Origin of the sequence: Nitratireductor thuwali (assembly GCF_036621415.1) — a bacterium.
In the GTDB taxonomy this organism is placed as follows: Bacteria; Pseudomonadota; Alphaproteobacteria; order Rhizobiales; family Rhizobiaceae; genus Chelativorans; species Chelativorans thuwali.
On record NZ_CP030941.1, the window covers coordinates 1,537,992 to 1,594,364 of the forward strand.

Here is a 56,373-nt window from a genome sequence, read left to right on the forward strand (position 1 = left end):
CCTGACAAAGGATGTCAGGGTGAAGCTGTTATCGAAGGACTCCTGATAACGATGGAGGAACTCGAAGTGACGCATGATCAGGTGCGCGCCGACCCGACCGATTGGGATTGGCTTGTTGGCCACTGGACGGTTCACCACCGCAAGCTCAAGGAACGGCTGGCAGGCAGCACGGAATGGCTGACCTTCGATGGGACCTGCGTCAACTGGCCGTTGCTCGACGGGCGCGGCAATGTCGATGACAACGTTTTCCATGCTCCCGACGGCACCTATCGCGGCGTCGGACTGCGCGCGGGCGCCTGATCGGCTCGATGTGCCGGTGCGTGGCAGCTTCAGGGATGGTGTCGGCATTTTCCAGTGCGAGGACCAATGGAACGATACCCCGGTGACCGTCCGCTTTCGCTGGTCGAAGATCGAGAAGAATTCCGCCGTCTGGGATCAGGCTTTCTCGACGGATGGCGGCCAGACCTGGCAAAGTAATTGGGTGATGGATTTCACCCGCGCTGCCCTATGATCGTTGCCCGCTATGGGCAAAGGCCCCCGGAAATCTGTGCCGGAATGTCAGATAGCGGGTCTTCCGACCGTCATTTCAATGAATCAACGTACATCCGGACAAAGGACATCGAAATGCACAGACGAACATTCTTAGCAGCGTCGGCTGCGACGGTTGCAGTTCCGGCACTCACCGCCACAGCTCAATCCAGCGGCACGGAGAATGAAGTGAGCAAACATCCCGTTACAGGTTACGTCGAAGTAAATGACCTGCACATATATTACGAAAGCCACGGCAGCGGCGGCGTTCCGCTGGTGCTGTTGCACCATTCTCACGGGTGGAAACCTCTCCGAAACGCAGTTCCGGACTCTGATCGGATAGCGATCAGATATCGCCCCATGATGAAGTAAACTCCAAGCAGAGGTCCGTTGGAAGAAGGAGCAGAGGAATGGACGCAAGAGCGGTAGCGGCAAACTTGTGGCGGGCATTTGGCTCGTTCGACCGCGATCAAATACGAGGCATCCTGACCGAAGATGTGGAATGGATCGCGCCCAAGGATAACGCAACCGCAGTGGCATTGGGTGTGACCGACCATATGATTGGGCAAGACGCCATTGCCGACTTCCTCCTGAACGATCTGCCAAAGCTGTTCAGCAACGGGATCGAGATCGACGTGATTTCAATCACCGCCGAAGGCTCGACCGTCGTCTATGAGCAAATGCAGAAGGCATCGCTCGTCAATGGGCGCCATTACGAGAACGGCTACGTTTTCATCCTCGAAGTGAGAGGCGCCCGGGTTTGCCGGATTCGGGAGTATATGGACACGCGAAAAGGGTATCGGATGGTGTTCGCGGAGGATTTGCCCGGCAGGATCGTGCCGTGATAGGCACGCGCCACTCAGGCGCAGCCTCAATCAGCGTATGAAGCCAGCGCAACCAGGCCGGCGCCTGATCTTCCGGCATCAACGCCGTTGATGCTCCGGCTCAGGCCAGGTTTTGATCGCGAAGTTGGAGAGGCTTGGCAGGATGACGATGACGGCAAGCTGGAGACAAAGATCGCTTCCATCGCGGCCGCCATCATCGTTGCCGGCGAGGTGAAGTTCAGGAAGGGCTTGCGCGAAGCAGAAGAGCGCGCTGAACAACAGCGACTGGAACAGGAGAAGCGGCGGCAAGAGCAGCTTGTCAACCGTCAACGCCTGCAGAACCTGCACACCAGCGTTGAGCTGCTACGCCAAGCCGAAAAGATTCGGGCACTGGTCGAGCGGGTGCAACGTGCGATCACAGAAGGCTCTTTGGACATCGACGCCGCGACGCTTTCAACGTGGGAACGCTGGGCGCTTGCGGAAGCAGACAAGATCGATCCGATCCGTTCCGGGCAAGTCATGACGCATCTCAATGTGCCGCGACTATAGAGGCTGGGAAGGAGGCCTGATCAAAATCAGAGAGTACGCACGCTTCGTCTAAGGAAGGCGCTGGTTCGCTTGGGTGACGTACAGCGGGCTTCGCCATCGGACCTTACGCCCCGGGCGATCGCCGACGATCTGCGCCGGCTACCGGTGCACCATGAGCACTACGCTGACGCATTGATGGTGGCGCATCTGATCGTCTTCGATTTGGGCCTTTCGATCCGGAGTGGCGGCGGCGGCGCCATCCTGCCCTCAATCCTCATCAATATGGCAGAGGTCTTCGAAGGATACATGCGCCGCGTGCTTGCGGATGGCCTTTCGAACGATGGTCGGATCGAGGTCAAGGATGGGAACAAGGGCGGCGACAGTGGCGCCAAGGTTTTGCTCTTCGATCCGGTCCAGGAAGGGCTGAAGAACCCCGACGCCACACCGGATATCATTATCGAGGTGGACGGCAAACCGTCGCTGGTAATCGATGCCAAATACAAGGCCGCTCCGAACGTCCCGGATCGCAGCGACGTCAACCAAGTGATTGTCTATGGCGAGAGGTATGGAACAGCTCGCGTCATGGTGCTGCATGCAGGCCGCCCGTCGACGGAGCTATGCGGTTCGATCGGTGGATTCCAAGTCTACAACGGCATGACTAACCTTAACGCCACGCCGATTGAGGACGAAGAGGCAGCGTTCGTTGCCGCGGTTCGCGCCTTGCTCTGATCTCTATCAGCAGAAATGTTGCCGTGGCGTTGCCGCGCCAAAAAAGAAGCCCCGGCACGCAGCGCGGGGCTTCCTTCTATGCAGCTGATATTATTGGTTGAGCGACCTGAGACATAGGTGACGTTTTGTACCGGACACTGGAGTGCGCCCCTGAGGGTGGACAGATCGGACTGAAGGATTGACCAGCCTGTCGGGTTTTCGGAGAGAAGACCCATGGCAAGGCACCGCAATCACAGCATCCAGTTCAAGCGCCAAATCGTGCAGGAGTATTTCTCCGGCGAGTCACTTCACGGCCTGGCGAGGCGTTACGACATCGCGCGCAACCTGATCCGCATCTGGATCCGCAAGCATGAGGAAGGCGCCTTTGACGAGGATGTTGAGGCCGTAGATCTGATTCAGGAATACGAGGCCCGGATCGCGGCCCTTGAACGGCTCGTCGGCAAGCAGGCTCTCGAGCTGGAGTTCCTAAAGGGGGCTCTGAAAAACGCACAGCGGCCGAAAAACGCGACTACATCCGTCATCACCGGCCCGGTGGCCTCTCCGTCGCCGAAGGATGCCGGCTGATGGGGATTGCGCGCTCGACTTACTATGACCACCCCCAGAAACAGGCCGACGACACTGCGATCGTGGAGGCGATGTTCGCGATCTGCGACGAGTTCGAATTCTACGGCTACCGTCGTGTCGGCGCCGCCCTGCGGCAACAGGGCCTTGTCGTGAACCACAAGAAAATCCGGCGCCTGATGCGCGAGCATGATCTGCAGCCCAAGCTCCGGCGGCGCTTCGTTGTCACTACCGATAGCGATCACGACGGCCCAATCTTCCCCAACCTGGCAAAGGACTTTGTGTCGACCGGCCCAAACCAGCTTTGGGTCTCCGACATAACCTATGTGGCTGTGCCGGGCCGCTTCACTTACGTCGCCATCATTCTCGACGCCTGGTCGCGTTTGATCGTCGGCTACGCCATCGGCCGCTCGATCGACGCGCGCCTCACGATCACAGCCCTGACTGCAGCTATCCAGCGCCGAAAGCCGATGTCGGGCTTGATCCATCATTCCGACCGCGGTGGGCAATATGCGGCCGCTCTCTACCGTGAGACGCTGAGCCGCAATGGCCTGATCGGCTCAATGGGGCGCCGGGGCAATCCCTATGACAACGCCAAGGCCGAAAGCTTCATGAAGACGTTGAAGATCGAGGCGGTCTATCCCATGGCCTTCGAAAACTTCGAGGAGGTCGCAGAATACCTTCCCCACTTGACGTGCTCCCCTGAAATGTCCTCGCTTTGTGGTTAGTCTCTCTTTGGAGAGAGGAGACTGGCAATGAAGCGATCGCGCTTTTCGGACGAGCAGATCATCGGCATTCTGAAGGAGCACCAGGCCGGGCTATCGGCGACGGAGCTGTGCCGCAAATACGGGATCAGCGACGCGACGTTCTACACCTGGCGCAAGAAGTATGGCGGCATGGAGGTCTCGGAGGCCAAGCGGCTGAGGGCGCTGGAGGAGGAGAATGCGCGCCTGAAGAAGCTTCTGGCGGAGTCGATGATGGACGTGTCGACGCTGCGCGAGATGCTGGCAAAAAACTTCTGACGCCCGGTTCGAGGAGACAGGCCGTGGACTGGGCCATTGAAGAGAGGGGATATTCCCAACGCCGTGCGTGCGGTCTGGTGGGCATTGCGCCGCGCGTCTACCGCTACCGCTCGTCGCGGCCGGACGATGCCGGCCTGCGCAAGCGGCTGCATGAGCTGGCGGCGCAGCGCCGGCGCTTCGGCTACCGCCGCCTGCACCTGCTGTTGAGGCGGGAGGGCGTGACGGTGAACTGGAAGAAGCTCTATCGGCTCTACAAGGAGGAGCGGCTGACGGTGCGCAAGCGCGGCGGCCGCAAGCGAGCGCTCGGCACGAGAGCACCGATGGCGATCCCGCAGGACCCCAACCAGCGCTGGAGCCTCGACTTCGTCTCCGACACGCTGACCGACGGCAGGCGCTTCCGCATCCTGTGCGTCATCGACGACTTCAGCCGCGAATGCCTGGCAGCGGTGGTCGACAACTCGCTGTCCGGCGAGCGGGTTGCCCGCGAACTCGACCGCATTGCCGAGCCGCGCGGCTATCCCTGCATGATCGTCTCCGACAACGGCACCGAGCTGACCTCCAACGCTATCCTGGGCTGGCAGGAGGAGCGGCAGGTCGAATGGCATTACATCGCGCCGGGCAAGCCGATGCAGAACGGTCTGGTGGAGAGCTTCATCGGGCGGCTCAGGGACGAATGCCTCAACGAGCGGCTGTTCACAAGCTACAGGCACGCCCGCGACAGCATCGAGGAATGGAGGATCGACTACAATCTGAAGCGCCCACACACGAGCCTCGACGGGCTCACCCCGCACGAATTTGCAACCCGGTCGAGAACGGACCACAACGTGAACAGGGCTAACCTATAGGCGGGGACAAATAGGGGAGCACGTCACCACCCTCAGGGGCGCACTCCAGTCTCCGGGTCGTACAATGTTGAAAGTGGTTGCGGGGGCTCGCAACCCCCGATACCGACACTCGCTTTCTGTGCCCATATGATTTTCCTGTGCCAACTGCCGATGCTTGGCGTACCATGAGCGCTTTCTTTGGGACCGCCGCAGGCTTTGAACTGCGGTCGTTCCCGTCGGCGTGGGCATCGGCGTGGCCGAGCCCTTTGTGGTCGTTCCCGTCACGCCTCAGGAACGACCGTCGTGCGCCCCCAATCTCGCAAGTCAAAGCCATGTTGGCCAACCTCCAAAAGGCGTCGTCGCTTACGAAACATCCGAAGGCCAGCTGATAATTCGGCGTATGCGTTCCAATCCCGCCCTATCCGCCAATTGCCTCGTCTTAAGAGCCTCGACAGGTTGTGGCCAGTTCAACTGCTCGAAGTCCTTCAGCCGCAACAGACCCCCGATTTCAGCATCCGGCCAACGGAGATCGACAAGACGCAGACCTCGAGCGCGACGTCACGGCCGGCTGTTTCCTAAGCGAACAGCAAGCCGTGCACCGTTGCAGCAGTCTGCGCGCCGCGCGATAGCGCTGGACCAGCTAGCGTGACGAATAACAAACGCTTTCGCGGACCGCCATCAGGGGCCAGACCTATTCCGGTTCGCGCCGACGGAGCGGGGCGCCGTCAGTTCTTCCCGTTTCTCCGAAACAACAGGAATCAAAATGAACAACAAGGCTGAAATCGAACAATCCGATCGCGGCTATCCGACAGGCATGGTCCTGTGGCTTCTTCGTGCGGAAGCACTGGCGATGTTCGCAGCAAGTACCGCTCTTTTCTTCTTCCTCGGCGGCGAGTTCTGGCTATTCGCCGTCCTATTCTTTGCGCCGGACCTCAGCTTCGTCGGCTACGTGTTAGGCAAAAAGGCGGGCGCGGCTCTCTACAACGTCGTCCACAGCTACGCCCTGCCGGCCGTGCTGGCCATCACCGGTGTTCTGACCGGCCTTACGATCCTCTGGCAGATCGGCCTGATATTCGTGGCTCATGCCGCCTTCGACCGGAGCCTGGGCTACGGGCTGAAATACGCTGCCGGCTTCCGCCACACCCACCTCGGGCCGATCGGCAACCTGCCCAGGGCGGCGGCTACATTCGCTCAACAAGGAGACGTATGATGATGTCGTCTTCCATCCAATCCGGTTCGACGACCATCCAAACGCGTGGCTTGCCGGGTAGGACGGCGATTCCCCTACTCGTATTGGTATCTGATGTCTCCGGTTCGGATGAAGAACCAGCAAGATCGGCACGTCGACGGCAGTCCCGGTGCCGCACGGCATTCAAACGATCGCTAATATCAAGCCTCTCAACGCTGCTTGTCCTGTCCGCACCTGGGAAGGCGGTGGCTCAAACTGGACGCGGGATGACAGAAATTTGGAGCAGCATACCTACAATCCGGGCGTCTTTAACCCCTGCACCCCTCGAACCAAAACAGAGATAGGAGTTCATCATGGCCAAGCTTGCTGCAACTGTTACTATTGCAACCGCACTTCTATCGGGCACCGCCATTGCCGAACCGGCCAAGCCAACGATCGTCCTCGTGCACGGCGCGTTCGCCGACTCCTCCAGCTGGAATGGCGTCGTCGCCAGCCTCAAGAAAGGCGGCTACACGACAGTTGCGGTCGCGAACCCGTTGCGGAGTGTTTCCAACGATGCACGCGTGGTCTCGGACGTCGTTGCAAGCATCGCCGGGCCGGTGGTCCTCGTCGGCCATTCCTATGGTGGCCAGGTCATCTCGAACGCTGCGCAAGGGCGCGAAAACATCAAGTCTCTGGTCTATGTGGCGGCCTTCGCACCGGATGCCGGGGAAGCTGCGGCAGAACTGGCCAGCAAGTTCCCTGGCGGGAAGCTCGGGGAAGCACTTGCGCCGCCCGTCAAGCTCTCGGACGGTGGGGTCGATCTGTACATCGATCAGGCGAAGTTCCACGATCAGTTCGCACACGACGTTCCGGCTGAAATAACTGTTCTGATGGCAGCGGGCCAACGGCCGATCACCGAAGCCGCGCTGTCGGAAAAGTCCGGCGAGCCGGCCTGGAAGTCGCTGCCGTCCTACTTCGTCTACGGCGACGGCGACAAGAACATCCCCGCCGAGGCACTCCGGTTCATGGCCGAACGCGCCGACTCCAAGAGCACGGTGGTTGTCGAGGGAGCGTCACATGTCGTTATGGTCTCGAACCCGCAGGTCGTCGCAGACCTAATCGAGGAAGCGGCCAAGTAAGCTTGCTCACCTGCCCCACGCCAGGCCTGAATTCACTCAGCAAGGAGAAGTAGGATGGAAAAGCCGGAATTCATTGTCACGCCTGGTTTCGGCGAGACCTTTCGCAACAACCTCCACTTCTCGACCGCGGTACGGATTGGGAACCGCCTGGAGACATCCGGTCAGGGCGGATGGAACGACGATCTCGAAATTCCAGTGGCGATCGAGGACGAGATTGCAGCAGCGTTTGACAATATCGCGCTAGTTCTGGCGCAGGCGGGCGCATCCTGGTGTCAGGTCGTCCATGTCAACACCTACCATGTCGGCGGCTTTCCACCCATCGTGAACGAGACGATCGTCCGTCTGTACCGACACCATATGCCTGACCATGCACCGATCTGGACGCAGCTCGGCGTAGAGGCGCTGGGCCTTCCCGCGATGCGCTTTGAAATGCGGGTGACCGCTATTACCGACTAGGATCGCTTCAGTCGACGCAGCGATCTGAATCGGAATCCTGGTCAGGGCGGCACAGCGCTTCAATTCGGCGAGAGCCCGCAAGATTGGCACCGTCATCGCAGTTTCTGCGCCGCAGCGATCAAGCACAGGCACTAGCGTAAGTTTTCCAATGCTGACCCGCTTGGAAGCTGTGCGGCGCCCGATGCCTCCGTGGCAGCGGTGCTAGCAACCCGCGCCAGACCTTCATTGCTGGGTAGAGCTTAGACCTCAGGTATCTCACCAGGAGATCAATCCATGAGCCCGATTCACCCTTACATCCTTTCACTGATCGTCGGTCTCGGGATCGGCGTGATCTACGGCCTTGTCTCGGTCCGCTCGCCAGCCCCGCCGATCATCGCGCTGCTCGGGCTTCTGGGCATGCTTGCAGGGGAGGCCGGTGTCCAGTGGCTGAAGGGCCATACGAACCTCGTCCAGGCGGTCCTGCACGAAAAATCCTTCGCCCTTCGACGCGCCGACGAGGCGGCGAAAAAAGGCGACGTCGCCTGAGCGCCGATCATCGTTCACATCATCCGGAAAGCGAGAGCCGATGTCCAGCAAACTGGAAGTCCTAACCCCTCAGAACAGCCAGCTCATCTTCATCGATCAGCAGCCTCAGATGGCCTTCGGTGTTCAGTCCATCGATCGGCAGGTTTTGAAGAACAACGTCGTCGGCCTTGCCAGGTCGGCAAAAGCCTTCAAGATCCCCACGACGATCACGACGGTGGAAACGGACACCTTTTCCGGTCACACCTTTCCCGAATTGCTCGCGGTGTTTCCCGAAACGCCCATCCTCGAGCGCACATCGATGAATTCCTGGGACGACCTGAAGGTGCGCGAGGCTTTGGCCGCCAAAGCCGCCGACGGACGAAAGAAAATCGTGGTGTCGGGCCTCTGGACCGAGGTCTGCAACCTCACCTTCGCATTGTCCTGCCTCGCCGACACCGATTATGAAATCTACATGGTGGCCGACGCCTCGGGCGGAACATCGGTCGATGCGCACAAATACGCCATGGACCGAATGGTCCAGGTAGGGATCGTCCCCGTCACTTGGCAGCAGGTTCTTCTGGAATGGCAACGCGACTGGGCGCGGCGCGAGACCTACAACGATGTCATGGCCATAGTACAGGAATTCGGTGGCGCCTACGGCATGGGCGTCGATTACGCCTACACCATGGTGCACAAGGCTTCCAAGCGCTCAGAGCACGGTCCGGTTCTGGCTCCGAAGCCGGCAGCCTGAGGGCTGGCAACAGACAGGCCCGACGAGCGACCACGAGCGGGCCTCGGCCGCGCCGCTCCCTCCACCCTGTTTTCATCAACACGATCCGGCGCGAAGGAGAAAGCCATGACCGCCAACGATCTGATCATCGTCAACGCCAGGGTAACGACACTCGATCGGCGGAACCCCTCGGCTGAGGCCGTGGCCATCCGGGACGGCAGGTTTCTTGCCGTGGGCACGGAAGCGGAGGTCCGGGCCGCTGCCCCGGACGCCGGGATCATCGACGCAAAAGGGCGGCGGTTGATTCCGGGGCTGATCGACAGCCACACCCATGTGATCCGCGGCGGGCTGAACTACAATATGGAGCTTCGCTGGGACGGCGTCCCATCGCTTTCCGATGCGATGACGATGCTGAAGCGGCAGGTCGACCGGACACCGGCGCCGCAATGGGTGCGCGTGGTCGGTGGCTTCACCGAACACCAGTTCGCCGAAAAACGCCTCCCCACGCTCGAAGAAATCAATGCGCTCGCGCCCGATACGCCCGTCTTCATTCTGCATCTGTACGATCGCGCACTGCTCAACGCGGCCGCATTGCGTGTCGTCGGCTACACGAAGGACACGCCCAATCCTCCCGGCGGCGAAATCGTCAGGGATGGCGACGGCAATCCCACCGGCCTGCTGCTGGCGCAGCCCAATGCAACGATCCTCTATTCGACGCTGACCAAGGGGCCGAAGCTGGATCCCGAGTACCAGATCAATTCGTCCCGCCATTTCATGCGCGAGCTGAACAGTCTCGGAGTGACCAGCGTGATCGATGCCGGCGGGGGCTTCCAGAACTATCCCGACGACTATGAGATCATCGAGAAGCTGCATACCGACGGACAGCTGACGGTCCGCATCAGCTACAACCTCTTCACCCAGAAGCCCAAGGAGGAACTCGCGGACTTCTCCTCCTGGGTGAAGCAGATCTCACCGGGACAAGGCGACGACATCTATCGCCACAACGGCGCTGGCGAGATGCTCGTCTATTCCGCAGCCGATTTCGAGGATTTCCGCGTCGAGCGCCCAGACATGCCGCCAGACATGGAATCCGACCTGGAGCCCGTCATACGTCTCCTCGCAGAAAACCGCTGGCCCTGGCGGCTCCACGCCACCTACGATGAAACGATCGATCGTGCGCTCAACGTCTTCGAGCAGGTCAATCGCGACGTTCCACTGCAAGGAATCAACTGGTTCTTCGACCACGCCGAGACGATCAGCGACCGTAACATCGACCGTATCGCCGCGCTTGGCGGCGGCATAGCGGTACAGCATCGCATGGCCTTCCAGGGCGAGTATTTTGTCGAACGCTACGGGGCGAAAGCCGCCGAGCGCTCGCCGCCGATCCGCCGGATCATGGAAGCAGGCGTTCCGGTTGGGGCCGGGACTGACGCCACCCGCGTCGCCAGCTACAATCCATGGGTCTCGCTATCGTGGCTCGTGACTTCGAAGACCGTTGGAGGCCTCCCACTCTATCCGCAGCACAATCGCCTCGACCGCGAGACCGCGTTGCGGTTGTGGACCGAAGCGAACACCTGGTTTTCCAATGAGGAAGGCAGGAAAGGCCAGATCAAGGCCGAGCAGCTCGCCGACCTCGCTGTGCTGTCCGGCGATTACTTTTCCGTGCCGGAAAGCGACATCGTCCACCTACGATCGGTCCTTACCATTCTCGGCGGCAAGGTCGTGCATGGAGACGGCGAATACGAGCAGCTCGCACCGGATCTTCCCGCTGCCACGCCGGACTGGTCGCCGGTCGCCACCTTCGGCGGCTATCACAAGACGAAAGAAGCCCGCACCAAGCTGATGATGAATTGCGGTTGCAGCAATTTCTGCGCGGTGCATGGCCATGACCATGCCGCCGTTCTTGGCACGCAGCTCCCAGTCTCCGACTCCCGCACTTTCTGGGGTGCCCTCGGATGCGGCTGCTGGGCGGTCTGACCTCGGCAGCCTCTTCGATGCGCGCGAATACGATCTGCGCCGTCTGCCAGACGCCGAACAGGAACAATCCGACGAGATTCCTCACCAAGGGTGGATGAAGAAAATGGTCATGAGCGAACGGCGGCAGGAGATTGCAGCTGAAACATCCGGACCACTGAGTTTCCCGGTTTTCCGGGCACTGTGGATAGCGACCGTCGTCTCCAATGTCGGCACATGGATGCACGATGTCGGCGCTGGCTGGCTGATGACCTCGCTGTCGCCAAGCCCGTTGCTGGTTGCGTTGGTTCAGGCGGCGACGACGCTGCCGATGTTCCTGCTTGCCCTGCCGGCCGGAGCGCTGGCCGACATCATCGACCGGCGCAAGATGCTGCTGACGGCTCAGCTGCTCGGCCTGTTCGCAGCGGCTATGCTGGCCTTCCTGACATTCTACAACCTCGTCACGCCCGAAGTGCTGCTGGCCGGAACCTTCCTGCTCGGCATCGCCGCGGCGCTCAGTGCCCCGGTGTTCCAGGCGATCGTGCCTGAGCTGGTGGATAAGCAGGCATTGCCGGACGCCATTGCGTTGAACAGCCTCGGGGTCAACATCTCGCGCGCCATCGGGCCCGCGCTCGGCGGCGTCGTCGTCGCGCTTGCCGGCACCCCGGCCGTGTTCGCGTTGAACGCGCTTTCAGTGGTAGGCGTTCTGGCGGTACTGTTCACCTGGAAACGTCCTGAAGCCGTTCACAATCTCCCACCCGAACACTTCTTCGGGGCACTGAAGGCCGGCTACCGCTACACGCGGCATTCTCCGGCGATGCGTCTCGTGCTGGTAAGGGCGGTGGGTTTTTTCGTGTTCGCGAGCGCTCTCTGGGCAATGCTACCGCTCATCGCGCGACACGGACTTGGCCTGGATGCAGCCGGCTACGGAGTTCTTCTCGGCTGCATGGGCGCGGGGGCGGTGCTGGGTGCGATCCTCCTGAAGCGGTTGCGCAAAGCGGTGTCCGCCAACACGATATCCGCCGCGGCCACACTGCTGTATGCGCTGGCGATGCTGGGGCTCGCTCTGGTCTCCAATCCGTGGATCGCCGGTGTCGTCATATTTACGGCCGGCCTCGCCTGGATCGGCATGCTGACCTCGCTGAACGTGGCGGCGCAAATGGCATCTCCCGGATGGGTGAAGGCGCGCGCGCTTGCCGTCTATCTGCTCGTCTTTCAAGGGGCGATGACAGGCGGCAGTGTCCTGTGGGGCTCGATCGCCACCAGCAGCAGCGTGGCAACAGCGCTTTTGGTCGCGGCAGTGGGACAGGGGATAGGCCTGCTCATCGCCTTCCGCTGGCGCCTGCCGCAGGATTCGGCCAGCGATCTGGCACCCTCGAACCATTGGGCGGAACCGGTGGTCTCCGTCCAGCCGTCCGAAGACCGCGGTCCCGTCCTCGTCGAGATCGAGTATCGCGTTGAACCCGACCGCCAGGCCGAATTCGTGGAGGCCCTACGCGGGTTCCACTCCGTAAGGCAGCGTGACGGCGCGATACGGTGGGATGTATGGGAGGATGTCGCGGAACCCGGGCGGGTCATAGAAAGCTTCGTCGTCGAAAGCTGGATTGAGCATCAGCGCCAGCACAGCCGGGTAACGCGTACCGACCAGCTCGATCAGGAAATGATAAACGCGTTCCATGTCGGTGATCAGCCGCCACTGGTACGTCATCTGCTGCGTCCGGCCTGACCGACAGAACGCCCAATCAAACAACCTATTCATGCCGCCGGCTGGCCGACGGGCTCATGCCTGCGCTCGGCACCACGTTTTCGCGGCAGGAGATTGGCCCGCAAGATCGGCACCTGGAAAGCAGCTTCTGCGCCGCGACGTGTGCGCCCGCTCGCTATGCTTCCAATCGTGAAGCGATGAACCGCTCGCGTCCAAGGTGGAGCGCGAGCAGACGCGAAAACCGCCTGCCTCTCAAGCCGGAGGCGAGACCACCGCCGCGAGGCCCTACTCCCGCGCGGCAGAGCCCCACCGACCACCAAGGAGAAATGCAATGGCAACCATCACCACATCAGACGGGACCACCCTCTTCTACAAGGATTGGGGACCGAAAGACGCGCAGCCTATCGTGTTTCATCATGGCTGGCCGCTCAGCGCCGACGACTGGGACAACCAGATGCTATTCTTCCTGTCCGAAGGCTACCGAGTTATCGCGCATGATCGGCGCGGCCATGGCCGGTCCGACCAGACCGACACCGGCAACGACATGGACACTTATGCCGCGGATGTGGCCGAGATCGCCAAGGCGCTCGATCTGCGCGACGCGGTCCATATCGGCCATTCGACCGGCGGCGGCGAAGTCACGCGTTATGCGGCGCGCGCCGAACGCGGCCGTGTGGCCAAGGCCATTCTGATCGCAGCGATCCCGCCGGTAATGGCTCAGTCCGACGCCAACCCGGACGGCGTTCCGATGGAGGTCTTCGACGGGTTGCGCTCCGCCCTGGAGGCAAACCGCGCGCAATTCTATCGCGATCTGCCGAGCGGACCCTTCTACGGCTTCAACCGGGAGGGCGCGAAGGTCAGCCAGGGCCTGATCGACAATTGGTGGCGCCAGGGCATGAGCGGCGGCGCCAAGGCGCATCATGACTGCATCGAGGTGTTTTCGGAGACCGACTTCACGGAGGATCTGAAGGCACTCACCGTTCCCGTGCTGATCATCCACGGCGAGGACGATCAGATCGTGCCGATCGAGAACGCGGCTCACAAGGCGATCAAGCTCGTCAGGGACGGAACGCTGAAGACCTATCGCGGCCTTTCTCACGGCCTGTTCGCCACGCATCCGGATGTGGTGAACCCGGATATGCTGGCCTTCATCCGCGCCTGAGACGGCTTAGCCGAAGGCAATCGGCGGCCGCGCCGTGCGCGACCGCCGAAAGGGCGCCTTCGTGCACGCACTGCTCGCCGTCGCTGGCGCGAGGATACACTGCCGGATAGTGTCGGCTTTCAGCGGGAGTGTGTTCGGCGCTGTTGGAAGCGTTGGCAATCCGTACTCGACACTCGAAGATAAGGCATTGAGACTATGAATGTCGTCAGGGTCGCGATTGCCGGTTTCGGGGGCGTGGGCCGCGCCACGGCCAACCTTCTCTTGGCCCGCCGCGAGCGCTACCGGCAGGTCCATGGAGCCGACATTCGCCTCGTCGCCGTGTGCGGTTCGCGATCCGGACTGGTCGACGCGGACGGTCTCGAAGCCGGGCGCCTGGATGCGCTCGAGCCGGGCCTGTCGGGCCCGGCATTCATCGAGGCGAGCGGCGCCGACATTCTTATCGAGGCGGGCCCAAGCGATTTTCGAACCGGGCGCCCCGGCCTCGCCTATATCCGATCCTCCCTCTCGGCAGGGCGCGACGCGATCGTCATATCCAAGGGTGCGCTGGTCCACAGCGGGACGGAATTGCGGGCCCTGGCGCGTTCCACAGGCGCGATGCTGAAACTCAGCGGCGCAGCGGCAGCCGCGCTGCCGACGATCGACCTCCTCGAGCACAGCCTGAAGGGCTCCGAGGTTCTCGAAATCGAGGGCATTCTGAACGCCACCACCAACTACCTGCTCGACGCGATGATGAACCAGAACCTTGGCTTCGACGAGGCGCTGGCTCACGCCCAGGCGGGCGGTTTCGCAGAAGCTGATCCGCGGAACGATACAGAGGGGTGGGACACTGCCAGCAAGCTAATCCTGATTGCCAATTTCGGCCTGGACGCCGACCTGACGATGGACGATCTCGTGGTCGAGGGCATTGGGTCGATTGCGGCGCACGATCTCGAGACGTGGCGAAAGCAGCGTCTCGTTCCCAAGCTCGTCGGGAGTCTCATCCGGACGGACGGCGCGACGCGGGCGGCCGTCGGCGTCCGGACCTACCCGCCGGCCGATCCGCTCGCGCATGTGTCGGGAAAGAACAAGGCGATCCGGATCACCACGGACGCGATGGGCGAGACGATCGCCATCGGATCCGGAACCGAGCCGCTCGCCACCGCGGCCGCCGCGCTGAAGGATCTCGAACACATCCTGACGGCAAGAGCGGCTGGGGTCACTCAAGGTCCAGGAGGAGAAGCATGACAGGCAGGACCGCGCTGGCCATTCGCCATATAGGCTTCGAGGACCTGGGCAGCTTCGCGGCCCCGTTGCAGGAGGCCGGCTACGAAATCGAATACATCGATGTGGCCGAGCGCGAGCCGGCGACGCTCGACCCCCTCGGCGCCGATCTCCTCGTTGTTCTGGGCGGTCCGATCGGCGTCTACGACCACGACGCCTATCCGGTCGTCACCGCGGAGATAGGCCTGCTGCGGGCGCGGCTCGCGGCCGACCGGCCGACGCTCGGCATATGTCTCGGCGCGCAGTTGATGGCGGCGGCTCTCGGTGCGCGTGTCTATCCGGGTCCGGCCAAGGAGATCGGCTGGTCGGCACTCGATCTGTCGGACGCGGCAGCACCCAATCCTCTCGCCGTGCTGCAGGACGTGCCCGTTCTCCACTGGCATGGCGATACGTTCGACCTGCCGGGAGGCGGCACTCTCCTCGCATCTACCCCGCTCTGCGCAAACCAGGCCTTCGCGCGCGGATCGAATGTGCTCGGCCTCCAGTTCCACCCGGAGGTCCTTGGCGCGCGTTTCGAACATTGGCTTTTGGGCCATGCGAGCGAACTCTCGACCGCTGGCGTGAGCCCCGCTGCGCTGCGCGGCGATGCCAGACGATATGCCGGCGAGCTGGAAAAAGCTGGCCCCGCGATGCTGACCGCTTGGCTGTCGCGCCTCACGCAGTAAGGCCCGGGCGAGGAGGACAGCGGCACCTCAAACACCAAAGCAAAGGAGTTCCCGTCGTGACACGACCAACCCCGGTTTTCCCCAAAGGCAGACAAGAACTGTACACCAAGAACCGATACTCGGCCGCGATCCGATCCGGCGACCTGTTGTTCATTTCCGGGCAGGTGGGCAGTCGCGCGGATGGTAGCCCCGAGCCGGATCTCGCCGCCCAGATCAGACTCGCTTTCGACAATCTGGGCACGGTACTCGCTGCGGTAGGATGCACTTTCCAGGACGTGGTCGACGTCACGAGCTTCCATGTCGACCCGGAAAACCATGCCGGACTGATGCTGGCCGTGAAGGACGAGGTGTTCCCCGGCCCCGACTATCCGAACTGGACCGCGGTCGGTGTGACCTGGCTTTCCGGCTTCCAGTTCGAGATCAAGGCCATCGCGCGCATCCCCGCTGGAGGCTGAGCGCGAAATCCATAGATCCAAAGCTGCCTTCTCTGTAGCATTGGGCAGACGACGAATTGGCACGCGCGGTCATCGCGGGGTCTTCAACGATACAAGCGTGGCCCCTTGTCCGCTCAGAGAGATTTGCCGCATAGGGTCACGAACTGCCCTGCGATAGTCTGTCGGGCTCATGTGCGTGTGCTTGAAGAATACGCGGGCGAGGACCTGGTTGGAAGAGTACCCCACCTCCTGGGCGATCTCGGTGACCGGAAGGTCAGTCTGCGCAAGGAGTTCGCAGGCTTTCTCGATTCTCAGTCGCGTCAGGTACATCCGTGGCGGCACGCCGACGCTCTGCTTGAACATGCGTGCGAAATGAAAAGGCGAGAGGCGTGCCTCGGCTGCCAATTCGTCGAGGCTGATGTCTTCCGAAAGCCGCTCCCGCATGAACTCAAGAGAGCGGCGTTCCGCCCAAGGGGCAAGCCCGCCCCTTGCCGGTGCGAACGGCGACCCGCCCAACCGGCAAAGCTCGGCCAGTATTTCGAATCCGGCTGCTCGGGCCAACAGACGCGACGGCGCGCCCTCTTCTTCACACAGAGCCCACAGGGTCCGAAGCGCCGATCGGATGGCGGGCGAATCGAACATCCGGCCGTAAGTCAGGGGAAGGTCGAACAAACTACCACCGGCGGCCTCCTCGAGCATTCCCCGCCACTGCTCCATCGGAAACGCCAGACTGCGCAGCTGATGGCTTTCATCCATAACGGCCTCAGTAGCGAAGTTCGGCGCAGCAAGGGCAAAGTCGCCCTTCTTGCTGATCACATTGAAACGTCCCCCTCCCAAATCGCCGCTGACCCGGCTTCCGCCGAGCAGGTCCTGATACAGGACGATATCCGATACGGCCGGACGGGACATGTCTCCGGCTGGTCGCTCCACCTCAAGCAGGTTGAGAATCCCGCCAGGGGATTTCAACGTGCGCACGTATGACGCCTGATCGCCCTCGCAGTACCATTGGGTGAAAGACGGATGGGGCGGCTCGGTCATTGTGGCGTCTCCGATGCTGCAATGGCCGCTCCCAGTGTTTGCAGCGAGATTTGGCGCACCGGGTCGCGGACTGCCCGGCGATAGTCGGATGGGCTCATGTGTTGATGCTTGATGAAAATCCGGGCGAGGACCTGGTTGGACGAATATCCCACCTCCTGGGCGATCTCGGTGACCGGAAGGTCAGTCTGCGCAAGGAGTTCGCAGGCTTTCTCCATCCTCAGTCGCGTCAGATAGACCCGAGGCGGCACACCGACGCTCTGCTTGAACATACGCGCGAAATGAAAAGGAGAGAGCCGCGCTTCGGCTGCCAGTTCGTCGAGGCTGATGTCTTCCGAAAGCCGCGCGTGCATAAACTCCAGGCAGCGCCGTTCCGCCCAGGGCGCGAGGCCGCCTCTGACCGGAACGAGCGGCGAGCCGGCCGAGCGGCAGAGTTCAGCGAGGATCTCGCAGCCCGCAGCCCGTGCCAGCAGACGCGATGGGGCGCCTTCGTCCGCACTAAGAGACCACAGTTTCCTGAGCGCTGACCGGATGGTCGGCGTCGCGTGCGGCGCGCGGAAAATATCCAAGCCGTCGAACGAAAAACTGCCATAAATGGCTTCGTCCAATACGCTTTGCCACTGCGCCATGGGAAAGGCGAAGGAGCGGACGTGATGTGGCGTGGAAACTTTGGACGACAGTGCAAAGTTTGGTGCGACGGGATACACGCCGCCCTTTGCTGTCGTGTCAAGAAAATGCCCGCCTCCGTGGTTGGCGCCGAATCGGGTGCCTCCAAGCAGATCCTCAAAAAGGACGAAATCCGGCACGGCTGGGATGGACATATCCCCGGGCGGTTGAGTTATCTCAAGCATGTTGAGGATTCCGCCCGAGGATTTTATCGAGCGCACATGGCGCGCGCGGGGGCCTCTACTATACCACTGGGCCAAAGACGGATATGCAGGCGCGGTCATGCTGTGTCTCCTTTCGAAGGGCGGTACTCGCTTGTCGCAAGTCCGCTCGCTGCGCCGCGAAAAGCCCTGATCCTTGCCAATACGCTGTGGGCGCCGCCATTGGGCGGATGGCTTGGTTTCCAGGGACTTGACCCCAATGGCCACTCGGTGAAAGCGCCCGTTCGACCTGCGCATCGGGTGAAGGCGAACGTTCGAACTTGGCATTAGCCAACTAGTTGTATCGTTTCACAATCAATGTATATCGTTGCAATTGTGATATGTCAAGGCTACGGTAAGATTGCGTCGGACCGCCCGATGCCAGAACCTGTCGTCGGGCGACTGACTTGGTCCTTAGGCGTGATCCGGCTGGGAGATCTGTCTGAGACCGTTGAATATGGAGGAGTGGATATGACCCGGAACAGCAGTAAGGTGAATGGAGCCATCGAGAAGAAGCAGACCAGAACCCGAGCGCATTGATTGGAACCCCGCAGCAAGAAACCGACGCTGAAAACCATTGCGACCGCACTGGGTTTGGGCGTCACGACTGTCTCTCGCGCCCTTCGTGACGATGACAAGATCAGTGCCGCGACGCGAAAATCCGTTCAGGATATGGCGCGCGAGCTTTGCTACCATCCCAGCAGCGCCGGTCTGCGACTGCGAACCGGAAAGACGAACGTACTGAGCCTTGTCCTGGATACCGAAGAGGAGATCGGCAGCTTCCTGTCGCAGATTGTCTTCGGGATCACCGAGGGCCTCGAGGGCACGCCTTATCATCTCATTGTCACGCCCTATTCGAAGCACGGCGATCCGGTCGCGCCGATCAGGCAGCTGGTCGAGACCGAAGCCGTGGACGGGATCATCATTTCTCGAATCGAGCCCGAGGACATGCGGGTAAAGTATATGATCGAGCAAGGCATGCCCTTCGTGACCCATGGTCGGACGCATATGGGGGTCGAACACCCCTACGTCGACTTCGACAACCACGCCTTTGCCCGGATCTCGGTCGCATGTCTCGCCAGCCTGGGGCGCAAGCGTCTTTCGCTGCTTGCCCCGCCCGCGGGCCTGAGCTTTCACGACCACACGCGGCAAGGCTTCGATGCGGCGATTGCCGAGCACGAGCTGGTGGACGTGCCGATTCAGGGCATCTCGAACGACAGCTCGATCGAGCAGATCAGGCTTGCCGTCAGAAACCTGATGCTGCAAAGCCCCGCGCCGGACGGGCTGATCAACAGCTCGGGCGGGGTAAGCGGTACAGGCGGCGCGATTCTGGCTATTCAGGCGGGCCTGTCGGACGTCGGCGCCATCATCGGTCGCGACGTCGATATCGTCACCAAGCAGCTCTTTGCAAACCTTCCCGTATTCGGCACTGAGTTCTACGTTGTTCACGAGGACGTTCGGGAAACAGGCCGATGTCTGGCCAAGGCGCTGCTCGGGTCGATCGAGGGGAAGCCCGTCTCGGAACTGCAGACCCTGTTTGTTCCGACGAAAGTCTCGCTACAGTCTACGACCGCCAAAGACGAATGATCGTCTCACTGACTTGCTTTCGCGTCGCCGCCAAACCGGCTCGGTTGCACAATTCCCCGGACCGCCGAATGACTCCTTTCACCAATCGGACGTGTCGGACAGCGGGCGAACGTCCACATCGCTGGCGCTGACCTCGGATGCCCGGATTTCCAATGATTTCTCGTCGATCCCGGTTTGGATCGTGCGCCAGACCCGCCCTTTGGGACCGAAACCACGCCTGTTCGTTCCGCAACTGCGAAACGCAACACCAAGTACGTACCCCTTCCCGATGGAGCGCCTGTAAGAGATCCGCAAGACTGGGACGTTGGCAGCAATTCCGGGAACGAAGTCAAATCGATTTCCTGCGCTGATGCTGTGGACGGCTGCGGGCAGTTTCGGAGTGCGATGGCTGGTTCGCAGCAATCAATGATGTGATCCGTGCGGGAAGGAATGACAATGCCACAGCAGGATGATCGGAACTCACGCCTCACGACCACCGCCGGCGCACCCGTTGCCGACAACCAGAACAGCCTGACCGCCGGTGATCGCGGCCCGGTCCTCTTGCAGGACTGGCAGCTGATCGAGAAGCTGGCCCACCAGAACCGGGAACGGATCCCCGAGCGGGTGGTCCACGCCAAGGGCTGGGGCGCGCATGGGATGCTCAGGATAACGGGCGACATATCGCACCTGACCTGCGCCAAGGTGCTGCAGCAAGGCACCGAGACACCCATGATCGCGCGCTTCTCCACGGTTGCCGGGGAGATGGGTGCGGCCGATCATGAGCGGGACGTTCGTGGCTTCGCGCTCAAATTCTATACGGAAGAAGGCAATTGGGATCTGGTGGGTAACAACACGCCGGTCTTCTTCGTCCGGGACCCGATCAAGTTCCCCGATTTCATCCATACGCAGAAGCGCCACCCCCGCACCAATCTGCGATCGGCGACGGCGATGTGGGACTTCTGGTCCCTGTCGCCGGAGAGCCTGCATCAGGTGACGATCCTCTTCTCCGACCGCGGCCTGCCGGTCAGCCCGATGCACATGAACGGCTACGGCAGCCACACCTACAGCCTGTGGAACGACGATGGCGATCGGGTCTGGATCAAGTTCCACTTCAAGACGTCTCAGGGGCATCGCCACTACACGAACGCCGAGGCGGAGGAGGTCATGGGGCGAACCCGCGAAGGCTATCAGGAAGCGCTGTTCGGCGCGATCGAGGAAGGAAATTACCCTCGATGGATCGTGCAGGTTCAGGTCATGACGGAAGCGCAGGCGGGCGAGTTGCCCTTCAACCCGTTCGACGTCACGAAGGTCTGGCCCCATGCCGATTTTCCACCGATCGAGATCGGCGTGCTTGAACTCAACCGCAATCCCGACAACTACTTTGCCGAGATCGAGCAGTTGGCCTTCAGCCCGTCGAACGTCGTGCGCGGCATCGGCCATTCACCGGACAGGATGCTGCAAGGCAGGATCTTCGCCTATGCGGACGCCCATCGCTACAGGCTGGGCACGCACTACGAGGCGCTGCCGGTCAACCGGCCCCGGTGCCCGATGCATCATTACCACAGGGACGGGGCGATGCGCTTCTTCGGCGACATGCCCAATGCCGATGCCTATTACGAGCCGAACAGCTTCGGCGGCCCGGTGGAGGACCGCTCGTTCGCCGAACCACCGCTCCAGATCGAAGGTCCGGCTTCCCGGTTCGATCATCGGGACGGAAACGACGATTTCAGCCAGCCTCGCGCACTGTTCCTGCTGTTCGACGACGGGCAGAAGGCACGGCTGTTCGCCAACATCGCCGCCGCGATGAGCGGCGTTCCCGATGCCATCGCTGAACGGCAGATCGAGCTTTTTCGGCGGGTCCATCCGGACTTCGGCGCGGGCGTGTGCGCCGCGCTGGACGCGCTCGATCCGCAATTCTGATCTTGCCGGGCCGATGCGAAAACCTGTCTGAAGGTTCATAAGCATAAGGGGAAACCAGGCGCTGAAGGCATCACAGGAATGACCAGCGGCATACACCACGTCACCGGCATCACCTCCAACGTGCAGGCCAACGTCGACTTCTATGTCGGCTTTCTCGGGCTAAGGCTTGTAAAGCGCACCGGAGGCTACGCGGACGCCGAGCAGTTGCATCTTGTCTATGGAGACGGTGTCGGCAGCCCCGGCTCGTTGCTGACGTTCCTTGTCTGGGAGGCGGCAGGCCGCGGCCGTACGGGCATTGGCCAGGTATCGGAAGTGGCGCTGGCGGTGCCACCAGTTTCGCTCGGTGACTGGATCACCAAGGCGCTCGCCGCCAACATTCCGCTCGAGGGTCCATTTCGCGAGTTCGGGGAGCCGGTCCTCCGGCTGAAGGATCCAGACGGGCTGATCGTAAAGCTGGTCGGAGTGGACATGGCAACGCCGGCGCCACTTCCGAACGCACCCATCCGGCTGCGGGGAGTCACGCTCCTGACAGACAAGGTGGTAGAGACCGCACGCTTTCTCACACGTTTCGGGTACACCGAAGAGCGGCGCTCAGGCGTTACACAGCGTATGGGCTCCGACACTGACATAGTCGATGTCAGGGAAGTGTCTGGTTTCGTGCCTTCCGTGTCCGGCGGCGGGGTGCCCGACCATGTCGCCTTTCGGGCGCGCGACATCGATGAGCTCCGCTCCATGCGGCTTTCGCTGAAGGGCCACGGGCCAACCGAGGTTCATGATCGAAAGTACTTCGTGTCGCTCTACGTTCGCGATCCCGCCGGCATACTGATGGAATACGCGACCGATGGGCCGGGCATGACCGTTGACGAAGCGCCTGCCGAGCTTGGCCGGACACTGTTTCTGCCACCGCATGATGCCGATCGCGCAGAGGATCTGAGGGCAATGCTTCCGCAATTCGCCCTGCCCGGCGAAGAGAGATTTCCGGCCCGCGACCTTCCTTTCATACATCGTTTCAACAGACCGCAAAAGCCGGATGGTACGACCTTGGTGCTGCTGCACGGCACCGGCGGCAACGAAGCCTATCTGATGCCGATCGCACGACGCATAGCCCCGAAGTCGACGCTGCTCGGCGTGCGTGGCCGAGCGACCGAGGAAGGAACCAATCGCTGGTTCCGCCGCGTCGATGCAAAGACGTTCGATCAGCAGGATATCCGTGGCGAATCCGAAGCCTTCGCGGCGTTTGTCGAAGGCGCCGTAACCGGCTATGGCCTCGACCCCGACAAACTCGTCTTCCTCGGCTATTCCAACGGCGCCAACATGCTGGCGGCTGTCATCCAACTTCATCCTGGCGTCGTGCGCCGCGCGGTTCTGTTGCGCGGGATCCAGCCCCTGGAGAAACCACCTGCCCTTGATCTCTCGGACACGAGCGTACTGGCGCTAACCGGACGTGATGATGCCTTTGCTCGCAATGCGCCGGCGCTGGCGGACGCCCTTCTGGCTCATGGAGCGCGCGTCGACAGTCTGGAGCTCTCAGCCAATCATGAACTGGCCGCTGCAGACGTCACTGAATCAACTGAATGGATTCAGCGAAAACTCTCTATGAATAGATAGTCCCTTTGCACGAGCAGTCCTATTGGGGCCGAATTGGACTAACCTGCTTCCAAGGGTGTCCGCGACCGCGGGCAGGCTTCGCGATCACCTCGACCGATGGCCGCTGACGATCAGCTCCTGCGCATCAGGATCATCTTCTCCTGCGTCATGTCGCGCATGGTGTAGGGGATGCCGCCGGTGCCGTAGCCGGATTCCCTGCGGCCGGCGAAGGGCATCCAGTCGGTGCGGAAGGCGGTGGGATCGTTGATCATCACGGCCGAGGCATCGAGGCGGTCGGCGGCGCGCAGCGCGACATCTATGTCCTGCGCGAAGATGCTGGCCTGGAAGGCCGTCGGCAGCGCGTTGGCCTGGGCGATCGCCCCGTCCAGATCGCGGTAGCGGTAGACCGCGACCACGGGGCCGAACACCTCCAGAGTCGATATTTTCGCATCGGCAGCGGGGTCGAGCAGAACCGCCGGCTCAAGGGTCGTCTCGGAGAGGCGCTTGCCGCCGGTGGCCAGCGTGGCCCCGCCCTCGACCGCTTCAGCGATCCACTGTCCGACCCTGTCGGCCTCGCGCGGCAGGATCAGCGGCCCGACTTCGGTGTCTTTCAAGATGGGGTCGGCGGTGCGCAGTTTTTCAACGCGGGCGACGAGCCTCTGCTTGAAATCCTCGGCGATGTCGGCGTGGACGAAGATGCGCTGCGTCGACACGCAGACCTGTCCGGCATGGTAGTAGCCGCCCTTGACGATGGGTTCGATGACCTTGCCGAGATCGGCGCTGCGGTCGACGATTGCCGGTGCCGCCCCGCCATGCTCGAGCGCCGAGCGCGTGCCGGGGGCGAGCTTGGCATGCAGCGACCAGCCGACCCGGGCCGAGCCGATGAAGCTGAGGAAGGCAACGCGGCTGTCAGTCGCCAGCTTTTCTGCCAGAGCGTTGTCGTCCGTGACGAAGGTCTGGCACCACGGCTCGGGCAGGCCCGCCTCTCGGACAAGTGTCACGAAATCGAGACAGGACAGCGGCGTCGTGATCGCCGGCTTGACGATGACCGGGCACCCCACCGCGATGGCCGGCGCGACCTGATGGACGATCAGGTTCAAAGGATGGTTGAAGGCCGAGATCGCCGCGACGACGCCGATGGGCTCCTTGGTCGTGAAGGCCCAGCGGTTCTCGGCCGCGGCCGACAGCCCCATCGGAATTTCACGTCCGGCGAAGTTGCGTAATTCGTCGGCGGCGTTGTGGACGCCGTCGATGGCGCGGTTCGTCTCGATGATGGCGTCGGGCAGCGGTTTGCCGCCCTCGCGGGCGATCTGCATAGCGAAATGGTCGCGCCTGCCCTCCATCAGCGCAGCCAGCTTGCGCAGGATGGCGACACGCTCGTGGGGCTTGAGCCAGCCGTCGCGATCCCTGAAGACCTGCTCAGCCGCCTGCAGCTTGCGCTCCAGCGCCGCGGCGTCGTCCGTCTCGATTTCCGCGATCGGCGCGCGATTGAAAGCCTGCACAACTCTCAGCATTGGCGGTGCTCCTCGACCTGCATTCACGCGCATTCCACGTCAGGCGTCCGGTTGCGCAACTCGTCGACCAGCACACGCGTGTTCTCGGAATAGTCAATGGGCACATCGACGAGGTGGACGCCGCCGCCGGCGAACGCAGCCTCGAGCATCGGCACGAGATCCTCGACCGCCGTAACCCGCGAGCCCTTGGCGCCGTAGGCCTCCGCATAGCGCACGAAATCGGGATTGCCGAAGCTCATGCCGAAATCCGGGAAGCCGTCCACCGCCTGTTTCCAGCGGATCATGCCATAGGCGCTGTCGTTCAGGATGACCACGACCAGGTTCAGGCCGAGGCGGACCGCCGTTTCCATCTCCTGCGAGTTCATCATGAAGCCGCCGTCGCCGCAGACCGCCATGACGCGGCGGTCCGGATGAAGCATCGCCGCCATCATCGCCGAGGGAAGCCCCGCCCCCATCGTGGCGAGCGCATTGTCGAGCAGCAGCGTGTTGGCGACATGGGTGCGGTAGTTGCGCGCGAACCAGATCTTGTACATGCCGTTGTCGAGGCAGACGATGCCGTCTTCCGGCATCACCTTGCGGACATCGTGGACGAGGCGCTGGGGCGTCACCGGGAAGCGGTCTTCCTCGGCTCGGTCGTTGATGTGGGCGAGGATTTTCTGGCGCAGTTCGAGCATCCCCTCGTCGGCGGACAGCCGCCCCTCCAGCCGCTCGGCAAGCGCCTCGACGGAAGCGCCGATATCACCGATCACCTCGATGTCCGGGTGGTAGACCTGTTCGACCGTGGCGGATTGGTAGCCGAGATGGATGACCTTCGGCCCGCCGGCGCTCCGCATCAGGAAGGGCGGTTTCTCGACCGTGTCGTGGCCGATGGCGATGATCAGGTTGGCGCGCTCGACGGCCTCGTGCACATAATCACCCTCCGACAGCGCCGCGGTCCCCATATAGAGGTTGGAGCCACCGGTGACTGCTCCTTTGCCCATCTGCGTATTGAAAAACGGCAGGCGGGTGCGCGAGACGAAGCTCGACAGCGCCTCGACCAGCGAAGGGCGGTTGCCCGCCGCGCCGATCATGACGAGCGGCCGCTTCCCGGCGAGGATATGCTCGGCCGCGCCGTCGATTGCGGCGGCGCTGGCGACGGCGCACGCCAACGTGTGCGGCGGAATGACGGAGGCGTTCTCGACCTCCTCGGCCGCGACATCCTCCGGCAGTTCCAGATGCACCGGCCCCGGCCGCTCCTCGACGGCGACGCGAAAGGCATCCCGCACTGTCGCCGGGATGGCGGCCGCGCTGACGATCTGCCGCGTCATCTTGGTCAGCGGCTTCATTGACGCGACAATATCGACGATCTGGAAGCGGGCCTGCTTGGCGCTCATCACCGGCTTCTGGCCGGTGATGAGGATCATCGGCATGGCACCGAGATGGGCATAGGCCGCACCGGTCGCGAAATTGAGCGCGCCGGGCCCAAGCGTCGCCAGGCAGACGCCGGGCTTGCCCGTCAACCGCCCATGCGTCGCGGCCATGAAGGCCGCGGCCTGCTCGTGACGGGTCAGGACCAGTTCGATGCTGGAAGTCCGCAGCGACTCCAGGAGATCGAGGTTCTCCTCGCCCGGCACGCCGAAGATGCGATCTACGCCTTCGTTCTCTAGTGCGGCGACAAACAGGTCCGATCCTTTGAGCATAACTTGAACTCTCTAGTTGTTGGTTTCGACGGAACGTGCGGTGATCATGAACGGTCAGACGAACCTTCCGATCACGTATATTGCGCTGGAGGCTGGGGACTCTTGGAATCAGGTCCCCGCACGGGTTTTCTCAGGCACATGCGGTTGAGCCCATCCGACCATAGACGAGCGGTCCGCGATCCCGTCTGTTCTATAGCGCTGCAGTGACCTTCACCAACACCTCTACAGGTTCAAGCCTCGGCCGCGGAGCTCTCACCTGCGCCATATCAAGGCCCCGCCATAACGGCGATCATCGCCGTTCCTGCCAGCATCGCGATCACCGCTCGACGGGAGTGCCCTGTATGATGAGCGCGCATTGACGTGTCACTCTTGCTCGGAGCCGGACGGCGCAGTGGCTTCTCGGACAGCCGCTACCGCCTCGGCGATGGGTACGTCGCCGCCGGTCACCTCCAGGATCAGGCGGCTCAGTTCGGGCGATTTGAGCAGCGCGACGACCGTGGTTGCGACGTCGTCGCGCGTGATCTCCTCGTGGACCCTGGCGAGACCAAGATCGACCCGACCCGTTCCCGGATCGTTGAGAAGCGCAGAGGGGCGCACGATCAGCCAGTCGAGATCTGTCTGAACGAGCGCGATTTCCGCCCGCTTCTTCTGAACCATGTAGTGCTCGAACGAAGCGTCCATGTGCCGCTCGCGCCAAGCTTCGGGGAAGACGGAGACGAGTATGAACCGTCGCACGCCGGCGAGCGCTGCCGCCTCTGCGAGCTTGCCCGGTCCATCGCCATCGATGCGGGTCGTCGCATCGTCGCCGTCCTTGCCGCCGGCGCCGGCGCTGAAGACGACCGCGTCGGCGCCGCGCACCGCGTCGGCGAGCTCATCGACCGACATCGCGACGATGTCGCCGAACTTCGCCTTGATGCCGAGGGACGCGAGCGCCTCGACCTGACGCTGCTGACGTACAAGACCGGTGGGTTCGTCGCCCGCCGCGGCGAGTTGCTCCCCGACACGACGGCCGACGCCGCCGCCGATACCAACGATGAATACCTTCATGCTTTTCTCCTGGGCTTGGGCGACCGCCCTCACAGCGGCGGCGGCCAGGCGGTGGTGATCGTGTTGAAGAATGGGCGTGGTGGCCAGCAGCGCGATACTGGCAGCGACGAGCATCCGGGGCGGCGCCTGGAAGGTGCCAGTCGCATCACGCAGAGCGGTTCCAGCGGATGCGCGTCGCGCGCGGCCGGCGTCCGCTCCCGGTAGCGATCGAGCGCCTGCTCGTCGGTAACCGTGTCACGGACGAAGACCACGTAGGCGCTCATGCCGACTCTCCGAGTTCCTCGACCAGGCGCCGGGCGGCGCCGGCGGACGAGGCCGGGTTCTGGCCGGTGATCAGCAGGCCATCCTGTACGAAGTACGGACCCCAGTCAGGACCCTTCGAATAGATGCCGCCCTTGGCCTGCAACTCGTCCTCGACGAGGAATGGCACGACTTCCGTCAGGCCGACGGCGGCCTCCTCGCTGTTGGTGAAGCCGGTGACCTTCTTTCCTTCGACGAGCGGACGGCCGTTCGGCGCCTTGACGTGACGGAGCACGCCCGGCGCGTGGCACACCAGCGCGACCGGCTTGTCCGCGGCAAGGAAGCTTTCGATCAGCGCCGCCGAGACCGGGCTTTCGGCGAGATCCCACATCGGGCCGTGGCCGCCTGGATAAAAGACCGTATCAAAATCAGCCTGGGATATGTCGGCGAGCTTCACGGTATTCGCCAGCGCTTCTCGCGCCTCGGCGTCGGCCCCGAAGCGGCGCGTGTCCTCGGTCTGGAAGTCGGGCTCGTTGCTTTTGGGATCAAGTGGCGGCTGGCCGCCGTCCGGCGACGCGAGCGTGATCTCGTAGCCAGCTTCCTTGAACACATAATAAGGCGCGGCCAGCTCTTCGAGCCAGAAACCGGTCTTGCGGCCGGTGTCGCCGAGCTGGTCATGCGACGTCAGAATCATTACAACTTTCATGACTTTATTCTCCAATAGGATGTTGGTACGGGCCGCCGCAGCGGCAAGAATAATCGCGGGCGCGGAGGTACTCACGCACCGAATGCTGGGGTTCGTGAAGCTCCGCGTCCTCATGGTAGACGGTCCGGATCGCCGCGATGCGCCGTGTAGGGTCGCGCTCGCCGAACACCAGGTCGAGATTGGCCTGCATGAGCTTCTCGAAATCCATCCGTGCCTCCATTGTGTAGTTCTGGGCGGCGACATGGATGACGAGGCTTGGACCTTTCCGGGCCGCCTCTCCATCCCTGCTCGAATCAACCCGCCGAGCTCGGCACCGGCGTGTTGAGCAGTTGCTGTTCCCACAGATAGGCGATGGCGCTGCCGCCGAGATGGTTCCTGAGGGCGTCGTTCAGTTCGGTCGCGGTCTCGGCCCGGGCCCAATCGCGCTGCCATTCGGACGCCAGGGCCAGCCACGTCATCATGTTGATGCCGCCCGCGATCATGCGCTGAATCGCGACCTCGTGGGCCTCGACCGACGTGCCGCCGGACGCGTCGGTGATCACGGTCACGTCCCAGCCTTCGCCCGCCGCCTGGATTGCCGGCATCGCCACGCAGATCTCGGTCCACAGACCGGCGATGATCAGTTGCTTGCGCCCCGTCGCCTTGACCGCATCCACAACCTTCGGATCCTCCCAGGTGTTGATCGTCGTGCGGTCGATCACCTCCTGGTCGGGGAACACTTCGGTGACATGCGGAAAGATGTTACCGCCCCGGGCAGCGACGACGCTGGTCAGGATCGTGGGCACGCCGAACACCTTCGCGACCTTGGCGAGCGCGGTCGTGTTGTTCACCACCGCCTGCGGATCGTGGCTGTTCAGGTTCGCGAGCTGGTAGGGCTGATGGTCTATCAGGACGAGTACGGAATCCTCGGGGCGAAGAAGGGAGGCAAGGCCGTTGCGAAAAGTCATTCCAATCTCCTGGGTATTGAGGGAAGCGCTCATTTGGCTGCTTGAAACTAGCGAACGCACTTGAGCGCTGCGGTGCAGAAACTGCCGAGCCGGTACCGTTCTTGCTCCCAATCAGGCTCGTCGCTGCGCGAAGACTTGAATTCGTTCGGTTTCTTGGAAACGGTACGACGGCGTTCGCTGATCTGCTGCCGGAAACGAGTGAGTGCCGGGCTGCCCGGCGAGTGCGGAAACTGACATCTCCATCGGTGATACGGTAGGGCCTGATCCTGCCAAGTTGCGAAACGGGGAACGCCGAATAGACACTGAAGATTTTGGACGCTCGTGGAAGTTGCCGATGCGGGGGCGTTTCGGCCGCCGACTACGACGATCGCTCGGCAGGATCAGGCGATCCGACGAAAGAGGATGATGCACATGAGTTGGAACCCAGCACTCGAACCCGGTTGTCCCGACGAGGTCGGCATAGACGCGATCGAGACCCTGATCGTCCCGCGTTCCCGCGACCTCGGCGATTTCCAGGTCCGGCGCGCCCTGCCGGCACCGAAGCGGCAGATGGTCGGGCCGTTCATCTTCTTCGACCAGGCAGGGCCGGCAGAGTTGCTGACCGGGCAGGGCGTCGACGTCCGGCCGCATCCGCATATCGGCCTCGGCACGGTCACCTACCTGTTCCAGGGCGACTTCCATCACCGGGACAGCACCGGCGCCGACCAGATCATTCGCCCCGGCGCGCTGAACTGGATGGTCGCCGGGCGCGGCGTTACCCATTCGGAACGCACGTCGGCGGCTGCGCGGAGCGGCCCGAATAGCCTGTTCGGCATCCAGACCTGGTTGGCCCTGCCGGACAGCCACGAGGACGTGGCGCCCAGCTTCGAGCATCACGGCAAGGACACCCTGCCCGTCGTCGAGGATCGCGGCGTCTCGGTTCGGCTCATTCTCGGGAATGCCTATGGCAAGACCGCGCCCGCGACGATGCTTTCCGAGACATTCTACGCCGATGTGAAGCTCGAGCCGGGAAGCCGGCTGCCGATGCCGGACGATCACGAGGACCGCGGTATCTACATCGTCGAAGGCTCGATCTCGGTCGCCGGACAGGAATTCGAGGCGTCGCAGATGATGGTGTTCCGGCCGGGCGACCGCATCACGGTGGCCGCCGGAGAGCGGGGCGCGCGGCTGATGATCCTCGGCGGCGCGACATTCAACGGACCGCGCTACATCTGGTGGAACTTCGTCGCCTCGTCGCGAGAACGTATCGAACTCGCCAAGACGGAATGGCGTGCCGCGAACTGGGGCAAGGGACGCTTCGATCTGCCCGTCGACGACCGCAGCGAGCACATCCCCCTTCCGGAATGACCGGAACCAGCGTGGAGAACCAGCAATGAACAAGTGGCCCCAATTTGATTACCTCAGCTGGCGCGAAACGTGTTCGGCGCTGCATCTCTATCTACAGATCGCCGGCAAATACCGGCTCGCGCACACGCCCTGGCTCAACCATTCGTGGCACGCGACCTTCTACGTGACGCCGAACGGCCTGGCCTCCTCGCCCATTCCGGACGGGCCAGGCATCGAAATCCTGTTTGATCTGCGCGAGCACAAGGTCGTCGGCACCTGCGGCGACGGTCGTAGGAAATCTTTCGATCTCGGGCCGATGACGGTTGCCGAATTCCACGCGCTCTTCGTGCAGCTGATTACGCAGCTCGGCGGCACGCCTACCTTCAACGGCAGCCCGAACGAAGTGCCCTATCCTGTTCCCTTCGCCGAGGATGATCGCGACCGGCCCTATGATCGCGAAGCCGTTCAGCGCTTCCATCAGGCTCTGATCGCGGTCGACAGGGTCTTCAACCGGTTCCGTACGTCGTTTCTGGGCAAGTCCAGTCCCGTTCACCTGTTCTGGGGCAGCTTCGACCTGGCCCTCACGCGGTTTTCGGGACGGCGCGCGCCGCTTCATCCCGGCGGCGTCCCGGCACTGCCGGACGACGTGGCGCAGGAGGCCTATGACCGCGAGGTCTCGTCAGTGGGCTTCTGGCCGGGGGGCGGCAGCATCGACTACCCGGCCTTCTATGCCTACGCCTATCCGGCACCCGGCGGTTACCGCGCCGCGTCGGTCCGGCCCGATGCTGCGTTCTGGCATGAGGGCCTGTCGGAATTCATCCTCCCCTACGATGCCGTGCGGTCGGCCGCCGATCCCGACGAAGCCCTGATGGCCTTCCTCGTATCTACCTACGAGGCCGCCGCCGATCTGGGCGGTTGGGATCGCGATCTCTTGGAATGCGCGCATGGAGCGCCGCGGCAGGTCCGCCGGCCCGACGCCGAAACGGCCAGGCCCGCGGCCACGACCGGCGACGAGACGGTTGAGCGGGAGGATGGCGCGTCGAAGGGACGCTACCGGCTGGTGATCGACGGGGTCGAAGCCGAGATGACCTATAGCCGGGCCGGCGACGGCCTGATCATCATCGACCATACGGAAGTACCTGCCGCCTTGCGCGGCCGCAAGGTCGGCGAGCGCCTGGTGCGCCAGGCGATCGAGGATGCGCGGCGCGACGGCACCGTCATCATGCCGCTCTGCCCATTCGCGAAGGCGCAGATCGAACGCCATCCGGAATGGCAGGACGTGCTGCGTCCGTGATGGGAGGACGACGGCGCATCTGCGCGGCTCTGCGCACCTTCCTTTCCAGCCATCTCGGGAGCGAGAGCAACAAGTAGGAACATTCCAACGGCAGGAGCGATGAAATGAGCGATGTAAAATATCGGATTGTCGAGCACGACGGCGGCTGGGCTTATCGGGTGGACGGCACGTATTCCGAGACCTTTCCCAGCCATGATGCGGCCTTCGGCGCGGCGCGGCGGGCGGCCTGCAAGCAGTTGCGGCCGGGCGAGACCACGGGCATCGTCTGGGAGGACGCGACTGGCCACTGGCACGCGGAACTTTCTCGCGCCGGCGACAGGCCCCAAGCAGAGGTCATCGGTTGATGCAGCGCTGCGGTCACACCATTCGGACCGTGAAGCCCAGTGCGCTGAACTGAGAGGACTGCGTGAGGTCACAGCAGTTTGTGGGTGCATCTGCGCCTGTGCCGCAGCTGCGATCATGTTGGCTGCTGCGACGATTCCTCGAACCGGCACGCCCGAGCCACTAAGAGGCCCTGGGTCACCCGATCATCGAGGGCTACGATCCCCGGGAAGGGTGGGGATGGTGTTATGCCGACAAGGTCGGTCAATCTGCGCGCCAACACGGCGCCTCGGCCCGCGCCGATCCCAAAGCACTTTCCCTCAGGGCGGGTCTTCGAAGGCGTGCCAATGCCACCCAATGCGAAGCTGACTCCGGTATTCTATGGATCGAGGGGCCGCATCGAATCCCGTCGTCTCCGCCTCACGTGCCCTACCGGAGATCGGACACAAGGGAGCGCATTCGACAGTCTGCTTTATCGGCGTCATCGTCCAAGACCGAACCGTCTCCTTCAGGCCCCGAACACGCCATTCGGGGATCGGCTTGGCGATGACCGCTTAGTCCGCAACCACGGCCTACATTTTCCTCCCCGTGATGTCTGATTGTGGCTGGAAGCAAATGCACTTTTACGGCCGTCGTGGGCTGCATAGCTCACGCTTCTAGGCCGCCAACCACACGTTATTCTGTAGTTGGTTGCAGGGTGATTTGAACCTACTTGGTAAGTGATTGAATTTATTGGATTCTATTTCGTGGCAGACACGCGCCAAAACAAGGATGCTAGCATCCTATTGATTTTAATGAGGTTTTCTGATCGAATTGGTTGCGGGGGCTCGCTTCAACGCCCGTCATAACTCCCCTGCCCCGCATGGTTCCGTCCGGATTTGCGAGGTCGAGGATACCCATCAGCTCGCCGCGTAGCTCAGCGTGAACCTCGCCGCGTTTGCTGCCGGGAAAGAGGACGACCTCCCCGATCAGCGATCGCAGTGCTTCGGCTGCCTGACGTCCACTCTCTGGATCATCGAGTGCTTCGGTAAAGGTCTCAACCCTGATTTTGTAGACGTTGGCGATGTTGGGATGAACGTACGGCACGTCGGCCGGCGCCTGCGCCATACGGTCCTTGATCTCCGCCTTCTTCCGCTCCAGTTCCTCCATGCGCGCCTTCATGGCGGGCTGGTACATGCCGTCCTCGATGGCGGCGATGATGGCGGCCATGGCCTGCTCGATCTTCTGCAGCGCCTTTCGGTCCACTTCCACCTGCACTCGCCGCTCACGGTTAAGCCGGTTGACTTCGTCCGCATAGGCCCGAACCGCCGCGTCGACCGATTCCGCGGAGACCAGGCGATGCTTGAGGCCAGCCAGAACCCGCTCTTCAATCTTGTTCCTCAGGATGGTGCGGTTGTTTTCGCAGGTGCCGCGCCGATGATGGTTGAGACAGCCGAAGCGGCTAGGCAGGATGAAGCCATACCGGCCGCCGCAGCAGCCGCAGGTGAGCAGACCGGAGAGAAGCGAGACGGGCCTCCGCAAGGAATGCAGCTTCTTTGCTCGTGCCTCCCGTACACCGTTCGTGGTCGCCTCGAACAGGGCGGCAATCTGCCGTTGGCGGGTCTTGGCTGCCTGCCAAAGCTCGTTACCGACGATGCGCAGGTGCGACACCTCGGTCCTGATCCATTCGCTCTCGGGATTCGGACGCGATACGCGCTTGCCGGTGGACGGGTCCTTGATGAATCGCTGCCGATTCCAGACCAGCACGCCCGTATAGAGTTCGTTGTTGAGAATTCCGGTGCCGCGGCAGATATGGCCCCTGATGCTGGTGTCGCCCCAGGCGCGGCCGAGCGGGCCGGGAATGCCCGCCTTGTTGAGATCGACGGCGATGGCCTTTGGGCTCTTGCCCGAGGCAAACTCGCGAAAGATGCGGCGGATGATTCTGGCTTCCTCGGGCACGATCTCGCGGTCGCCGCGCATCAGTTCGCCATTGGCGTCCGTCTTCTTCATCACGCGATACCCATAGCAAAGGCCGCCGCCGGCCTTGCCGTTCTCGACCCTGCCCCGCAGTCCGCGATGGGTCTTCAGTGCCAGGTCCTTGAGGAACAGAGCGTTCATGGTGCCCTTGAGGCCGACATGCAGCTCGGAAACCTCGCCCTCGGCCAGCGTAACGATGGTCACGCCGGCAAATTTGAGGTGCTTATACAGAGTGGCCACGTCTGCCTGATCGCGACTGATGCGGTCCAGGGCTTCGGCCAGGACGGCATCGAACCGCCCGCGTTGTGCGTCGGTGAGCAGTTGCTGAATGCCCGGCCGTCGGATCGTGCTGGAACCGGATATCGCTGCGTCGGAATAGCGCTCGACAGGGCGCCAGCCCTCGCGCACCGCGTACTCCTGGCATAGCCGGAACTGATCCTCGATCGAGGCGTCCCGCTGGTTGTCGGACGAATAGCGGGCGTAGAAGGCAACGCGCATCATCAAAAATCCTCGCTTAAGTCTGTTCCTGTTTCCCCTGCTCCCGGCACCCCTCTGTGGTTCTTGCAGGGCGGTCGTTGTCGTTTGCCGCGCGAACCGCTTCAAACTCCTGGCGCGCGATCTGGCGCCCGATCAGACGAGCGATGCTCAGAACCACCCTGTCCACCCGCCGCCAAGGCGCAATATCGGCGTCCTCGACATTTGCATGTTCGCGCCCGCTATTGTCGTTGGCCGGTTGACCAATGTCCTCCCGTTCGTGGTCTGCCTTGTCTTCCATGCCGTTCTCCAACACGATGTGCGTTCGAACAGGGAACACTGGCAGCCGGCGGCTTTAAAGCAGAATTTTGATCGTATCGTTCTGGCGGGTACATAAGGGTACGTAGGGCGCTGAATGTTCTCGTCGCCAATGCCGTTTCCTCTCACCTTAGCTGGCGAATCGGCCAACGCTCGCCCTCGCGCGTGGCGCGCCAGCGCACACCAATCCCTTACCTGCTTCCCTGCACAAAGCCTGGACCGGAAGCAGCCGGTCCAGGCTGGCGCGAATGCGCCACCGCGAAGCGGCTGCGGCCTTGACGGGCTGGTTCCGTTCCGGCTTGCTCCTCTCAAGCAGACAAGGCTGTTCCCGAAACCCAGTTGGCACGGGGCTCGGGCGCAGGCATCACGGCTGCTAGACCCGCTCATCATCGGCAGACAGCTTCACGAATACCTCGAACCAGAAGCGGAAGTCTGCCTCCTGTCCGCCGTAACGGGCCGTGAAGGCGGCCGATGCGGCCGCTGTTGCTGCGCCCCGCCCATAAAGATTGCGCGCCACCACGGCCGCCTCTTCGGGATCGGCAATGTCCCGCAACGTCAACTCGGTATCGAGGGCGTCGGACTTCTGGCTTGTCATTGCCATCAACTCCCCTCCGGAGCCTTCCACACCCGAAAGCAGCAGCCGTCCCTGTGGCGGCGCTGATACGGCCCCTTGCGATCGCTGCCCGGCATGAAGGCGTTTGGGCTCAGCGTCTGCCCGATCCGCACGACATCGACCAGCACAGAGCGCACCTGCGGCCAGGGAAAGTCGGAGCAGTCCTCCCAGCTCTCGCCCTCGCGCAGGATGGCATCCAGCTTGCCGGCCACCCCGGCCAGCGACGTGGCCGGGGTATGGGTCAAGGTATCGAACACGTCCTGCTCGCGGTCGGACGCCTCCTGCTCTTCCCGCTTCGTGGCGGAATAGCCGATTTCCGCATCGGCTTCGTCCCAGCGCGCCTGATGGGCGGCGAGATCGGCTTCAGCCCTGGCGCGGATGTCGGCCAGCGCGGGATCATCGCCGAACAGTTCCTCGATGTCCCCGAGCCATGAGACGGTGACGGTCACGTCTTCGTCCGGCAGATAAACGTCGGCACAGGGAAAGCCGACGCGGCCGATGAGCTTCGTTTCCAGGCGCTGTTGCTTGTGACAGAGTTCGGCAGTGTTACCAAAGGCGTCCTTCCACTCGTGCCAGAGCGACAGGGCCGGATCGAAGGCAGGGTTATTGGACAATTTGCCGGCAGTGGCGGTTGAATTGTTGTGGCATGGCAATGCCATCGTGGTAATCGCCGCACCCGCAAGTAGCTTCCTGCGGGTGACGGAAGGCAAAGTCATGCTAATCTCAGAATCAGCCATGATCCGAGCTCCGTGCAGCTTGGGTTGTGGTCAGGCCGGACGTGGTGGTGCAACACCCGTCTGGCCACCTTTGTGCACGTAACGATACATCTAGAGCAGCATATGAGCAACAGGAATCATCATAATATGGTGATTAAATGACGCCGGTGCAGTGCCGAATGGCGAGAGCCGCGTTGAATTGGGGGGTGCTCGATTTGGCGAGGGGAGCAGCGGTCTCCACTCAAACTATCGTACGCCTGGAACGGGGTGAGATACTTAGAGCAAGCACGATCGATCGGGTTCGCCGCGCCTTCGAATCCGCTGGAGTCGAGTTCATTTCACAGAATGGCGGCGGTCCCGGTGTTCGGCTGGCGCGGCCGATAGACGATGAGTGATCATAGCGGAACAGGCAACTCGGACCGTACGGATACCTTGGCCAGCCCCGCGGGAAATGACGGCTTAGCCCCCTCATTTCAGCCGTTGGCGACCGGCACGGTCTATGTCAGCTTCTGGCGCGAAGGAGCCGTTCAGGTTAATTGCGGCGAGTGTCGGCTCCGAGCCCATACCGACCGGGTTGCCGCACGTTGGCGTGCATGCCTCGGAGGCAGCCGGCAGCATCTCCGTAAGAATGTGATTGACAGACCGAGGTCGATCTTAAAATTTTGCGATATGGCAAAGTATCATGAAACACCAATTGACCGCACTTTTTGCGCTCGCGGATCCCACGCGGCGCCAGGTTCTCGAGCGGCTGAAGTCGGAACCCGGCCTTTCCGTCAGCGAGCTTGCGCAACCGCTGCCGATCAAAATGCCCGGGCTTATGAAGCATCTCGCCGTCTTGTCGGACACCGGGCTGATCTCGAGAACAAAAGCTGGCCGTGTCGTGACGGTCAGTCTTGCAGCAAATCCTCCCTCTGAAGCGGCGGACTGACTTCGTCACTTCGAAGCTTTCTGGAACGTCAGCCTCGACCGTCTTGCCGCATTGTGCGAAGACTCAAGGCGCCACCCGAGAAAGTCTACGTGGCGATGACGCAGGTCGATCAGGTCTTACAGTGGTGGGGTCCGGACGCGGGCCAGCTGCCAGTGTCGAGACCGACCTTCGCCTGGTGGCCGCTAAAGCATTGTCTTTCGGCTGATGGACGGCTCCGAACACAACCCGACGGGTGATTATTGGGAGGTCGTGCCGAACGAAAAACTCGCCTTCACCTGGGAATGGCCCAACCGGCCCGATTGGGAGTCGTTGGTAACAATTCGCCTTCGGCCCATCGATATTGGCACCGAGCTAACCCTGACACACGAGAAGCTCCCGAAAGAGGACGCCATCGAGAAACACCGTGCCGGCTGGACCGGTTGGATGGGCGAACTGAAAACCTATCTTGAGGAAGAATAATGAGCGAACTGACTATTTGGGCTTATGACTGGGTACCCGACGGACCCCGCGGTTTTGTGCGCGACCTGCGGCTGAGATGGGCATGCGAGGAAGCCGGCCTTCCATACCGGGTCGAGAGCACACCTTTCAAAGATCGGAGCGAGGAACATTTCAAGCATCAGCCATTCGGCCAGGCGCCATGGCTCACCGACGGAGACCTCTCGATTTTCGAAAGCGGAGCGGGATTGCTGCATCTCGCCGGAAAAAGCGAAAAATTGATGCCGCGCGATCCTGTTGAGGAAGCCGAAACACTGCAATGGACGATTGCCGCGCTCAACTCGGTCGAGATGGTTTCTGTACCCTGGTGGTTCCTGGAAGTGAGCGGCACCAAGGACAACGGTCTGACAGGCTGGCTGGAAAGCCGCCTCGACCATGTGGAGCGCGTTCTCAAGGAGCGCGAATGGCTGGCGGCCAGTCGCTTCACTGTCGCGGACCTGCTGATGGCCGATGTGCTGCGCGTCGAAAAGGTTCGTGCCTTTGGAGATCGGCCGGCGACGGAGTCGTACGTGACGCGGATCACGGATCGACGTGCATTCAAGAAGGCTCATGCCGACCAGATGGCGCATTTCGCGAATGCCGATTGACTTGGCGGAAATTGGAACAGTGTATGCCATTGGGTCGCTTGGTTCGCATATCGGTCGTTTGCTGACCAATGACCTGGAATAAGTCGAATCTGCTCTAGCAGCCGACCAGCGAACTCGGGACCATTATCGACTCGAATGCTACGGGGGCGTGCAACCGTCGATGTCAGCGGGGGCTTTCCAGGCAGCGGCATCATGAGCCAAGGTAATCCGTGTTGACTGCGGATCAGTCGATCAAAGGGCCTTCTCAAGCTCGGGCAACACGTCGAACAGGTCGGCGACGAGGCCGTAATCGGCGACCTGGAAGATGGGCGCTTCCTCGTCCTTGTTGATGGCGACGATAATCTTGGAATCCTTCATGCCGGCCAGATGCTGGATGGCGCCTGAGATGCCGCAGGCGATATAAAGGTCGGGAGCGACCACCTTGCCGGTCTGGCCCACCTGCCAATCGTTCGGCGCATAGCCGGCGTCGACGGCGGCGCGGGAGGCGCCTACGGCGGCTCCCAGCTTGTCGGCGACGGGGAGGATGACCTCCTCGAACTTCTCTGCTGATCCCAGCGCGCGGCCGCCGGAAATGATGATCTTGGCGGAGGTCAGTTCCGGACGGTCGCTTGCGGCAATGCGGTTCTCGACGAAGGACGAGAGGGCGGGATCAGCCGCCGCCTCTACGGTTTCCACGCCGGCCGAACCGCCTTCGCCTGCGGGCTGGAAGGACGAGGTGCGGATGGTGATGACGCGCTTGGCGTCGGTTGATTCCACCGTCTGGATGGCGTTGCCGGCATAGATCGGGCGCTTGAACGTCTTGCCGTCGATCACTTCCACGACATCCGAGACCTGCATGACGTCGAGCAGGGCGGCCACGCGCGGCATGACGTTCTTACCGGTGGTGGTGGCGGGCGCGACGAAGGTGTCGTAGCCGTCGGCGAGCCCCACGATCGTGGCGGCAAGCGGCTCGGCCAGGCGCTCGGCCAGCGCTGCGCTTTCGGCCAGCAGCACCTTGCGCACGCCGGCCAGCTTTGCCGCCGCGTCGGCCGCCGCCCGGGCGTCGTTGCCGGCGACGAGGATGTCGACGTCCGAGCCGAATTCCGAGGCGGCAGAAAGCGTCTTCGCGGTCTGCTCGGACAGCGACTGGTTGTCGTGTTCTGCGATCAGGAGAATTGCCATTGTCGTTCCTTTCCTATCGCGCGATCAAAGCACGCCGGCTTCGTTCTTGAGCTTGTCGACCAGTTCGGCGACCGACCCCACCTTGACACCCGCCTTGCGGCCGGCCGGCTCCTCGGTCTTCAGTACCTTGAGGCGCGTCTTGAGCTCAACGCCGTAGTCGCCGGGCTCCTTCAGGTCGAGCGGCTTCTTCTTGGCCTTCATGATGTTGGGCAGGGAGGCGTAACGCGGCTGGTTGAGGCGCAGATCGGTGGTGACGATGGCCGGCAGCTTGAGCTCGACCACCTGCAGGCCGCCGTCCACCTCGCGCGTGACGGTGGCCTTGCCGTCGGCGAGTTCGACCTTGGAGGCGAACGTGCCCTGGGACCAGCCGAGCAGGGCGGCCAGCATCTGGCCCGTCTGGTTCGCGTCGTCGTCGATCGCCTGCTTGCCCAGGATGACGAGTTCCGGCTTCTCCTCCTCGGCCACGGCCTTGAGGATCTTGGCCACGTCCAGCGGCTCGACCGTCTCGTCGGTCTTGACCAGGATGGCGCGGTCGGCGCCCATGGCGAGCGCGGTGCGCAGCGTTTCCTGGGCCTTTTCAGGGCCGATGGAAACGGCCACGATTTCCTCGACCTTGCCGGCCTCCTTCATGCGGATCGCCTCTTCGACGGCGATCTCGCAGAACGGGTTCATGGCCATCTTGACATTAGCCAGTTCGACGCCTGAACCGTCCGCCTTAACGCGCGGCTTCACATTCGCGTCGATGACCCGCTTTACCGGTACAAGGACTTTCATCGCTCTCTTCCTTTCAGTCTAATCCGGCGAAGACGCGAAAACGGATTTGGCGATGGTCCCAAACTGTGATTACGCCAAATCCGAGCCCAAATTGGCAGCAGAGATATCGCACCAGCGGCGCTCAGCAACAACAATTCGCAGAGGTTTCGCCCGAAATCATCATAAAACTAAGATGTGGCGCAGCGTCTATTTCTCATTGTCCACGCGAACCTCCGCCATCAATGTCGACCGCGATGCCGTGCATGTATGAGGCTTTATCGGATGCAAGAAAGACCGCAAGTTGACCAATCTCGATCGGCTCCCCAAAACGGGGGACGCCGTATCCAGAGAGAAGTTTCCGATAGATATCGTCGCGGGTCTTTCCTGACGATTCAACCATGGCATCAACTCGCCGGTCCAGCCGCTCGGAGGCAATGTAGCCCGGATTGATGACGTTTACGCGCACGCCGTCATCTATTCCGCGATCGGCCAAAGACTTGCTGAAAGTCGTAAGCGCCGAATTCACGGACGCCCCAATTGTAAAATCCTTAGTCGGCGTCCGCATGCTCACACCAGCAATGTTTATGACCACACCCTTGGCGTCAATCAGATGTGGCCAAGCAGCCCGACACATACGCACCGCTCCGTGCAGCTTTAACGCATACCCGTCTTCCCAGTCCTGATCACTTAGCTCAAAGAAATCGCCTCTTTTGGTCGCTCCTGCGCAATTCACAAGAATGTCAATTCGGCCGCGCCACATGAGAGCTGCCTGCACGCAGGCCTCGGCCGAGTTCCGATTACTCAAATCGGTCGCAACGACGAGCGCTTCGCGGCCGGAAATTTTCTCTATGTCATATTTTGCCGCATTTAGCGCGCTGCTATCGCGAGAAGCAATAATCACAGATGCCCCTGCCTTTGCCATTTCCGTGGCAATGCCGCGGCCCAGTCCCTTGCTGCCGCCGGTAACGATCGCAACTTTATTCACCAACTCGACTTCCATGTTTGTCTCCTGCAATGTTTTCGGAGAGCGGCGATGCAAGTCGCGTGCCACCCGCGCGATCGGCGATCGGCTTCGGCCGTTCAAATCTATGCTGGCGAAAATATGCTACAGCTGATCGAGAAGCTTGTAGAGGTAGGAGCGCGATATTCCCAGCTCCTCTGCCACACGCTTCTTGTTGCCGCGATGGTGCTCCATAGCATTGCGAACCAAGTCGGTTTCGGTCTGCGCAACAACATCACGCATGCTACGGCCTTCGTTACCGACCGACGCCATTGGTGCGTGAAGCACGGTTGACGGCGAAAAGTCGCCATAGCTCATCAGCGTATCGGGCGTGATCCGCCCGTCTTCCGCAAACACAAAAGCCCGCTCAATCTCCTGCCTCAGCTGCCGTACATTCCCCGGCCAGGACTGCTCCTGAAGGTAAGCGAGCGCCGCTTCATCCAAGTCCGGCGCAGCCTTGCGGTGCTGCGACGACAAGTCACGAAGAAAGTGCGTGACCAGTAGCTCAATGTCTTCGACCCGGCTACGCAGCGGCGGGACCTGAATTACTAACGGAGTGATCCGATAGAACAAATCTAGTCTGAATTTACCTTCCGTTACCAACGACTGCAGATCCCGATTTGTCGCGGTAATCAACCTGAAATCGACTTGCCTCGGTTTTGTTGCGCCGACCCGCTCAACAAGCTTGTCCTGAAGCACACGCAGCAACTTAACCTGGACTTCAAGCGGCATGTCCCCAATCTCATCCAAAAAGATTGTGCCTTCATGAGCGTGCTCAAACTTTCCGATTCGACCGCGCTTGTCCGCACCGGTGAAGGCGCCAGCCTCATAGCCGAAAAGTTCAGCTTCGACGAGGTTGGCAGGGAGCGCCGCGGAATTGACCATGACCATCTGGTTGTCGCGCCGGGGACTTAAAGCATGCAGAGACTGTGCGACCAATTCCTTGCCCGTACCGCTTTCGCCGAAAATAAGAACGGGAATCTCAAGTGGTGCGATTTTTGCGATCTCGCGCTTCAGCCGCTGCATTGGCTGACTTTCTCCGATCAGGCTATCTAGTCCACAACTCCGCTTACGTAGTGCATCAACCTGACGTTTGTGAAACTCGACCTCATCTTCAAGTTCAGAAACCCGCTTGCTGAGCGCCGCCAATTGCTCGGGCCCCTTGAACATCACTCGTCCGACTGCACCGACGATCTTGTCGTCGGACAGGATTGGCATTCGCGAAACGACACGCTCCGTCCCACGCATCTTCTGTATGTGCCCGACTTCCGCCTTGCCCGTCCGAACGACAGAATCGAGCCTTGTGTTCTCAATAACCTGCCTAACCAGCTTCCCGTTTGCCTCACCATGTTCGAGGCCGAAAAACTTCTCGTGGACCGGCGATATGTAGACAACGCGGGCCTGCTCATCCACGACAGTCATGGCATCGAAGGGATTTGCAAGCAGGTGCTCGAAAATCTCGTATGCAAAATCCACAGAGGCCAGGAATTCGACCAAGGGCTCGCGCGCCTTGCAAATGAGGACAAGGTCCCCCTCGGAAAGCGGAAAGACGACCACGGAATAATGTTTTCGATCGAGGATGAGTGGCTGTAGCCGCCGCTTTCCAGCCTTTTCGAGCCAGGAATCATCATTCATCAGCGCGCGGACTCGCGGATCTTCTCCAATTCCGCGCGCCAGGATCACGCGTCCGTTTCCCGTCAGCGCAAAGCCAAGGACACTCGACATAGCTACCTTCCGCCTTCTTGAGCTGCCTGAACAATCCGTTCCGACCGCAGCGAATACACACTAGTGCAGGCAGTGTCTTTGCCAAAGACACTTTTTGAGGCCTGCTGCCCGTTGCATTCCCATTGCGAGCGAATTTCCAGGCCAATCGCATCTTTTTGCGGGAACTTCTGCAATTGGCATGCCGCTTGCTGCGACTGGCGTATCTGGCGTCAGACGTCGACTGAACGAGCAGCACTATGAACACAACGCATTCCGTACCGCTTCCACATGAACTATTGCCGCTTATGAATGGCGATCAAGGCGAAGACAGGATGCTTTCCGATGTCATCGTCCTCGACCTTACGACATCTATCGCAGGTCCCTACGCCGGTATGATGCTCGGCGACATGGGGGCCGATGTCATCAAGATCGAACGGCCAGGCGGCGATGATACCCGATACTGGGGGCCCCCGTTTCACAACGGAGAAGCGCTGTGGTTCCTGAGCGTCAACAGGAACAAGAAAAGCGTTGTTCTCGACCTGACGAACGAACGGGCCCGCGATGTCCTGTACGATTTTGTCGACAAGTCGGATATCATTCTGGTGAACACGCCGCCACGGGTATCCCGCAAACTGGGACTCGACGACCAGACGCTCAGGGCCCGCAAACCAGATTTGATCTACGTTTCTATAACGGGCTTCGGCATGGAAGGTGAGCGTGCGGACTGGCCCTGCTATGATCTGATTGCCGAGGGCTATTCGGGCATTATGGACATGACCGGCGAAGCCGATGGGACGCCTCAGAAGATTGGCGCACCGGCAGCCGATCTCCTGGCAGGGCAGGATGCGGCGTTCGCGGCGCTTTCTGCCTTGATACGGCGCGGACGAACGCGCCAGGGTGCGACAATCGACATAGCTCTGGTGGATTCCATGACCCGGTTCCTCAACTGTCAGCTCGTCTCCTACCTGGGCTCCGGCATTGGCGCCCGGAGATCGGGCGGCAAGGACAGTGTCATCGCCGTCTACCAAACGTTTGAAACTGCCGACAGCCCGATCACCATCGGCCTTGGCAACGACAATATTTGGACGCGATTCTGGCAGGCTCTTGGTGAGCCTGAATATGGAGCCGATCAGCGCTTCCGCACCAATTCGGATCGCCGTGCGTGCCGCCAGGAAATTGTCGCCAAGATACAGCGAATCCTCAAAACCAAAAGGGCAGGCCATTGGCTTGAATTTCTCCGGGAGGCGCGTATTCCCGCCGGCCCCATCAACGGGCTCGGGGATGTCGTCCGGGATCCGCACTTGCTGGAGCGCGGTCTCTTTTATCGCTTGCGATCAGGAAACGGCACAGTTCCCCAGGTCGGAAACGGCATCCGCATCGACGGCCGCACGAATATCGCCCGCACGGCGCCACCGCGAACAGGGGAGCATACCGAGAGCGCATTCCGCGAAATACTGAACTACGATCCTGGAAAGCTGGCCAGCCTTCGAGCGGCCGATATCATCTGAAAGGCGGTCCATGACCTACGAAACCATTCTCTATCAGGAAGCCGGACCAATTGGCACGATCACGTTGAACCGACCGGACGACGGCAACATGTTCAACGTGACCATGTGCCACGAAATCCGTGACTGCATTGAGACGATCCGGCGCGAGACGAGAACCCGCGTGGTCGTGCTCACAGGCGCCGGAAACCAGTTTTTCTGCGTTGGCGGCCGCAAGGACGGCATGGAAGACACGACGCTTTATGCCGGCACGCTGCCCACGCTCGAGATATACGAGGCAATTGACAAGCTGCAGAAGCCTGTAATCGCGTCAGTCAACGGTTTCGCGGTCGGCGGCGGCAACGTCCTTCAAATGGTATGCGACTGTACAATCGCTAAGAAGAGCGCGATCTTCAGGCAGGTCGGGCCAATGGTGGGATCGTTCGATGCCGGCTACGGCACCTGGTATCTCGAAGACCTGGTCGGCAAGAAGAAGGCCAAGGAAATCTGGTACCGCAATCCCAAAATAACGGCCGATGAGGCCTTGGCTTTGGGCTTGATCAACAAGGTCGTAGCCGACAAGGATCTTGCCGAGGAAACGCAGAAGTTTGCCCTGGAGATTGCGGCGCGCGGCTCCTTCGCGCTGGCTTCCATCAAGGCGGCATTCAATGCCCGGCATGGTGGCGTATCGGGCCTGTCGCGCCTGGCGCACGACTTGCTGTTGAGATCGTACCTTGAGAGCGACGAAGCGCACGAACTCGCGGACGCGTTCTCCGCACGACGCGAACCCGACGCAGGCAAGTTCGGAAGCTGAACAATGCGACCGTATCTCACTCTCCATAATCCACGCGCGGCGCAAGGCTATTACGATGCCGGACTTTGGACGCGGGACACGTTCTACAGCCTGCTGGTCGCAAACGCGGCAGCGCGTCCCGACGCACCCGCTCTTCGCGACGGAACGAGGCACCTCACCTGGGCCGAAATCCTCGCGCGGGTCGATGGCATTGCTGCGGAATTGCGCATCTACGGGCTGCAGGGTGGCGACCGCGTCTCGATCTGGATGTCGAACAAGCTTGAAGGCATCCTGATGTTCCTGGCCTGCGCTCGCGAGGGGTTCGCTTGCAACCCGTCCCTGCACCGGACGCACACCTGCGCCGAGATCGGGACACGACTGAATCGCCTGTCGACGCGTATCCTCTTGACGGAGGATGGTTGGGGCGCGGACCGAACGACCGCGAATTTCGACACGATCCTTTCCGGGGTCAAAAGCCTCAAGATGGTCTTCACACCGGAGACGTTGCCAGAAGTTGCCCCGAATCTGGCCCAGCCGAACACCGATCCGGACTGCGTTGCCTACCTGGCCTTCACATCCGGAACGACGGGGGAGCCGAAATGCGTCATGCATTCGCACAACACCCTGCTGGCCAACGCGCGTGAACTCGCAAGTGACTGGAATCACGGTTCCGATACCTCGATCCTCACGCTCTCCCCCCTGTCACACCACATCGCCTGGGTGGCAGTTGCCCAATGGCTGATAGCGGGCGGCAACCTGACGACCGATGACGCCCCGGCAGGCCTCAGCCGCCTGGACTGGATCATTGAATCCGGAGCCAGCTATGTGATGGGCGTCCCGACCCATGCCATGGACATTCTGGAAAGCCAGAAGGAACGCGGATTGCGGCGTCTCGGCAATGTCGACGTTTTCTACATGGCGGGCTCGCCGATTCCGCCATCGGTCGCCGACGCCTTCGTCAGGCAAGGCATCAAGGCGCAGAATGTCTACGGCATGACGGAGAACTCGTCGCATCAGTACACCCACCCGGACGACGACATCGAGACGATCATCAACACCTGCGGACGCGGCGGAAGCGCGTACGAAGTCCGCATCTTCGATACCGACGATCAGGACACGCAGCTTCCTACCGGCGGCATCGGACAGATCGGGGGACGCGGCGCCGCGCTGATGTTGGGTTACTTCGACGATCAGAACGCGACGGAAAATTCCTTCAACAAGGATGGGTGGTTTATGTCCGGTGATCTGGGGTCGTTGGACGAGCGTGGCAACCTGACGATCGAGGGCCGAATCAAGGACCTCATCATCCGTGGCGGCCATAACATCTATCCGGCCCACATAGAGGCGGTCGCCATGCGCCATGACCGTGTGGAGCGGGTTGCGTGCTTTCCGGTGTCGGATCAGCGGCTCGGCGAGCGCGTGTGCATCGCCATTATAGGCGATGCGGAACCGGACGACCTGCTGCTGCATCTCGCCGAGGAGGGTCTTTCGAAATACGACATGCCGGAATATTTCCTGCGGGTGGATAGCTTTCCGCTCACTGCAAGCGGCAAGATTCTGAAGCGCGAGCTTGTGGAAATGGCCAACCGCCACGAAATTAAGCCGACGCCAATCCGCTTTCGGCTCGCAGGTGCGAAATGACGGTCGGTCTGGAGATCGCTGGCTCCTTCGCTGTAATCACCCTCAACAGGCCGGATAAGCTGAACGCCCTGTCTTTCGAAGTGCTGAGGGAACTCGACGGCAGGCTCGACGAGGTGGCTCGTTTGTCCGTTCGAGCGCTGATTGTGACGGGGGCGGGCAACAAGGCCTTTTGCGCCGGTGCGGACATCGAAGAGCTTCGACACAGGCAGTTGATGGAGCAGAAACGAGGCGCCGAGCTCGGCCAGACCATTTTCGAAAAGATCGCCCGGCTACCGGTCGTTTCGATTGCGGCTATCAACGGCTACGCATTCGGCGGTGGCTTGGAACTTGCGCTTGCCTGCACGCTCAGGATTGTCTCGGCGAACGCCAAGATGGGCCTCCCGGAAATCAGACTCGGCCTGATCCCCGGCTATGGCGGCACACAGCGCCTGCCACGACTGATCGGCGAAGCGCGTGCTCTGGATATCATCCTCACCGGCCGCACGATCGACGCGGCCGAGGCCTGTGATTTTTCATGGAATAGGGACCCCGTTTGAGGGGTAATTTTTATCCAAAAGGGACCCCTGAGACACAGGGGCATCAGACTGCCTCCGATTGTCATCGGAGGCATTTGTTTTTGGATGTTGGTTGTGGAAACGATCGCGAAGATACGCCGTGCCTATTTTGTCCATGGGAAGCCCATCAAGGCGATTTGCCGCGAGTTGAATGTCTCGCGCAAAGTGGTGCGCAAGGTAGTGCGCTCGGAGGCGACGGAGTTTCGCTACGAGCGCAAACATCAGCCGATGCCAAGCATGGGTGCCTGGCGGGATGAGCTGGAGCGGCTGTTGTCGGCCAATGCGGCGAAGCCATCGCGTGAGCAGCTGACCCTGATGCGGGTTTTTGAAGAGCTTCGGGGCCTCGGCTATGAGGGCAGCTACAGTTCGGTCTGGCGGCATGCGCAGGCCTGGAAAGAGAAGCGCGGCAGCACCTCCGTCGCCGCCTATGTGCCGCTGAGCTTTGCACCGGGCGAGGCCTACCAGTTCGACTGGAGCCACGAGATCGTGGTGCTGGGCGGTGCGACGACCACGGTGAAGGTTGCGCATGTGCGGCTGTGCCACAGTCGGATGCTGTTCGTGCGGGCCTATCCGCGCGAGACGCAGGAGATGGTGTTCGATGCCCATGACCGGGCGTTTGCCTTCTTCCGGGGCACCTGCACGCGCGGCATCTACGATAACATGAAGACGGCGGTGGAGACCGTCTTCGTCGGCAAGGACCGCCAGTTCAACCGCCGCTTCCTGCAGATGTGCAGCCACTATCTTGTCGAGCCGGTCGCCTGCACGCCGGCCTCGGGCTGGGAGAAGGGCCAGGTTGAGAACCAGGTCGGGCTGGTGCGCCGGCGCTTCTTCACACCGCGGTTGCGCTTCAGGAACTATGAGGAGTTGAACGCCTGGCTGCTCGACCAGTGCGTCGTCTTTGCCAAGGCGCATCGCCATTCCGAGCGGCCCGAGCAGACGGTCTGGGAAGCCTTCGAGGCTGAACGGGCAAGCCTGGTGCCCTATGCCGGCCACTTCGATGGATTCCACGCCGTGCCGGCCTCGGTGTCGAAGACCTGCCTGGTGCGCTTCGACAACAACAAATACTCCGTCATGGCCAGCGCGCTCGGCCGGCCGGTGGAGATCCAGGCCTATGCCGACCGGATCGTGATCCGCCAGGATGGGGTGATCGTCGGCGAGCATCGCCGCGCCTTTGGCCGCGGCAAGACCGTCTACGACCCTTGGCACTATGTGCCGGTTCTGGCCCGCAAGCCGGGCGCGCTGCGCAACGGCGCGCCCTTCAAGGACTGGATGCTGCCCAGCAGCCTGGAGCGGATACGCCGCAAGCTTGCCCGTTCTGACGACGGAGACCGGCAGATGGTGAGCATTCTGTCGGCCGTGCTGAGCGACGGCATGCCGGCGGTGGAAGCCGCCTGCGCAGAAGCGTTGCGTGAGGGTGCCTGCTCGGCCGATGTCATCCTCAACATCCTGGCGCGTCGACGCGAGACGGCGCGGCCACCGACTATGGCCACGCCGGCCGGCCTCAAGCTTCACCATGAACCCACGGCAGATTGCAGCCGATACGATCAATTGAGGAGAGCCGTATGATGGACCGCACCGACATTCTCGCCACCATGGGATCGCTGAAGCTCTTCGGCATGAAGGCGGCCTATGACGAGATCATTCGAACCGCCGTGAAGCGCCAACACGAGCCGCAGCGCATCATCGCCGACCTGCTCAATGCAGAGATATCCGAGAAGAAGGCGCGCTCGATCAAATACCAGATGACGATCGCCAAGCTGCCGCTGGCCAAGGAGATCGAGGACTTCGTCTTCGACGGCACACCGATCAACGAGACGCTGGTGCGTGATCTGGCCGGCGGCAACTTCCTCGCCCATCAGCGCAACGCCGTCCTCGTCGGCGGCACCGGAACCGGCAAGACCCATCTCGCCGTCGCCATCGCCCGCGCCTGCATCCGTGACGGCGCGCGCGGCCGCTTCTTCAACGTCGTCGACCTCGTCAACCAGCTCGAGGCCGAGGCCCGGGCCGGGCGCCAGGGGCGGCTCAACGATCGGCTGTGTCGCCTGGACTTCGTCATTCTCGATGAACTTGGCTATCTGCCTTTCGCTCAGGCCGGCGGGCAGCTCCTGTTCCACCTCATCAGCCGGCTCTATGAGCAGACATCGGTGATCGTCACCACCAATCTCACCTTTGGCGAATGGCCGACTGTCTTCGGCGACGCCAAGATGACCACGGCACTGCTCGATCGGCTCACCCATCACTGCGACATCATCGAGACCGGCAACGACAGCTGGCGCTTCAAGAACCGCTCTCAAAGCTAAAGCCGAAAGGCCAATCAGGCGCACTCGACCGGGCTGCGCAAACTCGACCAGCTCCACCCGGTCGAGCGCTCACATCGTGCCCGTCAAAGGGGTCCCTTTTGGACGAAAAAACGGGGTCCCGTTTCCGCGATCATTGACACTAACGACCCTCTTGTGGTCGCAGTTCACCTACCCCCCGTTGAAATCGGCGAGATGCTTCTCAACAGTTCGGGCAACGAGACGCTTCAGAGCGAAACCGTCGGTTCAGCGAACGATATCTTTCGGGAGCTGGCGCAGCATCTGCGGAATGACGCCGAGATCGGTCCGGCAGTTGCGAAGGCGCACAAGGTTCAGCAGAGCGAACTCCGTTTCCTCGACATGGCAGAGGCGCTCGCAGGCTTTATTCGCCATAATTTTCGTCTTAAGCCGACGCGATTTCATGACTTCGTGTTCGGCAGTGGCCAACTCACGCCCGACGAACTCGCAGGCGGATTGATCTTCTATGGTAAGGGTCGGTGCGGAATTTGCCACAACGGCCCCTACTTCTCCGATTTTGATTTTCATGCCATCCCATTCCCGCAGGCGGGATTTGGCAAGAACGGATTTGGGGTCGACTACGGTCGCTACAACGTTACACTTGACGTTGATGACCTCTACAAATTCAGAACGCCGCCGCTTTTCAATGTCACCAAGACCGCGCCGTATTCTCACTCTGGTTCGCTCTATTATCTCTCCGAAGCGATAAAAGTTCACGTCGACCCGCTGGGCGATCCCCGCGCGATTCCAGCGGACGCCAGACAGCGGGCCGACTTCTATGAAGTCCTCAAGAAATGGAGCCACGCGCCGATGGCCGGTGTCGAACTCAGTGACGGTGATATCAAGCAGCTGATTGCATTCCTGGGAGCTCTTGAATTTGAAAGCGATGAAGCGGTCCGCGAGTTGAACTGAAATTGGCGCTCAGCCAAGTCATTCGCTTGCTTATTCGCTCTGCGCCGGTAGTAGCCAGTTCGGAGCGAACTGTGAATGACCGCAACGAGCCGTGAGCGGACAGTCCGGTTTGCAATCGTCACCCTGCGATAGCTGCTATTCTGTTCCGGACCCTCGCATCAAAAGCTCGCGCTCCACGTCCGGAGCCAATGTTTCGAGGCTTTAACCGAAAAACGTCAGTTCACTAACGGACTCGCCTAAGGATGGAACTGAACCCTTAGGCGAAGGCGACGGTTGCGCAGCCTACGAACGCGGGATAGCTTTCCCTGGGCGAAAGGGGGAACACCGATGACGAGGAATCTACTGCTGTCGGCCGCAGCGGCCGTCGCGATTTCTATTCCGGCAATGGCCCAGACGCAGATGTGGACCTCCGTCGACTCGGCCAACCGCCGCACCTGCCCGTCGTCCGAGTGTGGCAGTGTCGGCACGCTCTTCTATCGGGAGTCGGCGAAGGTCTTCGAGACCAGGAACGGCTGGTCCCGAGTGTCGCAGTACTACGACGCCGCCTGTTCCGGAGGGCGATCGGCCTATGTGGATTCGGGGAGAGCCGACTGCACGCCAATCAATGGGATCGTAGGCGGGCAGTTCGCCGAATGGGTGCGCTCCGACCTGCTGGCGGCACAGCGTCCCGCCGATCCGTCCGTGGGCGCGACCGGGACAGCTAAGCTCATCGGCCAGAGCGATGACTTCCGGCTGCACCGAGACGCCTTCGTGAAAGCCACGGACGAACTCATCGCCTCCGGAAGGTGCCGGGCATCGGACTTCGAGGAATGAGGCGGCTGGATGAAGTCGTCGAACAAGGGCGCTGGCATCTATTTCAGCTACTGCGGAGGCGGCGCCGACCGCATCTATCTCGACGTTGGCAGCGGCCGGGTGTTCCGATGAGTGTCCGCATCAGCAGTGCGGTTGCCGGGATTGTGCTCGCCGCGGTTGCCGCAAGGCTATTTTACGATAGCAGCAACTTGGGGGCCGTCTGCTGCCTGTCCGGTTCTGGTCGAAAAACCGAGTAAGCCGCCGTTCGGCTGACGACCTCATTGTAGCCATTCGTAAAGCGTCTATCGCCGCCGGAACTCTGCCCTCCGTTCAGTTTCGCCAAACGGCAGATTCGGGCACTAGGCCGACTAGCAGGCCTAGGTATAGAGCTAACGATAGCAGACGCTCAAAGCGTCGAGTTCGGTTACGAATCAGGGGCCGATAGCGGAATCGCGATCTTTGACAGGGCTTCCCACAGGAGAAGATCATTCCCACAGACTGGCCGGGCCGACGCCGCGTCGGGCGCGGCGAGCGCGATCCGTATAGGTCAACAACAAAGGCCACGCGGCCGGCGCGGGTACGTTGCGTTGTGTATGAAGTATTTCCCTGCGGTCAGGGTGGTAGACGCGGTCGCCCGTTACGGCAACGAAGGAATCGCTGCCCGGGGCTGTCTCCTGCAGGGTCTCCACGCTAAACCACGTCGCCCTGCGGCGCGACTTGGCGCTGTGGTAAGTCGACGCGACCAACGCTCGATCCCTCCAGTCACGGAAATAGAGATTGGCATGGCCACGAACAGCCTGCAGATCGTTAAAGGCGGCCACGTCCGCGACACGGTCCATGACGCCAAGTTCGCCTAGCCTTTTCTCTAGGCGGTAGATGGCCGGGTCGAATGACATCAGAAGGAGCTCCGGCGTCAGCGGCATCAGTAGCATTGCGCCCGGACTGCCGAGACCTGCACCTCCCAGCACGTCCTTTTGCAGGTGGAAGCGGTTAGTGTAGACCACCGGATCATCGGATGTGAAGAATGGCATTGACGTGCGATTGAGGATAATCCGCGTCTGTAGGTGGGCCGTACTTCCTATGCTGTCCTTGAAAGCGTTCAGCGCAAGCTGAAGGGCCATCTCGTGCGTCATAACTAGGCTTTCCAGCAGCTCCGGTGTAGCCTCATCGGCTATCATCGCCCGTTCCGCCTCCGCTAGCCGGATTTGGCTGTCGATCCACGCCGCGCTCCTGTAGGACTGCAGCAGCATGAAGGCGTGGAGGCGGCGGACGTCTACCGGTGTCGCGGCAGCGGGATCGTTGACGACGCGCCGCATGATCTCGCCGTATTCACCTTCGGGCTCTTGCAACGCCCGCTCCAAGATGCCGTCGCGCCCATAGAAATATGGCTTTGCGCACTGTCCTTTCGCCGGCGCCGCTTCGACCGACCGTTCGCGGGAGATGTTGAATAGATTAACGGCGGCCCCTTCACCGTCCGCGCAGAATGCGCGGAGATAACAACGGGGCACGAAGTGCTGGGATTTGTTAGCGGGCATGGTGGCCGGATGATGTGGCGCCTAGGTCGACGACGCAACAACTGTCGTCTGTCGGCGTGCTTCACACGCGAAATCGCGGACTTCACGGCGCCCATTTGCAGCATCGACTACGCCTTCCTCGGCTTCTCAGGCAACCTCAGCGGCGGGATTCTTGATATGCAGTTCCAAAAGTCGCCTGTCCACTCCCCACCTACCTTGATCGTTCGAAGGCACCACTCTGGGGGCCGCAACCGGACAGGCAGGTAAAAGCTGCCTGCAGTCTGAAGCGGACTCTAGCTCCGCATAACTACATCGATTTGGCCTGCTGCCGGTTTTTCGGACACGAGGTTAAGCTAACATAGCTCGTTCCTCGAACTCCACGGGGCTCAGATAGCCCAGTGTCGAGTGCCTGCGCCGCGGATTGTAGAAGCGCTCGATATAATCGAAGACATCCGCCCTGGCGTCATCCCTCGTCCTGTAGACCTTGCGGGCCGTTCGCTCGGTCTTGAGCGAGGAAAAGAAGCTCTCCATCGCCGCATTGTCCCAGACATTGCCCGACCGGCTCATCGAGCAGGTGATGCCGTGGTCGGCCATCAGGCGCTGGAACTGCTCGCTTGTATATTGGCTCCCCTGGTCCGAATGATGCATGAGGCTGTCGGGCCTGCCTCTCCTCCAGATCGCCATGATGAGGGCGTCCGTGACGAGTTGCGCCGTCATCTCGGCCTTCATCGCCCAACCGACGACGCGGCGGGAGAACAGGTCGATGACGGCGGCGACATAAAGCCATCCCTCGGCGGTCCAGAGATAGGTGAAGTCGGCCACCCACTTGCGGTTCGGAGCCGACGCCTCGAACGCGCGGTCGAGGAGGTTCTGCGACACCACTGTCCGCTCTCCTGTGTCCTTCGGCAGTCCCCGCCGGCGTGGTCGCGCCCGCAGGCCGTTCTCCCGCATCAGCCGCTCGATGCGGTGCAGGCCGCAGGAGACCCCATCGGCGAGGACATCGTGCCAGACGCGGCGTGCACCATAGGTGCGATCGCTGCTCTTGAAGCTGCGGTCGATCGCGCCGAGGAGCGCCTCGTCGTGCCGCGACCGTGCGCTGGGAGCCCGGGTGAGCCAGGCATGAAAGCCCGACCGCGACACATCCAGCGCTTCGCAGAGCCATGCCACCGGCCAGATCGAACGGTGCTTTGCAATGAATGCGAACCTCATATCGCGTCCTTTGCAAAGTAGGCTGCGGCCTTCCTAAGAAACACTCGCTGCTGCTGGCGCGGGAGCCAGTTCGTAGCCGAGAGATCGGGCTCGACGCTGGAGGTTGGCAAGAACGCGTGTTCGATGCCGCTCGTCATAGGCTGCCGCACCCGGGTCGCTATAGGTCATGCCGAAGCGGAGCGTGTTATAGAAGAGCACGGCGATCTTGCGTGCAGTGGCGGTCACCGCCTTCTGTTTGCCGATGCGGGACGACAGCCGTCGATAGAATGCTCCCAACGCCGTGTCGCTGCGTCCAAGCGTGATCGCGGCCAGCCGCAACAGGGCCGCCGCCCGACTTGAGGATCGTCGCGTCCGTGATGAGAGGAGCTTTCCGCCTGAGATCTTGTTGCCAGGCGCAAGGCAAAGCCAGGATGTAAAGTGCTTCGAACTGGGCCATGCTCGTAGATCCGTTCCGCATTCCGCGACGAGCTTCAGTGCCAAAGATGGTCCGATGCCGTGTATCTGGGTCAGATCCACGCCGAGGACGCCGTGCAGGGCTGCTCGGACATCGAACGCCGGTGCGCCGGCTGGCTTCTGACGGAAGCGCGGCTTCGGCAACGGGGCCGGGTTCGCGTTACGGATGGTCAGCACTTCGACGGACGCTTCCAGCTTTTGATCGCATTCGGCAATCTTTGCCTGATAGGCATCGTAGAGGTCCAGGGATTGAGCCAGCGCGAAGATGTGTTCGTCGCGGTCATTCCCAATCAGTGCCGACCGGATCTTGTCGATGGACGACTGACAGCGCACGTCCCGGTAAGCGGCCAACGCGTCTGGGTCTCGCTCTCCGGCTACAAGAGCCCGGATGATCCGCATGCCGGTTACTCCGGTGATATCGGAGACAACATGATGGAGTTGAAGGTTCATCTCCATCAGCGCCTTTTGCATGTGCTGGATATGGGCCGCTGCGTATTCGACGAGCCGTTCCCTCTGGCGCAGATAGGACCGCAGCGCAGCTATCTCCGCCTCGGGGCGAAAGCTGCCACGTAGCAGGCCGTATGAATGCAGTTGCCGCAGCCAGGCGGCATCGCTGACATCTGTCTTCCGTCCCGGCACGTTCTTGGCGTAACGCGCATTCACCAGGATCACCTCGAACCCGTGCTGCTCGAGGATCTCGAAGGCGGGTATCCAGTAGACGCCGGTCGATTCCATTGCGACACTCGTCACACCGCAGGATCGGAACCACGTCGCCAGATCGTGCAGATCCTGCGTGAAGGTTCCAAAAGCACGTACAGGCGTCTCGCAGACATCGGGATTTACCGCCGCCATGTGCATCGTCGAACCGATGTCCACCGCCGCGGCATGTGAATTGACCATCTTCATGTCCGGGTGGCCGCCGGTCGTGATCTTCGTCATGGCATCTCCTCCGTTCGGGTTGGAGGGCGTGGGTTATGCCAGTCCTTCATCTTCCTAATCGGGATCGCGCGGACAGCCGGCGTCACCACTCTCAAGTGCGCATGAACCCATGGGCCACGTTTTTTAACGGGGTCGATCCCACCAATAAGCTAACGGCCGCTGCCCTCACGGATCGAGAGTAGCACAGGGCGGTTTCTACCGCGCGCAGGCGAGCAGTGGCCCGGGGTGGTTTTTTAGGATGTCACGCTCCGCCTTGAGCTTCGCGACCTCCTTGCGCAGCCGGTCGATCTCGAGCTGCTCCGGCTTCATCTGCCCATGACCGGGAAACGCATGCTGCGGATCAGCGCCCAGTTCCCTGACCCATTTGCGCAGCACATTCTCATGGAGATCAAGATCGCGGGCAGCCTGGGCGACCGACACGCCTCGTTCCTTGACCAACCTCACCGCCTCAACCTTGAACTCGCGGCTGAACTTCCTTCTCTGCATTCACAAACTCCGGTTTCGTCAAAGCACCTTATCTCGGTGTCCACGAAACCGGCAGCAGGCCAATTAGCTAATGCCTCCAGCAGGGGCAGCCCATGTCAACGCGATCGTATTCGAACGACCCCGTATGAAGCAGAGAGCCGCCCCTAGGATGAGACGCACTAGAACAGCACCTAGTCTTTGATGCCGAGGTGTTTCCGCGAAGCTTCCTGAAGCCCTTTCATTGCAGAGGACAAGGTGCCGTCGACCGAAACCTGCGCTGTCTCTTGGGGATACATGACAGAATTTTGCGCCTTCTCACGCTAGGCGTGCGATCGTTCGTGCTTGGGGAATCAT

General features: G+C 61.6%; 57 protein-coding genes and 3 pseudogenes. 39 read left to right on the forward strand and 21 right to left on the reverse strand.

All coding sequences use genetic code 11. The features are described from left to right. The first annotated feature begins 51 nt into the window (after positions 1-51). From NTH_RS07315 to NTH_RS07405, 20 genes are all read left to right on the forward strand, one after another. A complete protein-coding gene (locus NTH_RS07315) occupies positions 52-300 on the forward strand; it encodes a hypothetical protein (protein ID WP_338529407.1) in 249 nt (82 codons plus the stop codon). Continuing rightward, complete coding sequence (locus NTH_RS07320) at positions 251-511, forward strand: hypothetical protein (RefSeq protein ID WP_338529408.1); 261 nt, start codon at positions 251-253, stop codon at positions 509-511. The genes NTH_RS07315 and NTH_RS07320 overlap by 50 nt, the downstream gene beginning before the upstream one ends. Before the next feature lie 113 nt (positions 512-624). Then, positions 625-900 (forward strand): twin-arginine translocation signal domain-containing protein, encoded by a 276-nt coding sequence (locus NTH_RS23115; RefSeq protein WP_422392428.1) that lies wholly within the window; start codon positions 625-627, stop codon positions 898-900. A 38-nt stretch (positions 901-938) separates the two neighbouring features. Further along, positions 939-1,373 (forward strand): nuclear transport factor 2 family protein, encoded by a 435-nt coding sequence (locus tag NTH_RS07325; protein ID WP_338529409.1) that lies wholly within the window; start codon positions 939-941, stop codon positions 1,371-1,373. 87 nt (positions 1,374-1,460) lie between these two features. Next, positions 1,461-1,901, forward strand: a complete 441-nt coding sequence (locus NTH_RS07330) for a hypothetical protein (RefSeq protein ID WP_338529410.1) — start codon at positions 1,461-1,463, stop codon at positions 1,899-1,901. Between the two features lie 144 nt (positions 1,902-2,045). After that, positions 2,046-2,609 (forward strand): 5-methylcytosine restriction system specificity protein McrC, encoded by a 564-nt coding sequence (locus NTH_RS07335; protein WP_338529411.1) that lies wholly within the window; start codon positions 2,046-2,048, stop codon positions 2,607-2,609. Between the two features lie 213 nt (positions 2,610-2,822). After that, entirely contained in the window at positions 2,823-3,173 is a 351-nt protein-coding gene (locus NTH_RS07340; protein ID WP_338529412.1) for a transposase, read from the forward strand. Next, complete coding sequence (locus NTH_RS07345) at positions 3,122-3,898, forward strand: IS3 family transposase (RefSeq protein WP_338531830.1); 777 nt, start codon at positions 3,122-3,124, stop codon at positions 3,896-3,898. The genes NTH_RS07340 and NTH_RS07345 overlap by 52 nt, the downstream gene beginning before the upstream one ends. Positions 3,899-3,925: 27 nt before the next feature. Then, a protein-coding gene (locus NTH_RS07350; RefSeq protein WP_338529413.1) for an IS3 family transposase occupies positions 3,926-5,037 on the forward strand; the annotation gives its coding sequence in 2 pieces (ribosomal slippage) (positions 3,926-4,175 and positions 4,175-5,037; 1,113 coding nt in all). A 742-nt stretch (positions 5,038-5,779) separates the two neighbouring features. Further along, positions 5,780-6,226 carry a DUF4260 domain-containing protein gene (locus tag NTH_RS07355; protein WP_338529414.1) on the forward strand — a complete coding sequence of 149 codons (447 nt, stop codon included), beginning with the start codon at positions 5,780-5,782 and terminating at the stop codon, positions 6,224-6,226. A 332-nt stretch (positions 6,227-6,558) separates the two neighbouring features. After that, positions 6,559-7,326 carry an alpha/beta fold hydrolase gene (locus NTH_RS07360; protein ID WP_338529415.1) on the forward strand — a complete coding sequence of 256 codons (768 nt, stop codon included), beginning with the start codon at positions 6,559-6,561 and terminating at the stop codon, positions 7,324-7,326. Between the two features lie 54 nt (positions 7,327-7,380). Further along, complete coding sequence (locus NTH_RS07365; RefSeq protein WP_338529416.1) at positions 7,381-7,782, forward strand: Rid family hydrolase; 402 nt, start codon at positions 7,381-7,383, stop codon at positions 7,780-7,782. A gap of 273 nt (positions 7,783-8,055) precedes the next feature. Continuing rightward, a complete protein-coding gene (locus NTH_RS07370) occupies positions 8,056-8,307 on the forward strand; it encodes a DUF1427 family protein (protein ID WP_422392363.1) in 252 nt (83 codons plus the stop codon). Positions 8,308-8,347: 40 nt separating this feature from the next. Continuing rightward, entirely contained in the window at positions 8,348-9,037 is a 690-nt protein-coding gene (locus NTH_RS07375; protein WP_338529417.1) for a hydrolase, read from the forward strand. A gap of 105 nt (positions 9,038-9,142) precedes the next feature. Further along, positions 9,143-10,993 (forward strand): amidohydrolase, encoded by a 1,851-nt coding sequence (locus tag NTH_RS07380; RefSeq protein ID WP_338529418.1) that lies wholly within the window; start codon positions 9,143-9,145, stop codon positions 10,991-10,993. Then, complete coding sequence (locus NTH_RS07385) at positions 10,902-12,695, forward strand: MFS transporter (RefSeq protein WP_338529419.1); 1,794 nt, start codon at positions 10,902-10,904, stop codon at positions 12,693-12,695. Before NTH_RS07380 ends, NTH_RS07385 begins: the two co-directional genes overlap by 92 nt. Before the next feature lie 310 nt (positions 12,696-13,005). Then, positions 13,006-13,836 carry an alpha/beta fold hydrolase gene (locus NTH_RS07390; RefSeq protein ID WP_338529420.1) on the forward strand — a complete coding sequence of 277 codons (831 nt, stop codon included), beginning with the start codon at positions 13,006-13,008 and terminating at the stop codon, positions 13,834-13,836. A gap of 195 nt (positions 13,837-14,031) precedes the next feature. Then, positions 14,032-15,060, forward strand: a complete 1,029-nt coding sequence (locus tag NTH_RS07395; RefSeq protein WP_338529421.1) for a homoserine dehydrogenase — start codon at positions 14,032-14,034, stop codon at positions 15,058-15,060. Beyond that, positions 15,057-15,761, forward strand: coding sequence for a glutamine amidotransferase (locus NTH_RS07400; RefSeq protein WP_338529422.1), 705 nt, complete (start codon positions 15,057-15,059; stop codon positions 15,759-15,761). The genes NTH_RS07395 and NTH_RS07400 overlap by 4 nt, the downstream gene beginning before the upstream one ends. A gap of 56 nt (positions 15,762-15,817) precedes the next feature. Further along, positions 15,818-16,216 carry a RidA family protein gene (locus NTH_RS07405; RefSeq protein ID WP_338529423.1) on the forward strand — a complete coding sequence of 133 codons (399 nt, stop codon included), beginning with the start codon at positions 15,818-15,820 and terminating at the stop codon, positions 16,214-16,216. A 69-nt stretch (positions 16,217-16,285) separates the two neighbouring features. Here NTH_RS07405 and NTH_RS07410 read toward each other — a convergent pair whose 3' ends face one another. Together NTH_RS07410 and NTH_RS07415 are read right to left on the reverse strand one after the other, a co-directional pair. Continuing rightward, positions 16,286-17,233: a helix-turn-helix domain-containing protein gene (locus tag NTH_RS07410; RefSeq protein WP_338529424.1), complete on the reverse strand. Its 948-nt coding sequence runs from the start codon at positions 17,231-17,233 to the stop codon at positions 16,286-16,288. After that, positions 17,230-18,180, reverse strand: coding sequence for a helix-turn-helix domain-containing protein (locus tag NTH_RS07415; RefSeq protein ID WP_338529425.1), 951 nt, complete (start codon positions 18,178-18,180; stop codon positions 17,230-17,232). The genes NTH_RS07410 and NTH_RS07415 overlap by 4 nt, the downstream gene beginning before the upstream one ends. Before the next feature lie 456 nt (positions 18,181-18,636). On the opposite strand from NTH_RS07415, the gene NTH_RS07420 reads away from it, so the two are divergent. The 3 genes from NTH_RS07420 (at position 18,637) to NTH_RS07435 (ending at position 23,190) form a co-directional block, all read left to right on the forward strand. Further along, positions 18,637-19,683 (forward strand): LacI family transcriptional regulator, encoded by a 1,047-nt coding sequence (locus tag NTH_RS07420; RefSeq protein WP_338529426.1) that lies wholly within the window; start codon positions 18,637-18,639, stop codon positions 19,681-19,683. Positions 19,684-20,118: 435 nt separating this feature from the next. After that, positions 20,119-21,582, forward strand: a complete 1,464-nt coding sequence (locus tag NTH_RS07430; protein WP_338529427.1) for a catalase — start codon at positions 20,119-20,121, stop codon at positions 21,580-21,582. A gap of 78 nt (positions 21,583-21,660) precedes the next feature. Next, positions 21,661-23,190: a ring-cleaving dioxygenase gene (locus NTH_RS07435; RefSeq protein ID WP_338529428.1), complete on the forward strand. Its 1,530-nt coding sequence runs from the start codon at positions 21,661-21,663 to the stop codon at positions 23,188-23,190. Between the two features lie 110 nt (positions 23,191-23,300). Here NTH_RS07435 and NTH_RS07440 read toward each other — a convergent pair whose 3' ends face one another. From NTH_RS07440 to NTH_RS07470, 7 genes are all read right to left on the reverse strand, one after another. After that, entirely contained in the window at positions 23,301-24,683 is a 1,383-nt protein-coding gene (locus NTH_RS07440; RefSeq protein WP_338529429.1) for an aldehyde dehydrogenase family protein, read from the reverse strand. A gap of 23 nt (positions 24,684-24,706) precedes the next feature. Next, positions 24,707-26,362 (reverse strand): acetolactate synthase large subunit, encoded by a 1,656-nt coding sequence (locus tag NTH_RS07445; RefSeq protein WP_338529430.1) that lies wholly within the window; start codon positions 26,360-26,362, stop codon positions 24,707-24,709. Between the two features lie 363 nt (positions 26,363-26,725). Next, positions 26,726-27,409: an NAD(P)H-binding protein gene (locus tag NTH_RS07450; RefSeq protein WP_338529431.1), complete on the reverse strand. Its 684-nt coding sequence runs from the start codon at positions 27,407-27,409 to the stop codon at positions 26,726-26,728. 29 nt (positions 27,410-27,438) lie between these two features. Continuing rightward, entirely contained in the window at positions 27,439-27,672 is a 234-nt protein-coding gene (locus NTH_RS07455; protein WP_338529432.1) for a hypothetical protein, read from the reverse strand. Next, complete coding sequence (locus tag NTH_RS07460) at positions 27,669-28,355, reverse strand: type 1 glutamine amidotransferase domain-containing protein (RefSeq protein ID WP_338531832.1); 687 nt, start codon at positions 28,353-28,355, stop codon at positions 27,669-27,671. Before NTH_RS07460 ends, NTH_RS07455 begins: the two co-directional genes overlap by 4 nt. Positions 28,356-28,359: 4 nt before the next feature. Then, complete coding sequence (locus NTH_RS07465; protein WP_338529433.1) at positions 28,360-28,563, reverse strand: hypothetical protein; 204 nt, start codon at positions 28,561-28,563, stop codon at positions 28,360-28,362. Between the two features lie 85 nt (positions 28,564-28,648). Further along, complete coding sequence (locus NTH_RS07470) at positions 28,649-29,302, reverse strand: hydrolase (protein ID WP_338529434.1); 654 nt, start codon at positions 29,300-29,302, stop codon at positions 28,649-28,651. 411 nt (positions 29,303-29,713) lie between these two features. Between NTH_RS07470 and NTH_RS07475 the strand changes: the two genes are divergently transcribed. The 4 genes and pseudogenes from NTH_RS07475 to NTH_RS07490 all read left to right on the forward strand — a co-directional run. Continuing rightward, positions 29,714-30,649: a pirin family protein gene (locus tag NTH_RS07475; protein ID WP_338529435.1), complete on the forward strand. Its 936-nt coding sequence runs from the start codon at positions 29,714-29,716 to the stop codon at positions 30,647-30,649. A gap of 25 nt (positions 30,650-30,674) precedes the next feature. Continuing rightward, positions 30,675-31,922 (forward strand): DUF5996 family protein, encoded by a 1,248-nt coding sequence (locus NTH_RS07480; protein WP_338529436.1) that lies wholly within the window; start codon positions 30,675-30,677, stop codon positions 31,920-31,922. Positions 31,923-32,026: 104 nt separating this feature from the next. Continuing rightward, the gene (locus NTH_RS07485; protein ID WP_338529437.1) at positions 32,027-32,266 is read left to right on the forward strand and encodes a DUF2188 domain-containing protein; all 240 of its coding nucleotides are present in this window, start codon (positions 32,027-32,029) and stop codon (positions 32,264-32,266) included. Between the two features lie 62 nt (positions 32,267-32,328). Then, positions 32,329-32,560, forward strand: a pseudogene (locus NTH_RS07490) (UBP-type zinc finger domain-containing protein); the annotation flags it as partial. Between the two features lie 457 nt (positions 32,561-33,017). Here the strand turns inward: NTH_RS07490 and NTH_RS07495 are convergent. From NTH_RS07495 to NTH_RS07510, 4 genes are all read right to left on the reverse strand, one after another. Continuing rightward, entirely contained in the window at positions 33,018-34,700 is a 1,683-nt protein-coding gene (locus tag NTH_RS07495; RefSeq protein ID WP_338529438.1) for a recombinase family protein, read from the reverse strand. A 13-nt stretch (positions 34,701-34,713) separates the two neighbouring features. Continuing rightward, a complete protein-coding gene (locus tag NTH_RS07500; RefSeq protein WP_338529439.1) occupies positions 34,714-34,974 on the reverse strand; it encodes a hypothetical protein in 261 nt (86 codons plus the stop codon). 390 nt (positions 34,975-35,364) lie between these two features. After that, the gene (locus NTH_RS07505; RefSeq protein ID WP_338529440.1) at positions 35,365-35,592 is read right to left on the reverse strand and encodes a hypothetical protein; all 228 of its coding nucleotides are present in this window, start codon (positions 35,590-35,592) and stop codon (positions 35,365-35,367) included. Continuing rightward, on the reverse strand, positions 35,592-36,314 hold the full coding sequence (locus NTH_RS07510; protein ID WP_338529441.1) for a hypothetical protein: 723 nt from the start codon (positions 36,312-36,314) through the stop codon (positions 35,592-35,594). Before NTH_RS07510 ends, NTH_RS07505 begins: the two co-directional genes overlap by 1 nt. A gap of 164 nt (positions 36,315-36,478) precedes the next feature. On the opposite strand from NTH_RS07510, the gene NTH_RS07515 reads away from it, so the two are divergent. The 4 genes from NTH_RS07515 (at position 36,479) to NTH_RS07530 (ending at position 38,330) form a co-directional block, all read left to right on the forward strand. Then, entirely contained in the window at positions 36,479-36,715 is a 237-nt protein-coding gene (locus NTH_RS07515; RefSeq protein ID WP_338529442.1) for a transcriptional regulator, read from the forward strand. A gap of 287 nt (positions 36,716-37,002) precedes the next feature. After that, positions 37,003-37,248 carry an ArsR/SmtB family transcription factor gene (locus NTH_RS07520; protein ID WP_338529443.1) on the forward strand — a complete coding sequence of 82 codons (246 nt, stop codon included), beginning with the start codon at positions 37,003-37,005 and terminating at the stop codon, positions 37,246-37,248. 204 nt (positions 37,249-37,452) lie between these two features. Continuing rightward, positions 37,453-37,707, forward strand: coding sequence for an SRPBCC family protein (locus NTH_RS07525; RefSeq protein WP_338529444.1), 255 nt, complete (start codon positions 37,453-37,455; stop codon positions 37,705-37,707). After that, positions 37,707-38,330, forward strand: a complete 624-nt coding sequence (locus NTH_RS07530) for a glutathione S-transferase family protein (protein WP_338529445.1) — start codon at positions 37,707-37,709, stop codon at positions 38,328-38,330. The genes NTH_RS07525 and NTH_RS07530 overlap by 1 nt, the downstream gene beginning before the upstream one ends. A gap of 231 nt (positions 38,331-38,561) precedes the next feature. On the opposite strand, the gene NTH_RS07535 is transcribed toward NTH_RS07530, so the two are convergent. From NTH_RS07535 to NTH_RS07550, 4 genes are all read right to left on the reverse strand, one after another. Beyond that, a complete protein-coding gene (locus NTH_RS07535; protein ID WP_338529446.1) occupies positions 38,562-39,491 on the reverse strand; it encodes an electron transfer flavoprotein subunit alpha/FixB family protein in 930 nt (309 codons plus the stop codon). Positions 39,492-39,515: 24 nt separating this feature from the next. Further along, a complete protein-coding gene (locus NTH_RS07540; RefSeq protein WP_338529447.1) occupies positions 39,516-40,265 on the reverse strand; it encodes an electron transfer flavoprotein subunit beta/FixA family protein in 750 nt (249 codons plus the stop codon). Positions 40,266-40,458: 193 nt separating this feature from the next. Further along, the gene (locus NTH_RS07545; RefSeq protein WP_338529448.1) at positions 40,459-41,244 is read right to left on the reverse strand and encodes an SDR family oxidoreductase; all 786 of its coding nucleotides are present in this window, start codon (positions 41,242-41,244) and stop codon (positions 40,459-40,461) included. A 105-nt stretch (positions 41,245-41,349) separates the two neighbouring features. Beyond that, on the reverse strand, positions 41,350-42,969 hold the full coding sequence (locus NTH_RS07550) for a sigma-54 interaction domain-containing protein (RefSeq protein WP_338529449.1): 1,620 nt from the start codon (positions 42,967-42,969) through the stop codon (positions 41,350-41,352). Positions 42,970-43,280: 311 nt separating this feature from the next. Here NTH_RS07550 and NTH_RS07555 point away from each other — a divergent pair, with 311 nt between their 5' ends. The 8 genes from NTH_RS07555 (at position 43,281) to NTH_RS07590 (ending at position 51,460) form a co-directional block, all read left to right on the forward strand. Continuing rightward, a complete protein-coding gene (locus tag NTH_RS07555) occupies positions 43,281-44,456 on the forward strand; it encodes a CaiB/BaiF CoA transferase family protein (RefSeq protein ID WP_338529450.1) in 1,176 nt (391 codons plus the stop codon). Between the two features lie 10 nt (positions 44,457-44,466). Continuing rightward, a complete protein-coding gene (locus NTH_RS07560; RefSeq protein ID WP_338529451.1) occupies positions 44,467-45,246 on the forward strand; it encodes an enoyl-CoA hydratase-related protein in 780 nt (259 codons plus the stop codon). A gap of 3 nt (positions 45,247-45,249) precedes the next feature. Then, positions 45,250-46,866, forward strand: coding sequence for a class I adenylate-forming enzyme family protein (locus NTH_RS07565; protein WP_338529452.1), 1,617 nt, complete (start codon positions 45,250-45,252; stop codon positions 46,864-46,866). Continuing rightward, a complete protein-coding gene (locus tag NTH_RS07570; RefSeq protein ID WP_338529453.1) occupies positions 46,863-47,402 on the forward strand; it encodes an enoyl-CoA hydratase/isomerase family protein in 540 nt (179 codons plus the stop codon). The genes NTH_RS07565 and NTH_RS07570 overlap by 4 nt, the downstream gene beginning before the upstream one ends. An 84-nt stretch (positions 47,403-47,486) precedes the next feature. Next, a complete protein-coding gene (gene istA, locus NTH_RS07575; protein WP_338528863.1) occupies positions 47,487-48,986 on the forward strand; it encodes an IS21 family transposase in 1,500 nt (499 codons plus the stop codon). Further along, entirely contained in the window at positions 48,983-49,720 is a 738-nt protein-coding gene (gene istB, locus NTH_RS07580) for an IS21-like element helper ATPase IstB (RefSeq protein ID WP_422392347.1), read from the forward strand. The genes istA and istB overlap by 4 nt, the downstream gene beginning before the upstream one ends. Before the next feature lie 192 nt (positions 49,721-49,912). After that, a complete protein-coding gene (locus NTH_RS07585) occupies positions 49,913-50,647 on the forward strand; it encodes a cytochrome-c peroxidase (RefSeq protein ID WP_338529454.1) in 735 nt (244 codons plus the stop codon). Positions 50,648-50,974: 327 nt separating this feature from the next. Further along, a complete protein-coding gene (locus tag NTH_RS07590) occupies positions 50,975-51,460 on the forward strand; it encodes an SH3 domain-containing protein (RefSeq protein ID WP_338529455.1) in 486 nt (161 codons plus the stop codon). A gap of 464 nt (positions 51,461-51,924) precedes the next feature. Here the strand turns inward: NTH_RS07590 and NTH_RS07595 are convergent, their stop codons facing one another. The 4 genes and pseudogenes from NTH_RS07595 to NTH_RS07610 form a co-directional block, all read right to left on the reverse strand. Next, positions 51,925-52,974, reverse strand: coding sequence for a DUF4238 domain-containing protein (locus NTH_RS07595; RefSeq protein ID WP_338529456.1), 1,050 nt, complete (start codon positions 52,972-52,974; stop codon positions 51,925-51,927). A gap of 327 nt (positions 52,975-53,301) precedes the next feature. Then, a pseudogene (locus NTH_RS07600) lies at positions 53,302-54,195 on the reverse strand (IS3 family transposase); the annotation flags it as partial. Further along, positions 54,196-55,554, reverse strand: a complete 1,359-nt coding sequence (locus NTH_RS07605; RefSeq protein ID WP_338529457.1) for an IS110 family transposase — start codon at positions 55,552-55,554, stop codon at positions 54,196-54,198. A gap of 231 nt (positions 55,555-55,785) precedes the next feature. Continuing rightward, positions 55,786-56,040 (reverse strand): annotated as a pseudogene (locus NTH_RS07610) (transposase); the annotation flags it as partial. Positions 56,041-56,373: the final 333 nt, after the last annotated feature.

Excerpts from the sequence above, each read along its gene's own strand:
- NTH_RS07315 (WP_338529407.1), top strand. The coding sequence starts at position 52 with ATGGAGGAACTCGAAGTGACGCATGATCAGGTGCGCGCCGACCCGACC.
- NTH_RS07320 (WP_338529408.1), top strand. The coding sequence starts at position 251 with ATGCTCCCGACGGCACCTATCGCGGCGTCGGACTGCGCGCGGGCGCCT.
- NTH_RS23115 (WP_422392428.1), top strand. The coding sequence starts at position 625 with ATGCACAGACGAACATTCTTAGCAGCGTCGGCTGCGACGGTTGCAGTT.
- NTH_RS07325 (WP_338529409.1), top strand. The coding sequence starts at position 939 with ATGGACGCAAGAGCGGTAGCGGCAAACTTGTGGCGGGCATTTGGCTCG.
- NTH_RS07340 (WP_338529412.1), top strand. The coding sequence starts at position 2,823 with ATGGCAAGGCACCGCAATCACAGCATCCAGTTCAAGCGCCAAATCGTG.
- NTH_RS07355 (WP_338529414.1), top strand. The coding sequence starts at position 5,780 with ATGAACAACAAGGCTGAAATCGAACAATCCGATCGCGGCTATCCGACA.
- NTH_RS07360 (WP_338529415.1), top strand. The coding sequence starts at position 6,559 with ATGGCCAAGCTTGCTGCAACTGTTACTATTGCAACCGCACTTCTATCG.
- NTH_RS07365 (WP_338529416.1), top strand. The coding sequence starts at position 7,381 with ATGGAAAAGCCGGAATTCATTGTCACGCCTGGTTTCGGCGAGACCTTT.
- NTH_RS07370 (WP_422392363.1), top strand. The coding sequence starts at position 8,056 with ATGAGCCCGATTCACCCTTACATCCTTTCACTGATCGTCGGTCTCGGG.
- NTH_RS07375 (WP_338529417.1), top strand. The coding sequence starts at position 8,348 with ATGTCCAGCAAACTGGAAGTCCTAACCCCTCAGAACAGCCAGCTCATC.
- NTH_RS07380 (WP_338529418.1), top strand. The coding sequence starts at position 9,143 with ATGACCGCCAACGATCTGATCATCGTCAACGCCAGGGTAACGACACTC.
- NTH_RS07385 (WP_338529419.1), top strand. The coding sequence starts at position 10,902 with ATGACCATGCCGCCGTTCTTGGCACGCAGCTCCCAGTCTCCGACTCCC.
- NTH_RS07390 (WP_338529420.1), top strand. The coding sequence starts at position 13,006 with ATGGCAACCATCACCACATCAGACGGGACCACCCTCTTCTACAAGGAT.
- NTH_RS07395 (WP_338529421.1), top strand. The coding sequence starts at position 14,032 with ATGAATGTCGTCAGGGTCGCGATTGCCGGTTTCGGGGGCGTGGGCCGC.
- NTH_RS07400 (WP_338529422.1), top strand. The coding sequence starts at position 15,057 with ATGACAGGCAGGACCGCGCTGGCCATTCGCCATATAGGCTTCGAGGAC.
- NTH_RS07410 (WP_338529424.1), bottom strand. The coding sequence starts at position 17,233 with ATGACCGAGCCGCCCCATCCGTCTTTCACCCAATGGTACTGCGAGGGC.
- NTH_RS07415 (WP_338529425.1), bottom strand. The coding sequence starts at position 18,180 with ATGACCGCGCCTGCATATCCGTCTTTGGCCCAGTGGTATAGTAGAGGC.
- NTH_RS07430 (WP_338529427.1), top strand. The coding sequence starts at position 20,119 with ATGCCACAGCAGGATGATCGGAACTCACGCCTCACGACCACCGCCGGC.
- NTH_RS07435 (WP_338529428.1), top strand. The coding sequence starts at position 21,661 with ATGACCAGCGGCATACACCACGTCACCGGCATCACCTCCAACGTGCAG.
- NTH_RS07440 (WP_338529429.1), bottom strand. The coding sequence starts at position 24,683 with ATGCTGAGAGTTGTGCAGGCTTTCAATCGCGCGCCGATCGCGGAAATC.
- NTH_RS07445 (WP_338529430.1), bottom strand. The coding sequence starts at position 26,362 with ATGCTCAAAGGATCGGACCTGTTTGTCGCCGCACTAGAGAACGAAGGC.
- NTH_RS07450 (WP_338529431.1), bottom strand. The coding sequence starts at position 27,409 with ATGAAGGTATTCATCGTTGGTATCGGCGGCGGCGTCGGCCGTCGTGTC.
- NTH_RS07455 (WP_338529432.1), bottom strand. The coding sequence starts at position 27,672 with ATGAGCGCCTACGTGGTCTTCGTCCGTGACACGGTTACCGACGAGCAG.
- NTH_RS07460 (WP_338531832.1), bottom strand. The coding sequence starts at position 28,355 with ATGAAAGTTGTAATGATTCTGACGTCGCATGACCAGCTCGGCGACACC.
- NTH_RS07465 (WP_338529433.1), bottom strand. The coding sequence starts at position 28,563 with ATGGATTTCGAGAAGCTCATGCAGGCCAATCTCGACCTGGTGTTCGGC.
- NTH_RS07470 (WP_338529434.1), bottom strand. The coding sequence starts at position 29,302 with ATGACTTTTCGCAACGGCCTTGCCTCCCTTCTTCGCCCCGAGGATTCC.
- NTH_RS07475 (WP_338529435.1), top strand. The coding sequence starts at position 29,714 with ATGAGTTGGAACCCAGCACTCGAACCCGGTTGTCCCGACGAGGTCGGC.
- NTH_RS07480 (WP_338529436.1), top strand. The coding sequence starts at position 30,675 with ATGAACAAGTGGCCCCAATTTGATTACCTCAGCTGGCGCGAAACGTGT.
- NTH_RS07485 (WP_338529437.1), top strand. The coding sequence starts at position 32,027 with ATGAGCGATGTAAAATATCGGATTGTCGAGCACGACGGCGGCTGGGCT.
- NTH_RS07495 (WP_338529438.1), bottom strand. The coding sequence starts at position 34,700 with ATGATGCGCGTTGCCTTCTACGCCCGCTATTCGTCCGACAACCAGCGG.
- NTH_RS07500 (WP_338529439.1), bottom strand. The coding sequence starts at position 34,974 with ATGGAAGACAAGGCAGACCACGAACGGGAGGACATTGGTCAACCGGCC.
- NTH_RS07505 (WP_338529440.1), bottom strand. The coding sequence starts at position 35,592 with ATGGCAATGACAAGCCAGAAGTCCGACGCCCTCGATACCGAGTTGACG.
- NTH_RS07515 (WP_338529442.1), top strand. The coding sequence starts at position 36,479 with ATGACGCCGGTGCAGTGCCGAATGGCGAGAGCCGCGTTGAATTGGGGG.
- NTH_RS07520 (WP_338529443.1), top strand. The coding sequence starts at position 37,003 with ATGAAACACCAATTGACCGCACTTTTTGCGCTCGCGGATCCCACGCGG.
- NTH_RS07525 (WP_338529444.1), top strand. The coding sequence starts at position 37,453 with ATGGACGGCTCCGAACACAACCCGACGGGTGATTATTGGGAGGTCGTG.
- NTH_RS07530 (WP_338529445.1), top strand. The coding sequence starts at position 37,707 with ATGAGCGAACTGACTATTTGGGCTTATGACTGGGTACCCGACGGACCC.
- NTH_RS07535 (WP_338529446.1), bottom strand. The coding sequence starts at position 39,491 with ATGGCAATTCTCCTGATCGCAGAACACGACAACCAGTCGCTGTCCGAG.
- NTH_RS07540 (WP_338529447.1), bottom strand. The coding sequence starts at position 40,265 with ATGAAAGTCCTTGTACCGGTAAAGCGGGTCATCGACGCGAATGTGAAG.
- NTH_RS07545 (WP_338529448.1), bottom strand. The coding sequence starts at position 41,244 with ATGGAAGTCGAGTTGGTGAATAAAGTTGCGATCGTTACCGGCGGCAGC.
- NTH_RS07550 (WP_338529449.1), bottom strand. The coding sequence starts at position 42,969 with ATGTCGAGTGTCCTTGGCTTTGCGCTGACGGGAAACGGACGCGTGATC.
- NTH_RS07555 (WP_338529450.1), top strand. The coding sequence starts at position 43,281 with ATGCTTTCCGATGTCATCGTCCTCGACCTTACGACATCTATCGCAGGT.
- NTH_RS07560 (WP_338529451.1), top strand. The coding sequence starts at position 44,467 with ATGACCTACGAAACCATTCTCTATCAGGAAGCCGGACCAATTGGCACG.
- NTH_RS07565 (WP_338529452.1), top strand. The coding sequence starts at position 45,250 with ATGCGACCGTATCTCACTCTCCATAATCCACGCGCGGCGCAAGGCTAT.
- NTH_RS07570 (WP_338529453.1), top strand. The coding sequence starts at position 46,863 with ATGACGGTCGGTCTGGAGATCGCTGGCTCCTTCGCTGTAATCACCCTC.
- istA (WP_338528863.1), top strand. The coding sequence starts at position 47,487 with ATGTTGGTTGTGGAAACGATCGCGAAGATACGCCGTGCCTATTTTGTC.
- istB (WP_422392347.1), top strand. The coding sequence starts at position 48,983 with ATGATGGACCGCACCGACATTCTCGCCACCATGGGATCGCTGAAGCTC.
- NTH_RS07585 (WP_338529454.1), top strand. The coding sequence starts at position 49,913 with ATGCTTCTCAACAGTTCGGGCAACGAGACGCTTCAGAGCGAAACCGTC.
- NTH_RS07590 (WP_338529455.1), top strand. The coding sequence starts at position 50,975 with ATGACGAGGAATCTACTGCTGTCGGCCGCAGCGGCCGTCGCGATTTCT.
- NTH_RS07595 (WP_338529456.1), bottom strand. The coding sequence starts at position 52,974 with ATGCCCGCTAACAAATCCCAGCACTTCGTGCCCCGTTGTTATCTCCGC.
- NTH_RS07605 (WP_338529457.1), bottom strand. The coding sequence starts at position 55,554 with ATGACGAAGATCACGACCGGCGGCCACCCGGACATGAAGATGGTCAAT.